At 37.1% G+C, this 42,280-nt stretch carries 30 protein-coding genes, 2 tRNA genes, 1 pseudogene, 1 riboswitch and 1 other annotated feature; of the genes and pseudogenes, 8 read left to right on the top strand and 25 right to left on the bottom strand.

The features are described 5' to 3' along the window. Positions 1 to 334 precede the first annotated feature (334 nt). The 4 genes and pseudogenes from AB3I20_RS12045 to AB3I20_RS12060 all read right to left on the bottom strand — a co-directional run bounded on the left by AB3I20_RS12045 (position 335) and on the right by AB3I20_RS12060 (position 4,523). Positions 335 to 1,419 (bottom strand): annotated as a pseudogene (locus AB3I20_RS12045) (MFS transporter). An 8-nt stretch (positions 1,420 to 1,427) separates the two neighbouring features. After that, positions 1,428 to 1,688, bottom strand: a complete 261-nt coding sequence (locus AB3I20_RS12050) for an MFS transporter (protein WP_368027408.1) — start codon at positions 1,686 to 1,688, stop codon at positions 1,428 to 1,430. A gap of 256 nt (positions 1,689 to 1,944) precedes the next feature. Next, on the bottom strand, positions 1,945 to 2,286 hold the full coding sequence (locus AB3I20_RS12055) for a YlbF family regulator (RefSeq protein WP_067481657.1): 342 nt from the start codon (positions 2,284 to 2,286) through the stop codon (positions 1,945 to 1,947). A gap of 65 nt (positions 2,287 to 2,351) precedes the next feature. Continuing rightward, on the bottom strand, positions 2,352 to 4,523 hold the full coding sequence (locus tag AB3I20_RS12060; protein ID WP_368027409.1) for a PBP1A family penicillin-binding protein: 2,172 nt from the start codon (positions 4,521 to 4,523) through the stop codon (positions 2,352 to 2,354). Between the two features lie 196 nt (positions 4,524 to 4,719). Here AB3I20_RS12060 and AB3I20_RS12065 point away from each other — a divergent pair, with 196 nt between their 5' ends. After that, entirely contained in the window at positions 4,720 to 5,574 is an 855-nt protein-coding gene (locus tag AB3I20_RS12065) for an RluA family pseudouridine synthase (protein ID WP_271027424.1), read from the top strand. A 201-nt stretch (positions 5,575 to 5,775) separates the two neighbouring features. On the opposite strand, the gene AB3I20_RS12070 is transcribed toward AB3I20_RS12065, so the two are convergent. The 3 genes from AB3I20_RS12070 to AB3I20_RS12080 are packed head-to-tail and all read right to left on the bottom strand — an operon-like array spanning position 5,776 to position 10,627. Continuing rightward, the gene (locus AB3I20_RS12070; protein WP_067481660.1) at positions 5,776 to 6,639 is read right to left on the bottom strand and encodes an ROK family protein; all 864 of its coding nucleotides are present in this window, start codon (positions 6,637 to 6,639) and stop codon (positions 5,776 to 5,778) included. Continuing rightward, a complete protein-coding gene (locus AB3I20_RS12075) occupies positions 6,640 to 9,327 on the bottom strand; it encodes an alpha-mannosidase (RefSeq protein WP_368027410.1) in 2,688 nt (895 codons plus the stop codon). A 10-nt stretch (positions 9,328 to 9,337) separates the two neighbouring features. Then, positions 9,338 to 10,627, bottom strand: coding sequence for a glycoside hydrolase family 125 protein (locus AB3I20_RS12080; protein WP_368027411.1), 1,290 nt, complete (start codon positions 10,625 to 10,627; stop codon positions 9,338 to 9,340). Positions 10,628 to 10,778: 151 nt separating this feature from the next. Between AB3I20_RS12080 and AB3I20_RS12085 the strand changes: the two genes are divergently transcribed. Further along, on the top strand, positions 10,779 to 11,846 hold the full coding sequence (locus AB3I20_RS12085) for a substrate-binding domain-containing protein (protein ID WP_067481665.1): 1,068 nt from the start codon (positions 10,779 to 10,781) through the stop codon (positions 11,844 to 11,846). Next, positions 11,827 to 13,968 carry a GH92 family glycosyl hydrolase gene (locus AB3I20_RS12090; protein WP_368027412.1) on the top strand — a complete coding sequence of 714 codons (2,142 nt, stop codon included), beginning with the start codon at positions 11,827 to 11,829 and terminating at the stop codon, positions 13,966 to 13,968. The genes AB3I20_RS12085 and AB3I20_RS12090 overlap by 20 nt, the downstream gene beginning before the upstream one ends. 203 nt (positions 13,969 to 14,171) lie before the next feature. Here AB3I20_RS12090 and AB3I20_RS12095 read toward each other — a convergent pair whose 3' ends face one another. From AB3I20_RS12095 to AB3I20_RS12130, 8 genes are all read right to left on the bottom strand, one after another. Beyond that, positions 14,172 to 15,614 (bottom strand): response regulator transcription factor, encoded by a 1,443-nt coding sequence (locus tag AB3I20_RS12095; protein WP_067481669.1) that lies wholly within the window; start codon positions 15,612 to 15,614, stop codon positions 14,172 to 14,174. Then, entirely contained in the window at positions 15,607 to 17,349 is a 1,743-nt protein-coding gene (locus AB3I20_RS12100; RefSeq protein ID WP_368027413.1) for a sensor histidine kinase, read from the bottom strand. Before AB3I20_RS12100 ends, AB3I20_RS12095 begins: the two co-directional genes overlap by 8 nt. Continuing rightward, positions 17,342 to 17,956 (bottom strand): DUF624 domain-containing protein, encoded by a 615-nt coding sequence (locus AB3I20_RS12105; protein WP_368027414.1) that lies wholly within the window; start codon positions 17,954 to 17,956, stop codon positions 17,342 to 17,344. The genes AB3I20_RS12100 and AB3I20_RS12105 overlap by 8 nt, the downstream gene beginning before the upstream one ends. 85 nt (positions 17,957 to 18,041) lie before the next feature. Next, positions 18,042 to 19,499: an ABC transporter substrate-binding protein gene (locus AB3I20_RS12110; protein ID WP_067481673.1), complete on the bottom strand. Its 1,458-nt coding sequence runs from the start codon at positions 19,497 to 19,499 to the stop codon at positions 18,042 to 18,044. 32 nt (positions 19,500 to 19,531) lie between these two features. Next, complete coding sequence (locus AB3I20_RS12115) at positions 19,532 to 20,452, bottom strand: carbohydrate ABC transporter permease (protein WP_067481675.1); 921 nt, start codon at positions 20,450 to 20,452, stop codon at positions 19,532 to 19,534. A gap of 12 nt (positions 20,453 to 20,464) precedes the next feature. Beyond that, a complete protein-coding gene (locus AB3I20_RS12120) occupies positions 20,465 to 21,412 on the bottom strand; it encodes a sugar ABC transporter permease (protein WP_067481676.1) in 948 nt (315 codons plus the stop codon). A gap of 259 nt (positions 21,413 to 21,671) precedes the next feature. Further along, positions 21,672 to 22,391 carry a pseudouridine synthase gene (locus AB3I20_RS12125; RefSeq protein ID WP_067481678.1) on the bottom strand — a complete coding sequence of 240 codons (720 nt, stop codon included), beginning with the start codon at positions 22,389 to 22,391 and terminating at the stop codon, positions 21,672 to 21,674. Positions 22,392 to 22,471: 80 nt separating this feature from the next. Further along, positions 22,472 to 24,118, bottom strand: a complete 1,647-nt coding sequence (locus AB3I20_RS12130) for a polysaccharide biosynthesis protein (protein ID WP_067481681.1) — start codon at positions 24,116 to 24,118, stop codon at positions 22,472 to 22,474. A 289-nt stretch (positions 24,119 to 24,407) separates the two neighbouring features. Here AB3I20_RS12130 and AB3I20_RS12135 point away from each other — a divergent pair, with 289 nt between their 5' ends. Beyond that, the gene (locus AB3I20_RS12135; protein WP_067481682.1) at positions 24,408 to 25,919 is read left to right on the top strand and encodes a UDP-N-acetylmuramoyl-L-alanyl-D-glutamate--L-lysine ligase; all 1,512 of its coding nucleotides are present in this window, start codon (positions 24,408 to 24,410) and stop codon (positions 25,917 to 25,919) included. A gap of 98 nt (positions 25,920 to 26,017) precedes the next feature. Here the strand turns inward: AB3I20_RS12135 and AB3I20_RS12140 are convergent, their stop codons facing one another. From AB3I20_RS12140 to AB3I20_RS12150, 3 genes are all read right to left on the bottom strand, one after another. Continuing rightward, positions 26,018 to 26,251 (bottom strand): hypothetical protein, encoded by a 234-nt coding sequence (locus AB3I20_RS12140; protein WP_218657980.1) that lies wholly within the window; start codon positions 26,249 to 26,251, stop codon positions 26,018 to 26,020. A gap of 174 nt (positions 26,252 to 26,425) precedes the next feature. After that, positions 26,426 to 28,840: a leucine--tRNA ligase gene (gene leuS, locus AB3I20_RS12145; protein WP_071869313.1), complete on the bottom strand. Its 2,415-nt coding sequence runs from the start codon at positions 28,838 to 28,840 to the stop codon at positions 26,426 to 26,428. Between the two features lie 106 nt (positions 28,841 to 28,946). Further along, positions 28,947 to 29,159, bottom strand: a binding site (T-box leader). Between the two features lie 69 nt (positions 29,160 to 29,228). Next, positions 29,229 to 31,262, bottom strand: a complete 2,034-nt coding sequence (locus AB3I20_RS12150) for a LysM peptidoglycan-binding domain-containing protein (RefSeq protein WP_368027415.1) — start codon at positions 31,260 to 31,262, stop codon at positions 29,229 to 29,231. A 344-nt stretch (positions 31,263 to 31,606) separates the two neighbouring features. On the opposite strand from AB3I20_RS12150, the gene AB3I20_RS12155 reads away from it, so the two are divergent. The 3 genes from AB3I20_RS12155 to AB3I20_RS12165 are packed head-to-tail and all read left to right on the top strand — an operon-like array spanning position 31,607 to position 33,807. After that, entirely contained in the window at positions 31,607 to 32,239 is a 633-nt protein-coding gene (locus AB3I20_RS12155) for a phosphatase PAP2 family protein (RefSeq protein ID WP_067481691.1), read from the top strand. Positions 32,240 to 32,265: 26 nt separating this feature from the next. Beyond that, positions 32,266 to 33,222, top strand: a complete 957-nt coding sequence (locus AB3I20_RS12160; RefSeq protein WP_067481693.1) for a TIGR01212 family radical SAM protein — start codon at positions 32,266 to 32,268, stop codon at positions 33,220 to 33,222. Further along, positions 33,223 to 33,807, top strand: a complete 585-nt coding sequence (locus tag AB3I20_RS12165) for a class I SAM-dependent methyltransferase (protein WP_071869311.1) — start codon at positions 33,223 to 33,225, stop codon at positions 33,805 to 33,807. Between the two features lie 65 nt (positions 33,808 to 33,872). On the opposite strand, the gene AB3I20_RS12170 is transcribed toward AB3I20_RS12165, so the two are convergent. Both AB3I20_RS12170 and AB3I20_RS12175 read right to left on the bottom strand, forming a co-directional pair. Then, on the bottom strand, positions 33,873 to 35,642 hold the full coding sequence (locus AB3I20_RS12170) for an ABC transporter ATP-binding protein (RefSeq protein ID WP_067481697.1): 1,770 nt from the start codon (positions 35,640 to 35,642) through the stop codon (positions 33,873 to 33,875). A gap of 3 nt (positions 35,643 to 35,645) precedes the next feature. Further along, on the bottom strand, positions 35,646 to 37,358 hold the full coding sequence (locus AB3I20_RS12175; protein WP_067481698.1) for an ABC transporter ATP-binding protein: 1,713 nt from the start codon (positions 37,356 to 37,358) through the stop codon (positions 35,646 to 35,648). Between the two features lie 114 nt (positions 37,359 to 37,472). On the opposite strand from AB3I20_RS12175, the gene AB3I20_RS12180 reads away from it, so the two are divergent. Continuing rightward, a complete protein-coding gene (locus tag AB3I20_RS12180; protein ID WP_095803855.1) occupies positions 37,473 to 38,129 on the top strand; it encodes a TetR family transcriptional regulator in 657 nt (218 codons plus the stop codon). A gap of 50 nt (positions 38,130 to 38,179) precedes the next feature. Here the strand turns inward: AB3I20_RS12180 and AB3I20_RS12185 are convergent, their stop codons facing one another. From AB3I20_RS12185 to AB3I20_RS12205, 5 genes are all read right to left on the bottom strand, one after another. Then, entirely contained in the window at positions 38,180 to 38,968 is a 789-nt protein-coding gene (locus AB3I20_RS12185) for an alpha/beta hydrolase family protein (protein ID WP_067481702.1), read from the bottom strand. 18 nt (positions 38,969 to 38,986) lie between these two features. Then, positions 38,987 to 40,462, bottom strand: coding sequence for an MDR family MFS transporter (locus tag AB3I20_RS12190; protein WP_368027416.1), 1,476 nt, complete (start codon positions 40,460 to 40,462; stop codon positions 38,987 to 38,989). A gap of 133 nt (positions 40,463 to 40,595) precedes the next feature. Next, entirely contained in the window at positions 40,596 to 41,789 is a 1,194-nt protein-coding gene (gene metK / locus AB3I20_RS12195) for a methionine adenosyltransferase (protein ID WP_075491740.1), read from the bottom strand. After that, positions 41,787 to 41,864: riboswitch (SMK box riboswitch) on the bottom strand. It overlaps the preceding gene by 3 nt. A gap of 216 nt (positions 41,865 to 42,080) precedes the next feature. Further along, positions 42,081 to 42,152: transfer RNA gene (locus AB3I20_RS12200), tRNA-Glu, on the bottom strand. 22 nt (positions 42,153 to 42,174) lie between these two features. Further along, a tRNA-Ser gene (locus AB3I20_RS12205) sits at positions 42,175 to 42,262 on the bottom strand. Positions 42,263 to 42,280 lie beyond the last annotated feature (18 nt).

The following is a 42,280-nucleotide window of genomic DNA, read 5'->3' on the forward strand; positions in this document are numbered from 1 at the left end:
TGACGCTTGAATGTCAACTCTTTTTTAAAAAAAGTTTTTTTGATTTCGTTTGAGAAATCTTTCGGCAACTCATTTATCATATCGCATCGTTTGTTATTTGTCAAGAACTTTTTTGAATTTTCTCTTGATGAAATCAAGCTTCATAAGCAGTCCTTTTTAAACGACTCAGTTATCTTATCATGTGATAATTCACATGTCAATAACTTTTTGAAATTATTTTTTTAACTTCTAGTTGTTTTTCAACAACTCATTTACTCTATCATTAAAAAAAAGAATGGTCAAGCAAAATTTTACATTTCGCTTGACCTAATTTTAAATTCTATCTCTTCACAACTTAACGATTGATTTGTTTTAATTTTTCACCCATTTTAATCGTTTCTTTCTTATTGAGTGGATAACCAACAAGTAAAATCAGCGCAGATAATAGCAAACAAACTGCTGGCAATAAATTAGCAATCGTATAAATACGTTCTTTCACTAAAGCTGACTGAATTGTTCCGCCTACCGAAGACGATTGATAGCCAATCATCGTTAACATAAAACCACCAATTGCCCCTGCACATGCTTGTCCCAATTTTCTAGCAAAAGAATTGACACCGTAAACTGTTCCGTCTTCTCGTAACCCCGTTGTATATTGATGATAATCAATTACATCTGTAATGAAAGCCCACACCATCAAATTGAATAATCCTGATCCCAATGTTGCAATAAATAGTAGGAACAAGTATACCCATGCATTTGTAATATGTAAAAAATACATCAATAAATACATAATAGAAGAAAACATTAGAGCGACAACGCTTGCTTCTTTCTTACCAAACCATCTTGTCAACGCCGTTGCAAAATGAGCCAATACAACGACCGTTCCATACGTGAATAATAAAGCAATCGACATTGCTTCTTTATTATGGAAGTAGTCATTAAATAAATAAGTCATATTTGTCCCAGCTAAAATTTGATTGATCACAATAAAAATGTCCACAACAACTAGTACCACTAGTGCACGATTCGAAATTAAACCTTTAACCAACCTGTTTGCTTGAATCTCTTCTTTTTTTCTACTCTTACCCTCTCCGTGGATAGCTTGCAAGTTAAGATATATGCTAGAAAAGCTATTGACGCGCAGCCAATGGCAATCCAGAAAAAGCGTTCACTTGAGACAATCTGTTGACCATTTTTATTTTGCGTATACATTAATATTGGAGTAAAGAAACCCGTAGTTGATCCACCGATTGCTGATCCAATACTTCTGAAAGTCGACAACGAAGACCGATCATCCGAATTTGAACTGATTGCTGCCGCCATTACCCCATAAGGAATATTAATTATTGAAAGAAAAATACCATACACAATGTATGAAACAAAAATATAAATCATCTTGTCCAACATTGGTAAATGCTGAATAATAGGCAAAAACATTAGAACTGTTACGGTAAAAACGGATACTTCATTCGGCGAATCCACGGGATAGATCGTCCAACTTCTGTTACCTTAGAAATATCACGTAGCCGTCCAACGAAAACATCCACAAATGCATCTAACATTCTTGAAACTAGAAAAAGCGTACCTACTATTGCTCCAGAAACGCCAAGGACATTTGTGTAATAAATCATCAAAAAGCTATTAACCAATCCTAAAATAAAACAATTCCCTAAATCACCAAACATGTAACCAATTTTGTCCTTCAAACCAAACGCACTTGTTTTCTTATTGATTTTCTCCTCTAGAAACTGCTTGTTGTGAAAGCATTCCAATCACTCCTTTTTCTTTTTTAGTAATCGTTTTCAAAATTATACCCTCCATTTTTTTATTTTTATATTCACAATATTGTTATTTTCTTGCATTATGTTGGTTGATAAAAAACTAGAGAAAGAATTCTACTTAGCTAGAAGCAAAAAAAGAGCAGGACTGCAATCAGCCCTGCTCTTTTCTATTTACTATTAATTATTCGCTATATAGGTCACGTACTGGTGTCATGATGATTCGATTTAAATCATTGATAATTGTACTAAAACCTTGTTCTTTTTCCATTAAATCATTGATAACTGATTCTGATTGAATTTTCATGGCCATCTCTTGTGCTTTCATTGCATCTTCATCAGAGAATTCTTCGCCACGCATTTGTTTTTCCTGTAATTCAATTTGCATTGCTTGGAAGTTTTTAAATAGTTCATGCGCTTCTTTATTTTCTTTTACTTTACCGTATGCTTCTTGTAAAGCTTTGAATTCAGGAAGTTCACGAATTTCGCGTTCGATTTGATTCGCGCTATCATAGATATTTGACATAATATTGCCTCTTTTCTTTCAGTAGTTGAGTTCATTGTAACATGCAGCTATCCGTTTTCAAAGAACTACTCACTTTGATATTTCCGCCACAAATCTTTGGCTGCATCGCCAATTCCTTGTACGCCGTCTTTTACAAAGTCACCAAAGTTCTTCAATCCTTCTTTTGCTTTCTCGCCATATTGATCTAAGTTTTCTTTCCATTTTTCAGCATTGTCCTCTGCTTCTGATGGATTGTCCACTTGATCTGCTGGGACGACCTCTCCGCCTGTTGCATACGCATCCGCGACACTAAAACTTGTATTTGAAGTATAAGGAAGAATTCCTTCTGCAGCAGACTTAAAGACTCGGCCCACAACATTCCCACTCGTTCCTTCTAAGTAGTGCAATTCGCTGGACTCTTCGTAACCCATCCAAGTTGAAATAACTACGTCTGGTGTATAGCCAACAATCCATTGATCATTTGCTTTAGTGGCATCAAAATTCGTTTCCGTAGTACCAGTTTTACCAGCAACCGTATAACCAGCTGGATTTGCAGCAACTGCTGTTCCATTAGAAAATGTGCCAAGCAGCATACTTGTCATTTGTTCTGCTGTTTCTTTTGAAATCACTTGTTTAGGTTTTTTGTCCGTATTATCTACAATAACTGCACCTGTAGAATCAACGATTTTCGTAATCAAATGTGGCGAATACATCTGCCCATCATTCGCAAAAGCACTATAGGCTCCGGCCATCGTTAACGGTGATACACCTTTTTCTAAGCCACCTAATGCTAAACCATAGTATTTATCGGATTTTGATAAGCTTAACCCGAATTCTTCTGCTTTATCATACCCTTTTTGAAGACCAATCTCATGGAGTAACCAAACAGCTGGCAAGTTCAAGCTTTGAGCTACTGCTTGATACATTGGTACTTCACCTTGATACGTACCATCATAATTTTGAGCAGCATAGTAACTTTGTGGTGCGTCTTGCAAAGTACTAGAAGGTAAGTAGCCAGACTCTAAAGCAGCTGAGTACACGCTCAATGGTTTAATTGTCGAACCTGGCGACCTTTTCATTTGTGTTGCAAAATTAAATCCACGGAAGACGTGTTCTCCACGCCGCCCCACCAAGGCTTGTACACCACCATTTTTCGGATTCAATGCAACAGACGCAGATTGAACCATTGCCCCGTCCGAAGCATCTGCCGGAAATAGCTGTCCATTTTGATAAGTCGCTTCTAACTGCTTTTGATAATTTTGATCTAACGCAGTATATATTTTATACCCCTTGTTCATTACATCTGATTCATCCAGTCCATATGCTTCCACAGCCTCATCAATTACCGCATCAAAATAATAAGGATAGCGATAACCTGATTCCGAATCCGTATACGTGTCATTTAAATAATCCGTAATGTTCGTTTGGCTCTCCGCACTGGCTTGTTCTGCTGTGATTTTTTCGTTTTCTTTCATCACACTCAACACAGTATTTTTTCGATTATTAGCATTTTCTGGGTTATCAATTGGATTATAAATACCTGGTCCTTTAAGCATACCCGCAATTGTTGCCGCCTCTGACAATGTTACGTCACTCGCATTGACACCAAAATATCTCCTTGCAGCATCTTGAACACCCCAAACACCATTACCAAAATAAGCGTTATTCAAATACATAGTTAAAATTTCTTCTTTACTGTATTTCTTTTCTATTTCTATCGCTAGAAACAGCTCTTTTGCTTTTCTATCAAAGGTTTGATCGAGTGTTAAATACGCATTTTTTGCCAATTGTTGCGTAATCGTACTCCCTCCACCACCAGCGGTACTCCCTGAAGTAAGCATACGAACTGCTGCTCGAGCAATCCCCTTCACATCAAATCCATGATGATTATAAAAATTTCGATCTTCCGTAGAAATAACTGCATCTTGAATATACGGAGAAATTGCATCTAGTTCTACGTAAGTCCCTTTTTGAGCATAAAGTGTACCTGCTTCTTCATTATCTTTATCATAAATAACAGTAGATTGGCTTAATCCTGATTTTAAAGTCTCCACATTTGCTTGTTTTGCTAAAATAAACAAATAAACACTCGTTACCAAAATAAAAATCAGTCCCAACAAAAGAATAACTTTATTGATATGATATTTTTTCCAAATTCGCCTTCGCCATTTATGAAATCGGCTCAAATATGGCTTACTCCAGCGCCAAAAGCTAATCAAAGAAGCTTTTATTTTTTCCAAAACGCGTTGAAAATCCATTTGCATGTTCTCCTATCTTTTTATTCACACGGTCAGTTTACCACAACTAACTGCGCCTTTCTTCCTGCTTAAGATGTAAGTTTTGTAGTTAATGACGGTAGTTTAGCATAATAAGTAGCTGATTGATTTAATCTTTTTCTTAAATATATTTTAAAAATGGTAAAATAAAACTGACTTCGACGAAAGGAGCTCCTTTATGGAAATCACAATTACATTACCCGCTGATCACTCAGCAACAACTATCCAAGAATTATTAGAGCGAGAATGGCTAGTACCAAAAAAAGTTCGTCATTTTTTGCGTACCCGAAGAAATGTTTGGGTAAATGCGCAGCCCGCTCCTTTTCATTCAGAAATCCGCGGTGGCGACACAATTACTTTGCATTTTGAAGAAAGTGACTACAGTCATCAAGAAATCATCTTTGGTGATCCTCAAAAAATCCACACGCTCTATGAAGACGATCAATTAGTGATTGTAAATAAACCAGCTGGTCTAAAAACCCATCCCAATAACGCAAAAGAAACTGGAACCTTATTAAATGATTTAGCTGCTTATCTAGCTCCGAAAGATGAGAAACCATATGTTGTACATCGCTTAGATCAAGAAACCAGTGGCGCTATTTTATTCGCTAAAAACCCATTTATTCTGCCTATTTTAAGCCAATTAGTCGAACAAAAGAAGATTTATCGACGCTACCAAGCTATCGTTTGGGGAAAGTTAACCAAAGATATCACCATCACCAAGAAAATTGGACGCGATCGACACAACCGACGAAAACAAGTCATTGATGAACGTAACGGGAAAACAGCAACAACCCGCGTAACCGTTGCAAAAAATCTACCGACACAAACACAAATTTATTGTGTTTTAGCTACTGGGAGGACACATCAAATTCGGGTTCATCTCGAAAGCCTAGGTCATCCAATTGTAGGCGATCCACTTTATCAGTCACGGCCAGCGCAACGAATGATGCTTCACGCAATTGAACTTCATTTGACACATCCATTCACACAAGAAACGATTATCGCTAGAGCAACTCCTGGACTATGGTAGGCCTCAAGAAAATAAAAAAGTGTCTGGGACATTAATCAAAATGATTATGCTCCAGACACTTTTTTACGAATAAATGGCTTTTCGAAAGTAAATCTCTCAAAAATGAGTAGAATAATCTCAAAAACAGATAAAGCTATTTTCAGATTATCCTTCTTATCTATCAGAGTTGACTGCTCTTATTTCAACCACTTTTTTGAAATTTTATTTTTGTCGATACTCTTTTTCGGCTAATAATAAACTACCAATAATCCCACTTTCATTCGGCAAGCCCCAGCGAACAATATATTCACTAGCTTCTGGAACTTCCATATATCCTGCCATTAATTCAACAAATTGTTGACGAATTTTTTGTAGTAAATGATCTTGGTTCATTACGCCACCACCAAGGATAATTTTTTCTGGTGCTAAAGTTAATGTATAGTTGATTAAAGCTTGTGCAATATAGAATGCTTGAATATCCCACACAGGATGGTCTACCGGTAAATCTTGACCTTTGATTCCGGTTCTTGCTTCTAATGAAGGACCAGCCGCCAATCCTTCCAAACAGTCCCCATGATAAGGACAAGTACCAGCGTAAGTATCATCTGGATGACGTTTCACCCAGATATGACCCATTTCCGGATGAGCAATCCCCGAAAAGATATCTTGATTCAAAACAACACCTGCACCAATCCCAGTACCAACGGTTAGATAGATACAGCTATTCTTTCCTTGTGCTGCACCTTTCTTCAATTCGCCATAGGCAGCAGCATTAACATCCGTTGTCCACGCAATTGGAATTTGATAACGTGCTTTAACACTCCCTAAAAAGTCAAAATCAGCCCAACCTTTTTTAGGTGTTGCTAAAACATATCCATAGTTATCTTTTGTTTGGTCAATGCCAATCGGGCCAAAAGACCCAATCCCCATAGCAGATAAGTCAAACTTGTCAAAAAAAGCAAACACTTGTTGCAACGTTTCTATTGGAGTCGTCGTAGGGATACTTACTTTCTCCATAATTTCATGTTGATCATTCGCCACTGCACAAACAAACTTTGTGCCACCTGCTTCTATTCCGCCGTACATTTACTTTTCCTCCTCGAATCCGATTGTCCGAATTTCATAAGGCATCAATGTCGGCTCAATCGTTTGCTTACTGTCTTTTTCTAAAAGATTCAACAATCTATTAGTTGTCCCTGGTTTTTGAACAACCATTTCTTCTTCGTTTCCTGACAGATTGAATCCTCTCAGTACTACTTTATCATTAAACTTGCTTCGCTTCAAAGCAGTAATTGCAAACGTTTTAGCATCCACTTCTAAATAATTGTTTTTGCTGCTTAATTCACCTTGTTGATTAGCTAATTGTTGCGTCGTAAATGGAACTTGCGCAGCATACGCGTGTTGATAAGATGCAAATTTTTCATTTGGTTCATGAATTTCCATACTATACTGGAAGTGTTGTTGTCCTAAACACTGTGCCTCGGGAGTTGGGAAATATCCCCAGTCCCCTAACTCACCAACACAACGCAATAAGGTTAATGCAATTTGACCTGCATCTACAATTTCGTATTCATTTAAGCCATAGTTTCCAATTGTGACACCATAATTTTCATCATGAAGATTAACAAATGCATGTTGATGTTGCGGATTCGTTGGATTTTCCCAGCTTGCGGAAACTTTATTTGGTCGCGTAACGACTTCAAATATACTATCTGCTTCATGGTGTTCCACATGTAACTTCGTTGGAAATAGCGCGCGTAAGCGATGGTCTTTCATTTGATTGTCAATCGTCGTTTCAAAGTCGATTTTCCGACTATTTTTCCTTAAAGTAATTTTTGTTTCTATTAATAATGGTTTTAATTCTTTTGCTCGTTTCGCTTTACGATAACGGAATTCAACTACCATTTGTTGTTCCCTTTCTAGAAGTTCATCGGCAGAAACTGGAATCATCATGGTCTGAATGAGTTGGATTTGAGCAATCTCTGGTGTATCAACCAAAATTTCTACTCGAGAATCCCCTTGTTGGTTTGAAAGAATTGGGGCTGTGTCACTTGGTTGTTTATAGATATACTCATTTCCAACATCACCCGTATCTTCAAAAACAAGCATATCCTCAAATTGACGATCCATTTTTTTGTCCAACACCGTTAATGAACCATTCTCTTCAATTTTGATTTTGAGCAATTCATTTTCGATTACTCGTCCTTGGTCACTGACCATCGAATCAGTAATAGCGATTGGGGCTTCTCCTTCAGCTAATGTAAATGTCTCCCATGAAAAAGCAGCCATTTCTTCTAGCGGAATAGTTACAGTCACTACTTTTTCCATATAAGGTATTCGGAACCGATCTTTCGGTAAGTCATAGTCAAAACGAACAGTTGCTTCAGATACAATTGCGGGAATGATTTCTCCTTGTGCATTCTCAACATGATAGCTCTTAACAGGCGCATCTTCCAATTCTTTAAACAATGTCTCTGGTAATCCTTCAGCAAACTTTTTACGTTCCAACTCGACTTCAATCACAGCTTCACCAGTTTTCGCTGTTCCAGCTGTATTGATTACAACAAAAGGATACGTATCCTCTGGGAATTCGCTTGTATCAATAACTTGCGACAACTGCCTCATTGCTTCTTCTGCTACAAATTTCCCAACTTCGTCTGCTTTTTCGAATCGTGTAATCATTTCTCGATGAACAGAATCCACTGAACAACCACAAATACTATCATGTGGGTGATTTTGCATTAATGTTTTCCAAGCATAATCTAATTGATCATGAGGATAGCTTCCCGAAACTTCATATGCCATTGTCGCTAACGGCTCAGCAATATTTTCTAATTGTCTTTGAACTTTCGTATTCCATTGTTTTAAATACACGCGCGCAGATGCAGTATTTGCCAAAGTATACCAGCCATCTGTTTCTTGACTCGTTAATTCGCCTTCTACGGTCCCCAAATCTTCAGGTAAATCATTTGTTACTGCTGCTAAATAGTCGGTAAAATTAGAATGAATAAATTCGTAATCTGGATATAAACGACTTGCTAATGCAATCGCCTTTGATATATCTTTTTGAACAGGCTGATGATCGACACCATTCATCATTAATAAATGTTCAGTTGAAGCATATTGTTCTGCATCAGCTAATTTTTGATCCCAAAATGCCTTGGCTTCTTGTTCTTCAGCTGGTATTTCATTTCCATTACTATACCAATTAGCAAATAATAAACCAAAAATTTCTGAGTTATCAGGCCCTTTCCATTTCATTTCAGAATATTGGGAGGAATAATTTTCTGCCTCAAGCACCTGATTATCAAAGCCAATCGGTTTTACTCCACGGCCAAATGCTGCTGCTTCAATCCCAACTTGCTTCATCATTTGAGGTGTTTGCCCCATATTTCCAAATGTATCTGGGAAGTAGCCAAGCATTACTGGAACACCCCATTTTTGCGTTTCTTCCAACCCAATCAACATATTACGAACGTTGGATTCTGAGCTAATCAAAAAATCATCTTGCAAAATATAAAATGGTCCAATACGTAGCTTACCCGCATCAATCGCTTGTTGAACTAACGCTCTTTTCTCCGGTCTTACTTGTAAATAATCATCTAAAATAATTGTTTGTCCATCTAAGTGAAAACTATTGAATTCAGGGTCATTCTCAAAAAGTTCTAATAAATCATCCATTAATTCAACTAGACGCATATGGTGTTGTTCATAAGCCATGTACCATTCTCGATCCCAGTGACTGTGGGAAATAATATATACTTTCTTTTTCATCTAATCGCTCCTATTTTTCTACTCGAATATCAAAGTAATCCATTACTAATTCACAAAACATCATATTTGCCCAAGAAAACCATTCTCTTGTGTAATTGTTAGGGTTATCCACATCAAAACCTTCGTGCATCAAGTTTGTTCCAGCATCTGTAGCTACTAATAAATCTAAAATTCGCTCTTTTTCTTTTCGATCATCAGTGGTCATGCCTTCCATTGCTAAAGCAATTGGCCAAACATAATTTTCAGGCGTATGAGAAGAGCCGATTCCTTTTGCGTACTTTCCTTCATAAAAATAAGGATTTTCTGGGCTAAGCAACGTTTTTCTTGTTTGTAAATACGTCTCGTCTTTCGAAGAACAATAGCCTAGGTAAGGAGCAGCCATTAGGTTTGGTACATTGCTGTCATCCATGATTGAGGTATTTCCTTGACCATCCACTTCGTATGCGAAAATAGTCTCTTGTGCTTGATTTTTAGTTTTACCATACACTTCGATCCCTCGTTGAATCTCTTCTCGCAATGTGGTAGCTTTTGCTACGATTTGATTATGTGATAACACTGTTTGAAAAATTTCTTCAATATATCCTAAAACGACTACAGCAAACATGTTCGATGGGACTAAATACCCATATTGGCAAGTATCATCACTTGGTCGAAAACCTGACCAGGTCATTCCTGTAGGTACCACTTTTGCACCTTTCCCATCATTAACAAGCGTGTCTTCCAGACGAGTAGTATCACGTTCAAATCGATAAGGTGACTTAGTATGGTCTTGTTCTGTTTGAAAAACATTTAGAATTTTTTCGATTCCTGAAACAAATGAATCATCAAACTGATCTGTTTGCCCCGTATTTTTATATAAAAGATAGGCAAGTTGAACAGGATAACATAATGAATCAATCTCATATTTTCTTTCCCAAATCCAATCATTCATTTCAGTATGGTCACTCTGATGTCCCGCCCCGTTCGCTTCTTCATTAAACGCATTCGCATACGGATCAATGTTGATATAAAAGAATTGTTTCTTTACCAACCCACTAATCATTGCTGCTAAGTCTTTATCTTCTTTGGCAATCACTAAGTATGGGCGTACTTGTGCAGTGGAATCTCTTAACCACATAGCTGGTATATCACCGGTTAGCAAGAAAGTTGTTCCATCAGAATGTCGCTTTACTGTGGTTAACAATGTATTAGCAAACGCAGTAGAAAAATTTTTAGCCCAATCTGCATGCTCACTTCCACATTTCTGTTCAATTTTTCCCATGAATTCTTCAACTGATTTTGGTATATCTTTATATGGCATCTCTCAATATCCTCTTTTCTATTTGATATATCTTAGTAGATTATACTTCTTGGTTCGTTTTTTGTCTACGCTTTCACAATATTTTTTATTGTTTACTTTTGCTTTATTTATGCTATCATTTATACATGATATATCATTAAGAGGTGTTATTATGGAGCAACCATTATATAAGAAAATATTTATCGATCTACACAACGCAATTCTTGATGGAACTTTAGCCATTGATAGCCAAGTTCCTACTGAAAAAGAACTTTCTCAAAAATATCAAGTAAGTCGAATCACATCCAAACGAGCATTAACAGAATTGGAACAACTTGGTTTGATTTATCGAATTCGTGGAAAAGGCAGCTTTGTCAAAGCAGACAATCCAGAGACCTCGGTTGTCCACATTCAAAAAACAAAGAGAATTCTCTTTTTATTTCCGTTCTTAACTGATTTGTCCGTTGGTGATTTCACTGAAGGATTGAATCCAATTATGCAAGAAAATCAATTTGACGTATTGATGACCTCTCTTGATTTTCTCCAAACAAAAACGGCAAAAGAAGTGATGGATGAATTCGATGGATTGATTTACTACGCTATCGATACGGAGCAACACTTAGATTTATTGTTTGAACTTTCACTGAAAGATTTTCCAGTCATTATTTTGGATAAGAAAATTTATGAACTACCATTTCCAACCGTTCTTTCAGACAATTTCGCCGGCGGCTCGATAGCCACAAATCAATTGATTGCTGACGGTCATCAAAAAATTGGCTTCTTATTTGGCGAACCAACTCATCCACAATCAGTTCGTCAGCGCTATTTAGGCTATCTTGAAGCTCTTGATAAAGCTAATTTAGCTTTTCATACTGCGCTTGACGACCAAAAAGCAACGAATAAAGAGTTATTAAACTATATCAAAGAACACCAACTTACTGCGTTTGTCTGTGAAAATGATCTTGTTGCCATTCAAACAATGAACCAATTGAAACAAGCTGGCTTTTCAGTTCCTGCTGATTTTTCAATTATCGGTTTTGATGATATTCAAGCTGCAGCTTTAGTTGATCCGCCTTTGACAACTATTGCCCAAAATTTCAAAGAACTTGGAAAATCTGCTGGAGAAAAGTTGATTCATTGGCTTGAAACCAAAGAATCACCAGCGGATACCAAATACCCAGTTACATTAATAACAAGACACTCAACGAAGGAGCTTAACAATGAACATTCAACAAATTGATACTCGCCACGGGACTGCCAACCAGTCCAATTATTCAAACGGAAATTGCCTGCCTTACACAGGCGTTCCGTTTGGAATGAATTATTTTGCCCCACAAACAACCGACCAAAAAGGAAGTTGGTGGTTCCACCCAGAAGACCGTATCTTTCAAGGTTATCGTTTAACACATCAACCTAGTCCTTGGATGGGTGATTTCAGTCATTTCCTAATGACACCAGTTAGTGGTACTCTACCTGAAAACAGTCTTTTTCATGCTCAGAGTTCTTATCGACCAGAAGAAAGCACGTTTTGCCCTACGCATCTGTCAATCAATCAACTGCGTTATGAAATTTCATCCACGTTGATTCCTAGTATGTATGGTGGTGTACTTACGATTGATTATCACAAAAATGATAGCGGTTTACTTTTGACTTTTCCTGAGCGATACCAGTTAAATGTTGTAGACTCGCATACAATTACTGGTTATCTCATCAACTTTTCTGGATGTGAGGATCCTGATTTTCGCTTTCACTTTACCCTTTCCTTTGAACAACCATTATTCGACACTGAGTTAGCAATTCCAGAGAATAGTTCTTCTATTTTGTTGTCGTTTGGCTCGATCGAACAGCAAACGATTCGCTTTGGTACTTCTTTTATTAGCGAAGAACAAGCACAGGTAAATTTATTGAGAGAGTCTGCACAGTCGCCTGATGAATACCTGGAAAAAAATCGCCAAATTTGGCAAGAATATTTCGATAAAATCAAAATCAGTCATCATGATAAAAAACAAGTAAGTACTTTTTATCATAACTTGTATCGTGTATTTCTCTTTCCTCAAACATTCTATGAAGTAACTAAGGATGGCGAAAAAATTCACTATGATACATTCAGCAAAACTATTCGCTCTGGTGTTCTTTATACAAATAATGGATTTTGGGATACGTATAAAACGGTCTACCCACTCTATTCATTGATTGCCACTGAAAATTATGAGGAAATGCTTGAGGGCTTTCTTACAAGTTATCGAGAAACGGGCTTTTTGCCAAAATGGCTATCGCCTGATGAACGAGGTTTAATGCCCGGAACATTGATTGATGCGGTAATTGCTGATGCCGCGGTAAAAGGAATTCGTAGTGATTTGATGCCTGAATTTTTAATAGCAATGAAAAAAAGTGCTACTGTCCAAAGTGAGTTACCTAATTATGGTCGCCAAGGAACACTTGATTATTTAACATATGGCTATGTTCCTAGTACCTATCATGAATCAGTCAATCATACTTTAGATTATGCTTATAGCGATTTTTGTATCAGCCAAGTTGCTGCTATACTGGGTGATCATGCGACCAGTGCTTTTTATCAAAGACAGTCCTTAAACTATCGTAATATTTTTGATCCTACCGTTGGATTCATGCGTGCAAAAGATACGGATCAACAATTTAGAGAAAACTTCTCAGCGACTCGCTGGGGTCAAGATTATGCAGAAGGAAGTGCATGGCAAAGTAGCTTTGCCGTCTACCAAGATTTTAATGGTTTGATTCGTGAACATGGTGGAGAAGCTGCTTTTCAAGAAAAATTAATCAAGCTTTGTAATCAATCTCCTTCCTTTGAAGTTGGTGGATACGGATTTGAAATCCATGAAATGAGTGAAATGGCCGCTATTGAATTTGGACAACTGGCTATCTCAAATCAACCTAGCTTCCACTACCCTTATCTATTCAGTTATCTTGGTAAACCAGAGATGGCTCAACCGTTAATTAAACAATTGTTGACTCAAACCTTCAATGATTCACCGACAGGTTATCCCGGTGATGAAGATAATGGTAGCATGTCAGGTTGGTATATCTTTAGCAGTTTAGGTTTTTATCCAGTCACACCTGGTTCTGGAGAATATGTTATTGGTTTGCCGCTGTTCGATCACGTTGAACTAAAACTTGCAAACGGTCAGACACTTACGATTGAAAGCTCACCAAATCAACCACAGCAACAGTTTGTTCATCAAGTTGACCGTAATGATCAAATACATTCTAAGTTATTCTTTACACACGAAGACTTACTCACAGGAGGAACAATTCGTTATCACCTAGGTACTGTTCCTCACCCCAAAAAATACGCGGCCGATGCTTTACCGTTTTCTTTAACCTAATAAGCCTTCACAATAAACTACGTGCAAAAATAAAATTTGATTTTTATTTTCATAAAAAAAGACTGAACCAAAACATATTTTCGTTTGGGCTCAGTCTTTTTGATTGTCTTTTTTACTCAGTCATTATCATTCCAAAATCAGCAATTCAACCTATATAGAAGTTCCTACGTCTAAACACTGTACTCCCTACTTTTTTCTTTAAACTAAGTAAGGGGCTTTTCTCGGTACTCTTTTGGTGATTGTCCCACAATTTTCTTAAATAATTTAGAGAAATAAGTGGTGTTGTTGTAGCCAATCTCGTTTGAAATTTCATTGATATTTTGTTCACTGTGAAGTAGCAACCATTTTGCTTGCTCCATCCGTAAATGATTTAAGTAGGTAGAAAAGCTTTTTTTCGTTTCTTTTTTAAATAGTTGCCCGAGATACATCACATTTAGGTGCAAACTTTCGGATACTTCTTTTAATGTTAACGGCTCCCGGTAATTTTCGTGCAGTATTTGCAGCGCTTGCTTGATATTTTCACTATAGTTTTTTTGCTTTTGCTGCTTACGAACTAAGGAAAGCAACAATTCTTGAAGGTCATTCACATTTTTTGCCTGATTTATTTGATGAATACCTGTCAAGTACTCATCATCTTCTAGTGTAATCAGCTCTCGTTGAATATCCATAAACAATAAGAAAGTGAAGTGCCGAATGTCCTCGGGAGTCATGACTGCCGATTGGAATTGTTCAAAAAACTCACGAATCATTTGTTGAACTAAATCTAACTGATTACTTTGAAGCGCGCGACTAAAAGTAGAAAAATCAATTAACTGATCTTGATTTTCTGCAGGCAGGGACCTAATGATTTCATGTCTGGCTTCACCGTAAAACTGTTGAAGATGCAACTGGTCTTTTGCCCGACGAAAACTTTCAGGAATATCATCTATTTCCTTTATTTCGTCACCCACACTAATCAGCCAATCTTGTTGTGCATACTGCGTTTGAAAATAGTCACAAAAGTCCCCGACTTTCTGGGGACTAAGCAAAATGGTGAAGCAAGTCACATCCCCAAAACTTCGCTGATAATAAGTAGTTGCTTGTTGTTCTTTTAACCATTGAATAATAGCAGATTCATGTATTCTTTCTAGCTGAATCAATAAAATTTGTTGTGACTCTTGAGGTAATCCACTCAAAAACTCTTCTTCGCTGGTTTCATCTAACTCTTCATTTAACCATTGACTGAATAAAAGTTCCTGATAAATTTCTTGCTGATTTTTTTGCTCATTTTGCTGATCCAAACGTTCTTTTACTTTTTTTAAGCTTTCAATCAACTCTGTTTTATTCACCGGCTTCATCAAATAATTAACTGCCCCAAGTTGCATACCACCTTTAAGGTATTCAAATTCTTGGTAGCCAGAAAGAATCATAAACTCAAAGGTATATTGCTCTTTTTGAGCTGCTTCAATAAATTCTAGACCGTTCATCTCTGGCATTGTTACATCTGTAATAACTAAATCAATAACTTGTTTTTCTAAAACCAATAACCCTTGCATAGCATTTTCTGCCGTTGCTACGATTTCAAATCCAAAACTGGGCCAATCAACAATTTTTTTCAATCCATTCAAAATCATGTATTCATCATCAACCAGCAACACTTTATACATTTTCAGACTCCTTCTTCTTAAATGTAATTTTAATCGTTAAGCCACCTTCTTTATTCGCAAACAATCGCATCCGGTACGTGCTACCGAAATTTGCGCGTAAACGTTCATTTACGTTTTGCAAACCAATTGATTCATGTAACTCGACTTTTGGATGTACCAATCGATTTTCAATTGCCACTAACTGCTCTGGAGTAACTCCTTTACCGTTATCTTTCACTTGAATTTGTACAAATGATCCTTGTTGAAAAACTTTTACGCTCAATGCGTTATCATAACGAGTAAAATCAATTCCATGTTTAAAATAGTTTTCAACTAGTGGTTGGATTACAAATTTCGGCACTTCAATTTGCTCTAGTGATTCCTCAATCGAAAAATGATAGGCTACACGATTAGGATAACGCATTTGGTAGAGAAATACATACTTTTCACAAAAATTCAGCTCTTCTTTAAGGCTAATTTTCGTTTCTTGATTCGTGTTATTTCTTAATAATGCAGAGAAAGCATAGACCACTTCTGCAAGTTCTTCGCTTCCCTCACTCAACGCATACATTCGAATGTACTCCAATGTGTTGTAAAGAAAATGAGGATTGATTTGTGCTTGTAATGCGCGCATATGTGCATCTTTTTGTTTGATTTCTAATTTATAGATATCTTCAACGTATTGGTTGATGCTATCCAACATAGTATTAATACCTTGCGCTAAATCTTTCAGCTCATACTCCGTTTGTTCCTGGGCAATTCGCGTGTCCAGATTACCATTTGCCGCTTCATTCATTGCACGCATCACTACGTCGATTTGCTGAGAATAACGTTTAAATGTTTTATATAAGAATACGAGTAGAATACTGTCTAAAAGAATCACGCCAATAATCAATGGTGCCAGACTTCTTGCAGTTTCTCGATAAACATTTCGTTGGTCTAGCGTTGCTAGTATACGGTACTCACCAGATAATTCCTGATAGGAAACAAAGTTATGTTCTTCCAATTTCAATAAAGGGAGTCCAGAATTCTTATCCAATTCTTGTGTAATCAGTGTTTCTTGTTTCTTTCGGCTTTCTGGTGCTAGTCCTGCGCTATGAAAAGTATACAGACGATTAGCAGAGCCAGAAATCATGTACAAAGATAAGCCATTAAAAGCATTCAGGCTTTCTAAACTGGATTCCAATTCTTTCTTTTGGAACCCAACAAAGATGCTTCCCAGCTCCGTGCCACCTTGAGTAATCGGCATTTTGATATAAAAAGCATTTTTTAATGTCGGGGTTCCCGTTTTAACAATTCCCGCTTTGTGTTCTCTGGTAGACTCAAAATATTCTGGCAGTTGACTAAAAACAATGTAGAGAGAACTTAGCTCTTCATAGTTGACGTAAAGATCCAACATTTCATTTGGAAAAGACAATAGTTCATTGGTTTTACTTTGTTGCGTATATGCGTACATCAAATACCGGTCAATTGGTTGTGTCAGATAAGTTGTCGCATTCTCGATTTTTTCTGGACTTCCCAGAAGTTGATCTTTGATAATTTTGCTTAATGTTGTTTTGTCATTTAGCATTCGATTTGTCGTTTGCAGTGCTTCATTGGTGACATTTTCTGCTTGATTTTGGTTTTGACTCCAAGTATGGATACTAAAAATAATTGTTGCGCCAATTGTGAGTACAGTCATCACTACTGCGTATTTACGCAACAAACGGTTGAGCAACGTCCCTTTTGAAAATAAAACTTTGAATGGATTATTCATAGTTTTCCATTCGAACCGCTAATTCTTCACGCCATTTTTTTGTTGCCAACACATTCCATACGGTCAATAAACCTAGCAAACCAAATAACAATAGACCTTTGAAATGCCACGTCAACGCAAGGATAATCCCGCTACCAATAATCATCTTCAACAACGTAGAAAAGCTCGATAAACTTGAAATAAAACTTAACTTAACCACATTGCCGAATGTCATTTCATATTCACTATCTAAAATTAAACTCCATTGATACGTTGCAAACAAATAAAGTAAACCAAACAACAAAATAAAATCAATTCCCAAAAATAAAAGTCCTTGTATTTGAACTGAAAGATAAAGATTATAACTTAGAATAGCTAACCCTGCAAAAAAGAAGAAAAACAAATAATTTCCTCGCTTAAAATATTTCTTAAAACAGTACCAACCTTGCTTAAGTGTTATGTCTTTGTACTCAAACTCATAGTGATAAAATAATTCATTAATTGTTTTCAACGCTGGTCCAATTCCTAAAACAATCCCGCCTACTAGACTAAACAACCAGAAAAAAAGTGTTAGTTTAACAACTACCCACACACGAATGAACAATGTCTCCAAAGCTTTTCCTAACATAATATCTCCTTTTTAAAACATAATCTTTTCTCTCTTATTATATAAAGAACAGCGAGCAGATGGAACCGCTCGCTGTCAGACTTATTTATTTTCGAAATTCATCGTATTGTTTTTGCATCTCAGTTAAAACTTTTTCGTAACCAGCTTTATCTAATGCCTCGAGCAATTTAGGCAAAGTTTCGTCTGGATCAACTGTTCCGGTATTTAATCCATCCATATACTGATTCATGACGTTTGAGATGTTACTGATTTCTGTTTTAACACTGTCTGTATTAAAGCTGAACCCTAAGATTGGTGAAGTTTCAGCTTCTTCAATTGATTTATCGCGTGTAGCGATCATTTCATCAGTGATTGATTCTTGTGTATATAAAATTGCGTTATTTCCTGTATTCCAAGCAGACATGTGTGTTTTTGGTTGGTAACCATCTAACAACTTGATCTTGTCGTCTGTTCCGTCTACTTTTTCCCACGCTTCGCCTTCAATTCCCCAGACTAATCCGTTCAATAATTCAGCATCGCTGTTAAGTAATCCTAAAAATTCAACTGCTTTTTCTTTGTTTTTTGAAGTATTTGAAACAACGAAGTTTGCCATTTGTGCTTGCCCTGTTGATTTCAAAGGAACAGTGATTGATTTAGAAACTAATTCTTGGTTTGCTGCATTACTTAAAATTGTGTCACCATAATCGAAAGGCCCTTGTGTTTCGCCACGTAGTAACCAAGTGTTCCCTTCTAAAGGATAATCTTTGCTACTTGTTGCCGCATCACTTGGAATCAAGCCTTGTTGGTACCAGCTATGCATCGTACGAAGTAAGTCAACATAAGTTTTGTTGTCGTATTGATTGATAATCTTTGCTTTGTCTCCATTTAAATCAATTGCAAATGGTAACGTATTTCCTAATGGATAATCGAAGTCACCTTGAACTTTGAAGCCTTGACCAATGGCGAAAGCAGCTGTATTTGGTTCTTTTTTGTGGAATTCTTGTAAAACTTTTTCGGCATCTGCATAAGATTCGATTCCATCAATTGAAAGATTGTATTTATCTAACAATGGTTTGTTAAAAGTTAACACTTGTTGAGCAAACACATTGCCATTTACTGGAAGCGCATATAATTTGTCATTGACTAAATTTCCTTTAATATAGGCTTCGTCTAACGCATCATAAGCATCTTTAGCGTATTTAGGTGCTAACTCAGTTAGGTCGGCAAACGCACCTTTTTGAGCATTAGAAACATAGTTATTTGCATAAGCGATATCGTAGTTTTCACCAGAAGAAATGATTACGTTCATTTTTTTCTCGTAGTCCCCAAAACCGATATAGTTGATATTGACCTTCGCGCCAATTTTGTCTTCGATTCGTTTATTCGCCACTTCCATCAATGCATCATAATTATCTGGCTTATCCCCGATTTGATACATCTGCAATGTGATACTGTCAGACCCTTCTGAATTACTGCTTGCATTTGAACCTCCACCACAAGCAGCTAACGTACCAACCATCAACGCTGAAACTCCTGTAAAGGCTAGTTTCTTCCATAACTTCATCTTACTTCCTCCTAAATAAAATAATTTATTATTTATTCCTTGACTCCACCAATCGTTAACCCTTTGACAAAATGTTTTTGGAAAAATGGGTAGCTAATCGCAATTGGCAATGTTGAGATAACAACGATTGCCATTCGTGCTGATTCTCCTGGTACAGCTGCTAAACCTCCAGCAAGCTGGCTTCCAGCTCCCGCATTTTGTGTGAGATATTGGATATTACTTTGAATCTTCATCAACAAGTATTGTAATGGGACTAAGTTATCATTTTGAATGTAAAGTAATGCGTTGAACCAATCATTCCAGTAACCTAATGCGGCAAATAAGCTAATTGTCGCAATTCCGGGAACAGCTAAAGGTAACACGATTTGAATAAAAATTCGCAACTCGCTTGCTCCATCAATTCTGGCAGACTCAATAATTGAATCTGAGACTGAGCGTTTAAAGAAAGTTCGCATCACAATAATATTGAATGGGCTAACTGCCATTGGCAAAATCAGTGCCCAAATCGTATCTTTTAATTGAAGCAAATTGGTCATCACCAAGTAATTGGCTACCATCCCTGGTGAAAATAACATGGTAATTAAACAAAAGACTGTAAAGAAACGACGGAACGGGAAATTAGAACGAGAGATTGCATAGGCATACAATGAAGTAGCTGTGCTATTAATCAAAGTTCCTAAAACCGTTACTAAAACTGTTACAAATAATGCTTGGAAAATTTTCTCTTGCATCTGTCCAAATAGATACGTATAACCAAATGTACTGAATTTTTCTGGCCAGAAACTATAACCATTAGTTGCTAACGCTGTTTCATCTGTCAAAGAAATCGCGATAACAAATAGAAACGGCAAGATACAGGAGAAGGCAAAAATCGCGATCAATAAATTAGAAAAGAGATTCATTGGTTTGCTGAAAGCTCGCACTTGAACCTGCTCTACTTTTTTCTTTTTCATCGAATCCCCCTCCTAAAACAATGCTGATTCGCTGTCGAAACGACGTGCGATCGCATTCGTAGTCATTAACAAAACAAATCCTACAACTGACTGATACAATCCGGCTGCTGCAGTCATTCCAAAGTCACCTGTAGAAGTCAACCCATTAAAGATATACGTATCTAATACTTGAGTCACGTCATACAGTGCGCCTGAATTTCTTGGAATATTATAGAACAACCCGAAATCAGCTCGGAATATATTCCCAACAGCTAAAATCGTTAAAATCGACATCAACGGTACTAATTGAGGAATTGTCACATGTTTGATTTGTTGCCATTTGCTTGCGCCATCAACCATAGCTGCTTCATAGTAAGTGGGGTCGATTCCCATTACTGAAGCAAAGTAAATGATACTATTATAGCCGATTCCTTTCCACGTCCCAATGAACAATAGAATAAATGGCCAATATTTTGGTTCATTGTACCAATTGATTGCTTCTCTTCCATGACCTAACAGCCATTGGTTGAAAATTCCTTTATCTGGGCTCAAAAAGGCATAAACAAAGTAACTAATGATAACCCAAGACAAGAAATAAGGTAGTAATGACATTGTTTGATACACTTTTACTAATTTTTTATTTCTTAACTCACTCATGATAATGGCAAAAACAACCGAAATCAGTAAGTTTAGTGTAATAAATCCTACATTATACAAAATCGTGTTTTTCGTAATTAAAAATGCCTGATCTGAAGAAAATAAAAATTTGAAATTCTCCCAACCAACCCACGGGCTCTCTCTCAAACTTGCCAAAAATCCATCTGCAGAGATATGGAAATTTTTAAAGGCAACCACGTTTGCTAACACTGGAATATAGAAGAAGAAAATCATCCACAACATTCCAGGCACAGCCATTAAAATCAAAGCTTTAAAACGCCAAACCATCGAGAAAAAATGTTTTAACCCCTTTCTTTTTTTCATCAAAAAACTCCTTTCAACTTGTTCGCACCGTAATTATAGCGCTTTCAAAAACAAGATTGAATAAACAAATTATAGGTATAATGAAACAAACTATAGCTGATATTGAACTATTTTTAATTGGTCGCTGCCTATTTTTGAGTTTGATCAATAAAAAAAGGAAGGAATATAGCAGATTCCTCCCCTTTCATTTTCATTTGTACTAAATAAGGTTGCCTGTTTTGCGTATTTACGCAGGAATAGCACCTAATTTTTTAATTGTTTACTTTTCTTGGATTTTTACTAATTCCTCTGCCGTCAACTCCCGATACTCACCTAATCCTAAGTCTGCAGGTAATACAACATTTCCCATTCGGATTCGTTTGAGGTAAGTCACTTCTTTGCCAACAGCTTTCACCATTCGTTTCACTTGATGAAATTTTCCTTCATGAAGAATCAAACGAATGTCTGACGTTTGTTCGGCTTCGTTCACTGCATCAATCGTTAGCACAGCAGGAAGTGTTTCTTCCCCTTGACTGATGACCAATCCCTTTGAAAAAGCATCAATATCTTCTGCCGTCATCACCCCAGCTACTTTTGCAAAATATTCTTTTTCAACATGTTTCTTCGGCGACAATAGTCGATGTGCCAAAGCACCATCATTGGTTATGAGCAATAAGCCTTCCGTATCTTTATCCAATCTTCCTACTGGAAAAAGATCCTCACGATAGTCAAAATCATTCAGCAAATCCAAAACAGTTTCATCATAGTTATCTTGCGTTGCAGAAACCACACCCGCAGGTTTATTTAAAAGATAATAAAAATTCTTTTGGTACATAAGTTTTTCATCTAAATAAGCAATTTCATCTAAGAGTTCTTTTACCTGAAACTTATCACTTTTGATTACTTTGCCATTAACAGTCACTTGGCCTTTTTTGATTAGCCCTTTGACTTCCTTTCGACTGCCTAACCCCACATCGGCTAAAAATTTATCTAAACGCATGCGTTTTCCTACTTTCTAAAAAGAAAAGAACTTGCAACAACAGTCTATTGACGTTTGTCGCAACTTCCTCTTCTTTCTTTTTATTTGATTCGTAAGCGATAACGTAGTCGGACCATACTGCTACCCAATAATTTCTCCGCCAAGCGAATTTTCAATGCTAAATAACCATAAACTGCTACACCCACGCCAGCCACACTGACGACTAAAATCAATGATTCAAATTTACTATCTTGGCTTAAGAATAAACTTAAAAGTTGCTTTGTTAATCCTGTTGCTAACAACATCAATAGCGTCATGATAAAAATCAACAACGTTCTTCGCCAAACAAAGCCAACTCGAAAACGTACGACTTGGTGCATTTTACGAAGAATCAAGATACAAGAAACAGCGAAACCAATCATGGTTGCTAGTAACGGTCCGTAAACTTGAAATATTCTGATCGCAGGATACTGTAAAATTAATTTCACGACAAAGCCTATCAACAAGTAGCGAATAGCTGCACGATTTTCAAACATTCCTTGCAACATATTAGAAATCAACATATACAAACCTAAAAATAAGCCTACAAAACTTGCTTGGACCAATACTTTACTGCCCAATACATCTGGTGTGTAAAAGAGTGTATTCAATGGATAAGCTAACAACATCACACCTGCGGTAGCAGGAAACATGACAAACGAAAACAATTGTAGATTGCCACTAGTCAACTTAGCCAAACCAGGACGATCCTTCAATGTGATGGCTTCCGTAATCAATGGTAAGCCCGTCGCTGCAATCGATGTTGCTAAGGCAATGACCACCATCGTTAACTTATCTGGATTTGCGCTAAAAATAGAAAATAGATCAAGCAACTGTGCCTTTGAATATTCCGTCGTGGCAGACATGATTCGAATGAACGTAAACTGGTCAACCAATTTGAAAATCGTTACCCCTGATCCAACAATGATAAATGGAATAGCCTCTTTCATAGTATCCAGTAATAGTTTCCTAGTTGCTACATTTACTTGGTTATTGCTATGTTCAATATGCTGATTCATCAGTGGTTGTTGTTTTCTTAAATAATAAAGCAAAACCACAATACTAACTAACATTCCGATAAACGCGGCAAACGTTGATTGCGTGACTGCAGCCACGTAATCGCCTGTAGTCATCTTCATGATGATAAACGTCATCAACAACATGTAAAAAATTCGTGCAACTTGTTCAACAATTTGTGAAAGTGCATAAGGCATCATGTCTTGATTTCCTTGGAAATACCCACGAATTACACTCATACATGGGAATACCAATACCGCAATACTCAATGAACGCATTGTTGGAATCAATTCGTCTCCGCCACCAGAAGCATGCGCAAGCCAAGGTGAAGCAAGATACATGAACGCGGCAAAAACAATGCCTAAAATCCCCATCATTTGTAAAGCGCGGAAGAAAAGTCGGCGAGAAGTACCATATTCATTTAATGAATTATAACGAGCCGTTTGTTTGGCAATCGCCGCAGGAATCCCAGCTGTTGAAATCAATAAAAACAGCGCATAAATATTATAGCCCATGTTAAACAAACCATTTGCTGCTTTTGCATTTTCGCCCATCCAGGCATACCACGGAATAATATAAATCGCACCCAATAAACGCGAAAGGATATTACTTGTTGTCATCCAAGCAGAGCCTCGAGCCATTTTTTCTTGGGCAGTTAAAACTTTTTCTGTCGGTCCTCTTTGATTATTCATCTCAATTATTCCAACTTTCTTCAAAACATTACTATTATTTTAATTGTAAAACAGGAAACTAGCAATCTCTTTTCGATGGTTTTTCTGTGAAGATGTGCTTTTTTTGAATTCGGTTTCTTTTTCAACTGAATTTGCTAGTCTACAACGCGCTCTTTTCTTAAAAAGTATCTACTCTGTTCAAGTAATCTGAACCTAAGCGATTTTCCTAAAAAGAACCTTGCATTAAAGAAAAACATTTCATGCTATGCTATAATTAGTTAGAAAATTCAACAAAGCGAGGGATCAATCAATGAGCTTCTCCTTAGAAGATGTCCGTGAATTGTTACTAAAAGAAAATCTATTAAAAGAATTTGTTTCCAATCAAGGCTGGCATTTAACTGCGCCAACTAATTTTTCATTTGAAACGATCAGTTATGATTCTCGTCAAGTCGATGAATCAACTTTATTTTTTTGTAAAGGTCTGAACTTTAAAGAAGCGTATTTACAGTCTGCTGTTTCGCAAGGACTAGCTTATTATGTCGCTGAACAGCCTTATGAAGTAGCTGCTGTGGGCGTTATCGTTACCGACATTCGTAAAGCGATGGCCATTTTAGCCATGGCATTTTATGATTATCCACAACAAAAACTACAGGTCATTGGTTATACTGGCACGAAAGGAAAAACAACAGCAGCTTATTTTACCAAGGCAATCCTAGACCACACAACGAATAAGAAAACTGCCTTGCTTTCGACAATGAATACAACACTAGATGGCCAAACTTATTTCAAATCTCATTTGACCACACCAGAATCTTTGGATTTGTATCGAATGATGGCTGAAGCAGTTACGAATGGGATGACTCATTTAGTCATGGAAGTTTCTTCTCAGGCTTATAAAACACAGCGCGTCTATGGACTAACATTAGATGTCGGTATCTTCTTAAACATTTCACCCGACCACATTAGCCCAATCGAGCATCCAACATTTGATGATTACTTTTATTGTAAACGTCAGTTGATTTTAAATTCTAAAACCGTTGTCTTGAATCATGAAAGTGATTATTTCGAGCTGTTGAAAGAAACTGCTGACCTTTATCACATACCTGCAATTGTGTATGGGCGCTCGCCTGAAACAACTTATCAAGTCACAAGTTTAGCCGGATTAGGTCATCCTTTTGCTTTGACAAGTCATCATGGACAGTTACCCATCGAAGCAGAATATGATATTTTACTGGCTGGCGGATTCAATCAAGAAAATGCGACTAGCGCAATCATTGCAGCTGCTTTGACTGGTGCTTCAATCGAAGATGCACAAACTGGCTTAAAAGCAGCTCGCGTTCCCGGACGTATGGATCAGCTAATTCAACAGAACGGTGCACATGTTTATGTTGACTATGCACATAATTATTTAAGTTTAAAAACATTATTGGCATTTGCCAAAAGTGAACATCCCAAGGGGCGCGTCATTGTTGTCTTGGGCAGTCCCGGAAATAAAGCTATTTCTCGACGTCATGATTTTGGAAAAGTCTTGTCAGAAACAGCAGATGTTGTTTTCTTAACGGCTGATGATCCAGCCTTTGAAGATCCTCAAAAAATTGCCGATGAAATTGCTGAAGCAATCACGAATGAAGAGTTGCTTATTCATTATGAAATGGATCGTCCAGCTGCGATTGAACAGGCTTTGACTGAAAGTACAGCCGAAGATTCCGTAGTCATTGCCGGAAAAGGCGTGGATCCTTATCAAAAAATCAATGGCGAAGATGTTCTTTATGAAGGTGATTATGCTATCGTGAAGCGACTGATCGAGGAAAAACAACTTTAATTAGTAATTTATACCTGCATACACATTAATCCTATTATTACTAAATAATGCAAATGGACTGCGACAAAAATCGCAGTCCATTTTTTATGTAAGCCAATTTATCTTTTAGGTTTTTTTACTCGCTCTTCTACATTTCGTTGCTCAGCGGCTAAAAAATCTTTTAAATCGATTTTATTTACCCTGTTCAACCCACCATATCCAGAATCTGCCATTTTTCCCCAGCCAGTTAGCTTCTTTCTTCTATTCGGTTCTTGATTTCTTTTTCGAATTGTTTCACTTCTTTCCGCTCGTTTCTTTTGTAAATACGTTTCAACGTTTTCTGTGAGCTTCATGTCATTTCCCCCTTTTTAATAAAGTATAGCATTCTTGATTGAGTAGACAAAAAATAGGTTGAAACGATTATCTCCTACTTTGCTTTCCTACCTCATTCCAAATGAAAAACAAAGAGAGGAAACTCAATGATGCTTAAGTTTCCTCTCTCGTTTTAATCCGTTTGCTGCTTGTTTTTAGTTTGCAACAATATTAACCAATTTATTTGGAACAGCAATCACTTTACGAACCGTTTTTCCAGCAATTTGTTCTTGAATTGCTTCATCTGCTAAAGCTACTTTTTCAAGCTCATCTTTGCCTAAGTCACGTGCAACATTTGCTTTAGAACGAACTTTTCCGTTGACTTGGAAAACAACTTCAATCTCATCTTCAACCAATGCAGCTTCATCATATGTTGGCCAAGGTACATAAGAAATTCCATCTTCGTTTCCTAAAATTGCCCAAAGTTCTTCGCCCAAATGTGGCGCAACAGGCGCTAACAATTGAACAAATCCTTCAACATACTCGTAAGGCAAGGCATCCGCTTTATACGCTTCGTTAACAAAGACCATTAATTGAGAAATAGCTGTGTTGAAATGCATGCTTGCATAGTCTTCTGTTACCTTTTTCACTGTTTGATTGTAAACTTTTGCTAGTTTGCCATCATTGATGGTTGTGATACGATCACGCATTTTATTGTTTTCATCCACGATCAGGCGCCATACACGATCCAAGAATTTACGGCTACCTTCTAGTCCGTTTTCGCTCCATGCAATCGAAGCATCTAAAGGTCCCATGAACATTTCATACATGCGTAATGTATCCGCACCATAAGCTTCAACTACGTCATCTGGATTTACAACATTTCCACGTGATTTTGACATTTTCTCATTGTTCTCGCCTAAGATCATTCCTTGGTTATACAATTTTTGGAATGGTTCTTTTGTTGGAACAACACCAATATCATACAGGAATTTATGCCAGAAGCGAACATATAATAAATGTAGCACTGCATGTTCAGCACCACCAACATAGATATCCACTGGCATCCAGCGTTCTAGTTTTTCATAGTTTGCTAATTCTTTTTTATTGTGTGGATCAATGTAGCGTAGGTAATACCAAGAACTCCCAGCCCATTGTGGCATCGTATTTGTTTCGCGACGACCTTTTTTACCTGTTTCTGGATCAACAACATTGACCCAATCAGTGATATTTGCTAATGGTGACTCACCAGTACCACTTGGTTTAATGTTATCTGTAATTGGCAAACGTAATGGTAATTCTTCTTCTGATAGTGCAGTTACTGTGCCGTCTTCCCAATGAATAATTGGAATTGGTTCTCCCCAATAACGTTGACGTGAGAACAACCAGTCGCGTAAACGGTAGCTAACTTCTTTTTTACCAAAACCATTTTCCTCAAGCCAGCTATTCATTTTAGCAATGGCTTCTTCTGTGTTCAAGCCATCTAAAAACTCAGAATTGATATGTGGGCCATCTTCTGTATGTGCTGCTTTTGAAAGATCGCCACCTTCAATAACTGGTTGGATTGGCAAATCAAACACTCTGGCAAATTCATAGTCACGCTCATCATGCGCAGGAACTGCCATGATCGCACCTGTTCCATAAGAAGCAAGTACATAATCAGCAATCCAAATTGGAATTTCTTTGCCATTGGCTGGATTAATTGCATACGCACCAGTAAAGACTCCTGTTTTTTCTTTGGCAAGATCTGTCCGCTTCAAATCAGATTTTTTCGCAGTTTCTTCAATATACGCTTCAACAGCTGCTTTTTGTTCTGGCGTCGTGATTTCACGAACCAAATCTAATTCTGGTGCTAAAACAGAATAAGTTGTTCCAAATAATGTATCGGGACGAGTTGTGAAGACTGTATAAGATTTATCTGTCCCAGCCACTTTGAATTCCACATTTGCCCCAACTGAGCGACCAATCCAGTTTCTTTGCATTTCTTTAATGCTTTCTGGCCAATCTACGGTTTCTAAATCGTCTAATAAGCGATCCGCATATGCAGTAATTTTCAACATCCATTGGCGCATCGGTTTACGCACGACGTCAAAGCCGCCACGTTCGCTCTTTCCATCAATAACTTCTTCATTTGAAATCACTGTTCCTAGTTCTGGAACCCAGTTCACAGCAACTTCTGCTTCATACGCTAACCCTTTTTCATATAATTTTGTAAAGATCCATTGTGTCCATTTGTAATACTCTGGATCTGTGGTATTCACTTCACGGTTCCAATCATAACTAAAGCCTAAAGAATTGATTTGACGACGGAACGTTTCAATATTTTTCTTCGTGAATTCTGCAGGATCATTCCCAGTATCTAATGCGTACTGCTCTGCTGGAAGTCCAAATGCATCCCACCCCATTGGATGCAACACATTGAAACCTTGACTACGTTTCACACGTGAAAGAATATCTGTTGCAGTATATCCTTCTGGATGTCCCACATGTAATCCTTGACCAGATGGATACGGAAACATATCTAGTGCGTAAAATTTTGGTTTTTGTGGATCATCTTGGGTATTAAATGTGTGATTTTTCGCCCAATATTTTTGCCATTTTTTTTCAATTTCTTTATGGTTATAACTCATTTTCTGTCCCCCTGCATTTTTTTCGTTGAAAGTAAGTTACTTTCCTCATTGTTTTTTTCGTTCTACCGATAAAAAACAAAAAAGTCCTATAAAAAGATTGCTCTTTTTATAGGACGTAATCTACGTGGTACCACCTAATTTTTACCTTTTCCATTGGAAATAGGCCTCAAACGTTGTAACGGTCGTCACCGCCATTGCTTACTTTTATTTTCAGCAAAGGCAACTCAAAGGCGAGTTCAAAAGCGTCCGTACACATTTTCACCAACCATGTGCTCTCTAAAACTTCCAACTTTTTACTAATTCCTTTTCAAGTGTTGCTTATTTAAGTAGATTCATAGTAACAAATATCTTCAGTAAGTTCAAATAGTATTTGACAAAATTTTTAGATTTATTTTGCAACTATCACACTTTGACCTGGATAAATGAAATTGTCTTTAATATTATTCCACTCAATGAATTGCGCCATTGATAAATTGTGATCGTTGGCAACACTCCAAACAGACTCGCCGGCTTTTACTGTGTACTTTTTAGTCCCAGAGTTAGTAGTAGGCGCTGTTGTTTGTCCTGATCCTTTTTTCACAATGACTTTTTGGCCTGGATAAATGAAATTATTTTTTATGTTGTTCCACTCAATGAATTGTTCCATAGTAATGTTGTTTTTGTTTGCTACACCCCAGACAGATTCGCCTGCCTTCACCGTGTACAGCGTATCTCCACTGGTACTTGTGCTTGTCGTTGGTTTCGCATTATTTGAAGAAGTAGTTGTATTCGCTGCGTTATTTCCAGTCGTAGCTGTTGCATTCCCACTTGCTGAATTAGTCGATGCAGTAGAACCACCCTTGATAATCAATTTTTGCCCCGGATAAATGAAATTATTTTGAATATTATTCCATTCAATCAATTGTGCCATGGTAATGTTGTTTTTGTTTGCTACGCCCCAAACAGATTCGCCTGCCTTCACCGTGTAAGTGGAAGAAGTTGTTGTTTCTGCTGAAGAGCTGGTCGAATTACTATTATTCGTAGTAGCATTATTGTTGGTTGTCGCACTACTTGATGTCCCATTCTTCACAATCAGTTTTTGCCCTGGATAAATGAAGTTATTCGAGATTTTATTCCATTGGATAAGTTGTGCCATCGTGATTCCGTGGGCATTTGCCACGCCCCAGACAGAATCACCCGCTTTAACCGTATAAGAACCAGTCGATGCACTTGCATTACCTGATTGATTTGTATTCGCATTTGAATTTGATGAACCTGGATTTGTCGTTGTGCCAGTTGTACCATTAGAAACAACTAATTGTTGACCTGGATAAACAAAATTATTTTTGATATTGTTCCATTGGATCAATTGATTCATTGTAATCCCATGTGCATTTGAGATGCCCCAAACAGAATCACCTGATTTAACGGTATATTTCGAACCATTACTTGGTTGTGTATTCGTTGTATTACTGTTACCAGAAGAGTTCGTATTACTTCCAGAATTATTTGTTGATGAACCTGTTGATTGTTTCCCTTTGATTGTTAAACGTTGACCTGGGTAAACAAAATTATTTTTGATATTGTTCCAATCAATCAATTGCGCCATGGTAATTCCATGCGCATTCGCAATACCCCAGACAGAATCACCTGATTTGACAGTATACGTTGATGTGGTGGTTGTAGAACCATTATCAGTTGGTGTCGTCACAGAATTATTTGAGCCTGTTCCTGTATTCACCCCACTGCCTGAACCAGTTGTAGCACCACCACCCGCATTACCAGTTGCAGGTGTATCGTATTTGGTTAATCCATAAGTTACGATAATATTATTTAATTTTGTTGAATACGTTGGATCTGTCGCATAGCGACCAGTTAATGCTGCAGTAGCTTCTGTGTAAGACTTGGTATTACTTTTCCAAGTACCAGCATAATAGTAGCCATTGCCAAAAGAAGTATTGCGCAATACATAAGCATTATCACTAAATGATTCTGCAAAAGTTGGGTAATGACGGAAAGGTTCTTTTTTCGTTACCCATTTATTATTTAAATATTCTAATGTATTCATATAAACAGTTTGACCTTGGTAACTGCCTTTGATTCCAAATAAATTGTGATAAGGTGATTGTGACAACGCACTACTTCCCCAGCCGCTTTCAACAACTGCTTGGGCAATCATAACCGAAGCGTATAAATCATTTGCTTGGGCAATAGGTTGCGCATAAGTTGAGATTTCCGCAATAAATGCTGAAGTATTGATTCTTGCACCAACTTGAGCAGGTAGCTCATTTGCGGCTACAGGAACTGGTTGAATCAACGGTGCCGCAACAGAACAACCAACCATTGCAGTACCAACTGCTGCTACTCCACGTTTTGCATTTCTAAAACGTTTCTTTTCTTCTTGGCGTCTCCGCTCTTTTCTTCCGATCGTTGCCTTCTCCATTTTCTATCCTCCGCATCCATTTTTCAGTTACTATAAGTATAACTTTTCTTAAACTACATTAAAAGTTCTTTAAACTCTTTGTTATCCTTTGTAATCTGTATGTAATTTTATGTAATACCCAATCATTTGAGTTCATAAAAGTCTTGATAGCTCTACGTTGCAGAAACTAATGACTTTTTAAAATCATTAGTTTTTATTTCAGAAATATTACTAAATCTTTTCGTCAGCATTACGCCAGAGCCTATCATCAAAATTTCATCAGTTTTTCATTTCGTTTCTCCGAGCAAAAAATCTAGCAACTAAAAAAATGCTATAATGATTTCATTAGATTAAGGAGGCATTTTATGAAACAAAACACGACGTTTCGAGTTACAGCGAGTATTTTTCTTGTACTTTTCTTAACTCTTAGTTATTTTGTAAAATTTCATTTATCACAGCTTCATGGCTTCGATCAATTCTTCACTTCAATTATTCGAGCACCACTGCCACATTGGAATACGTATCAAATGATGGTTACAAAATTAGGAAACCCGTTAACCGTCATTTCTATTTTTGTTTGCTTGATTTTTTTCTTGTGGATCAAAAAGAAACATGTCGAACTGATTTGGTTAACAACTAATTTTATTTTGATTGCTGGAATTACTAATCCATTGATTAAATTATTTTTTATGCGTGATCGCCCAACCTTACCACACTTAGTTAGTGAATCAAGCTATAGCTTCCCTAGTGGGCATTCGACAGGGAGCATGATTTTGTATGGCACCTTGATTTTCTTATTACCTCATTTGATAAACAATAAAACAGTGCGATTTTTGTTGCAATTTATCTTAGGATTGATTATTTTAAGTGTTGGTATTAGCCGAATTTATTTAGGCGTACACTTTCCAAGCGATGTTTTAGGTGGTTACTTATTAGGATTAACTTGGTTATGTTACACTTATCCAATTTATTTGAAAAAGAAGGAATCAATTACCTAACAAGGGAAAAGAAAGAAGGAATTTAAATGGAATTTCCTTATGCAGAAGGAAATAAACGTTATCATTCATGGAATTATGCTTTGCGCAATGAATTTGGTGGCAAAATTTTCAAAGTGCCTATCGACGGTGGCTTCGATTGTCCTAACCGTGACGGTACGGTAGCTCATGGTGGTTGTACTTTTTGTAGTGTTTCTGGGTCGGGAGACATGATTGTTGCGCCTGAAGATCCGCTGCCTATTCAATTTCATAAAGAGATTGATATGATGCATCAAAAATGGCCACATGTACAACAATACATCGTTTATTTTCAAAATTTCACTAATACACATGCACCTGTTGAAGTGATTCGAGAACGTTTTGAACAAGTTATCAATCTTCCTGGCGTTGTTGGACTTTCGATTGGTACACGACCAGATTGCTTGCCAGATGAAGTGGTTGATTATCTAGCCGAATTAAATACTCGTCTCTATCTTTGGGTGGAACTCGGCCTGCAAACGACTTTTGAGGAAACTTCGACTTCAATCAATCGTGCACACGATTATCAAACTTATCTAGACGGCGTAAGTAAACTACGCAAACACAACATTCGTGTATGTACGCACCTCATCAATGGCTTACCTGGAGAATCTTTAGAGATGATGCGTGAAAACGTTCGCCGAACAATCTTAGATTCTGACATTCAAGGAATTAAGCTGCACCTCATGCACTTAATGCGTAAAACCCGCATGCTGCGTGATTATCATGAGGGTCGCCTTCAGCTAATGAGTCAACAAGACTATGTTCATGTAATCTGTGATCAGCTAGAGATGATTCCTCAAGAAATCATTATTCATCGTTTAACTGGTGATGCACCCTGGGATTCACTAATTGGACCAATGTGGAGCTTGAAAAAATGGGAAGTCTTGAATGCAATTGATGAAGAATTAATTCGTCGTGATAGCTACCAAGGAAAATTCAACGTTCGAACAAAGGAGCTCATATAAATGCTACAAACAGCGCTTCATTTTAGCCACACCTTATTAAAAGAAATTTTGCAACCCGGTGATCAAGTGGTTGATGCGACAATGGGAAATGGTTACGACACCGTTTTTATGGCTGAGTTGATTGGTAAAACAGGACATGTTTATAGTTTTGATATCCAACAACAAGCTATTGATTCCACTCAGGAAAAATTGAAAGCAGCCAACTTAACAGAGCGCACTACTTTATTTTTACAAGGTCATGAAACCCTTGGCCAAGTAATTTCAATTAATCAGCCAATCAAAGCAGGTATTTTTAATTTGGGCTATCTTCCACAAAGCGACAAAGAAATTATCACTTTGCCACAAACAACTAAGCAAGCAATGGAAGAGATCTTAGCGCGTCTAGTTCCAAAAGGTCGATTGATTTTAGTTGTTTACTACGGACATGCGGGTGGAGAAAATGAACTTGACATGGTTCAAGAATTTTGCCAACAATTGTCACAGGAGCAATACAACGTTTTAACTTATCAATTTATCAATCAAAAAAATCAGCCACCCATCCTTTATTGCATTGAGAAAAAGAAGAAAAAAAGAGAGTTCAGCTAAAAATAGCTGTACTCTCTTTTTGTATGGCCTCTAGCTGTCAAAAATAGTTATACTTTCATTCCTTCTTACTCAAACACAAATTGATTGTGGTAAAGTTCAGCATAGAATCCGTCTTCTGCTAGCAATTCATGATGATTGCCCTCTTCAATTACTACTCCATCACGTAAAACAACAATGCGATCGGCATTCAAAATGGTTTTGAGACGATGCGCGATAACAAAGCTTGTACGCCCTTTGATTGCTTCATCCATTGCTTTTTGGATTCTTGCTTCTGTAACAGTATCAACATTACTTGTTGCTTCATCCAAAATCAACAAACTTGGTTCCGTAATAATTGTTCGTGCGATACTAATCAATTGTTTCTGTCCTGTACTAAATAAATTATTTTCTTCTGAGACTTCCGTTTCATATCCTTTTTCTAACGACATGATAAAGTCATGGATATTGGCTTGTTTCGCTGCATTGATGACCTCTTCATCCGTTGCCTCTGGTTTACCAAACGTAATATTGTCGCGAATCGTTCCAGAAAACAATACAGATTCCTGTAACACGATCCCCACATGTTTACGTAACATATCTAAATCAAATTCACGAATATCTGTACCATCAATCATAACAGATCCATCATTGACATCATAAAAACGATTCAATAAGTTCATAATCGTTGTCTTACCAGAACCAGTTGGACCAACTAAAGCGACCATTTCGCCTTTGTTTACCTTAATCGAAACATCCTTCAAAACTAAATTATCTGGTTTGTAACCAAAATCAACATGCTTTAATGCTAATTCTTGTTCCACACCATCAAATGCTTTCCCATCAACTGGTTTGACTTCTTCTGGTTCATCAAACATTTCATTTAATCTTCTAGCACCTGTAATTGCTAATTGGATCATGCTGTAGCCAGAAGAAATTTGCATCAATGGTTGATAATATTGTTGTGAATATTGAACAAAAGTTACTACTAATCCTAATGCAACTGAACGTTCTAAATCACCATTTAAAGCTAACCAACCACCAAAGAAAATGACGATTGCCGTGTTAACCAACGACATTCCTTGCATCATTGGAAACAGTAAACCTGAATACACTTGACCTTTATAAGTTGCTTTACGTACTGTTTGGTTATGTTCCAGAAAACCATCAATTGTTTCTTCTTGTAGCCCATTAGTGATGATTACACGTTGCCCACTGATTTTTTCATCCATATAACCATTCAATTTACCAACTTCATCCTGCTGTAAGTCAACATATTTTCGCGCTTTTTGAATGATAAATACCGCAATCAAGATGGCAACAGGAGTAGAAGCAATCGTTGCCCATGCCAACTCCACATTTTGACGAAACATCATAATTAAAATACCAATCATCAACACTGCATTCGTAATAACTTGAAGCAATGCTTGGTTCAAACTATTTTGGATATTATCCAAATCACTCGTAAAACGGCTTAAGATTTCACCATCTTGATGAGAATCAAAGAAGCGAATCGTCAATTTTTCAAGTTTATTAAACAAACCAATACGCATTCTATTCGTTGATTTTCCAACTACTTGCGTAAATAAAATACTATAAATAAAGTTTGCAGCACTAGCTAAAACATAAAAAATCAACAATTTCCAAATAATATCAATGAATTTGCTCTTATCATCAACGCCTTGCATTAATCCTGTGACATAATTTGCTAACTCCTGAAAAGCTTCCCCAACAAATTGAGGAGCCTTCACTTGTAAGTAAGTAGCAATAATCACTGTCACAAAGATAAAGAAAAAGGAGAATTTATAACGTTTCAAATAATGATAGAAAAATTTACTTGCTTTAATTAAATCAGTCATTGATTACTCCTCCATTCCTTTTTGTGTTTCAAAAATTTCTTGATACACTTGATTACTTGCAACTAATTCTTCATGTGTACCTTCACCCACTAAGCGACCTTCATCTAATACTAGAATTCGATTTGCTTTGACCACAGACGCGATTTTTTGTGCAATAACGATTGTCGTCGTCTCTTTTAATTCGTGATTCAATGCTTCACGAACTAATTTTTCTGAACGAGCATCCAAGGCACTAGTACTGTCATCCAAAATCAAAATTTTAGGATCACCAATTACGCCACGAGCAATAGATAAGCGTTGCTTTTGCCCACCAGAAAAATTACTACTTCTTTCTTCAACAGGAGCTTCATAGCTCTCTGCTAATTTACTGATAAATTCTTGTGCTTGAGCAATTTTAGATGCACGCTCCATGTCTTTTTCTGTTGCGTCTTCTTTTCCTTGACGCAAATTTTGTGCAATTGTTCCAGAAAAGAGAATTGCTTTTTGTAAAACAAAGGAAACTGTTTTACGCAGACTTTTTTCATTCACCTTTTTCAAATCAACACCGCCAACTTCAACTGTTCCTTCTGTTGGATCGAATAGTCGAGGAATCAATTGTGCCAAAGTTGACTTACCTGCACCCGTTGCACCTACAATCCCAATCATTTCTCCGGGTTCAATCACAAAGCTAATATCTTTTAATGTATCTTCGTCATCACCAGGGTAACGGAAAGACACATGGTCAAACGTTACAGAGCCTGTTAATTCTTGTTCAGGTACATCAAGATAAGTTAAATCTGGTTCTGTATCCAAGATTTCTTTGATTCGTTTAAGTGAAACAGCAGCCCTTGAAGTCATCATCATCATCATGCCGCCAATAATGATTGCCATCATGATTTGCATCAAATAGTTCATAAATGAAGCTATTCCACCAATTAGGGTAGGATCATCTTTCGCCAAATCACTCACAAAGAAAATCGCACCCACTACTGCTAGATTGGCTGCCAACATGAAGGAAGGAATCATCACTGAAAACAAAGTTCCTACAATGATATTGTGCTCAGTTAACTCATCGCTCACTTTGGTAAATGTTTTTAGCTGGTTCTTTTCTTGGACAAACGATTTGACCACGCGAATTCCCATGAGATTTTCTTTTGCAATACTATTCACTTTGTCAATCAACTCTTGAATGATCATAAAGTGCTTACCCATTCTTGTAAAAGAAAGTCCAGTAATGATAACTACTGCAACAATCAATGCAACAATGATCCACCATAATTGAGGCATTGTCATCATCGCTAAAATAAATGCACCAATAAATAAAAATGGAATTCTAAAAAGTGATTGTAAAGAAATCATTACTAAATTTTGAATTTGCGTGATGTCATTCGTCAAACGAACAACCAAGTTTCCTGCAGAAAACTGCTCAATATTTCCAAATGAAAATGTTTGAATTTTTCGAAATGCTTCTTCTCGAATATCCGCACTTACACCTTGCGCTACTCTAGCGGAAAAAATCGTATTTGTCACGCCTGCAAGCAGTCCTAGGACAGCCAAGCCAATCAGATAGATACCAATTGTTTTCATTTCATCGTTATCTTCTGTAATAATAGCTTCAAGTACTTGTTGTAATAGTTTTGGTTGCCACAACGTAGCCGCAACCATAATCCCTACGGAAACCAATGAAATAAAGACAGCCATTTTATACTTCTTCGCATGTCTTAAAATTAGATTCATGTGTTATATACACCCCTTTAGTTAAATTGACAGCCTCTCTTTAACACTGTAAAATAAGACCGCATAACAATTTACCATGTTTAAAAAAATAATGCAATACAAGAGGTCGATTAAATGGAACCCAAGCTTTCCCAAAAAGTAATTATTCAAAATGCCTTTGCAATTTTAGCAGAAAAAAAGGAATTCTCCGCTCTTTCTATGCGTAATCTAGCAAAAAAACTAGACGTCCAGGCACCTGCACTTTATTGGTATTTCAAAAATAAACAACAGCTCTTGCAAAAAATGGCAGAAACAATTGAAGAGACGTTAGTCGTTCCCAACGAAACGTTGCCATGGAAGCAACAACTTTTACAGTTTATGGAAAACTATTATGATCTTTATTCTCAGTTTCCTTGTGCTGCTGAAATCGAAATTCATACTGTTCCAGCATTTCCTAGTCGACTGGAACATTTAGAAACGATGATTCAATTACTCATCAAGCAAAACTTTTCATTACAACAAAGTCATCAAGCAATCTCAGCTTTGCATAATTTATTAATTGGTCAATTAATGGATTACCAACAGGAACAAAAACTACGGCATGAAGTAATGAATGGTAATGAGCTATTAAAAGAATCTGTTATATATATGCGTACTTATGTTCAAGAACATCAGTTAACTGGTTTGATTGAAGATATTCATGCCCATCGTACTTCCGATAATAAACAAGAGTTCCTTAATAATGTGGCCATTTACCTAGCTGGTCTTGAATATAGCAAAACTTTACAATAAAAAAGCAAGCCAGTAATGTAGTGGGCACCACATTACTGACTTGCTCTTTTTTATTGTCCTTCAAATAACCAAACAAACGCACGTTGGATCCATTCATCCCAAAAAATCCAGTTATGCTCACCTGGTCCATGTTCAAACGTAACAGCTAACCCATTTTCTTTGATTACCTCAGCCATCTCCTGATTAGCAGTAAACAAAAAATCAGATTCTCCGCAAGCCAAAAAGATTCGTGGTACTTGTTTACCACTAGTCACTAACTTATCCAATAAAAATTTTGGATCATTTACCGACCCTTCAATTTGATCTAGTGGTCCAAAGATTCCTTCCCAGAAAGACTGCTTTCGAATCTTTAGTAAATCATCCATTCGGTTCCCCACAGAAACTGCTCCAGATAATGAAATCACTGCTGCAAAATTTTCAGGTTTGGCTAATCCCAATTTTAATGCGCCGTAGCCTCCCATCGATAACCCAGCAGCATATGTTTTCTCTCTTTTTGTTGTCAACTGTGGAAATAATTCATGACAAATAGCTGGCAGCTCTTCTGAAATGAACGTCCAATAATTCATGTCGTATGTCGTATCTGTGTACCAGCCTAAATCCGTTGACGGCATAATCACAGCCAAACCATAATCTGCAGCATAACGTTCAATAGATGATCGACGCTCCCAGACACTATGGTTACCACCCATCCCATGTAATAAATACAGCACCGGGATATCTGTGTTTTTTTGCTGCGTACTTGTGCCAATTATTTTCTTCGTTTGCTGTGGAAGAATAACATTTAGGTTAACTTCCATTTCTAATATATTGGAATAGATATTCGCTTGGATAAATGCCAATTTTTTCGCCTACCTTCTTTAACTTTCTATTATTCTACCACTTTTAATGCGTACAAAGAATGTTAAAGCTAAGGCAAGAACGACTAGAAGCAAACCAGCAAAATAAACGCTGTGTAATCCATCATATAAAATTTCTCTTAATGGAACTAATAATGTGGCATCAATTTGCTTAGCAGTCTGAGGATTCACTAATTTATTCATGATATCGGCATCATCAGTTAGTTGTTTCGCTGCTAATTCTCTCTGAGTAACTGCGTTCATCAATAAACCAAAAACTGCCACCATAACTGTTTGACCAATTGTTCGCACCAACGTATTAAATGAAGTTGCCACACCTAATTGTTCATGTGGAACACTATTTTGAGCGCTAACAGTTGAAGTCGTCATCGTAATTCCCAATCCGACACCAATAATCGTTGAAATTGCAAAGAACCATAAAAAGTTACTTTCAAAAGGCATCAAGTATAACCACGTGCCACCAACAGTCGTAATCAACAATCCAATTCTTAACACCCAATGAGTTGACATTTGTGACATCCATCGACTCGCCAAAAACGATCCTACCATCCAAACAAGGGAAAGTGGCGCTAAAACTAATCCACCTATCGCAGCGTTCAAACCAAGAACACCTTGCATCCACATTGGAATATATACATCGATTCCCATCAAAAATCCACTTGCTAAAGCAGCAGCTAGATTGACAATCACAAACAATGGATTCTTAAACAATTCCAACATGATAACAGGATCTTTTGCACGCTTTTCTGCCCAGATAAAAAAGAAAAATAGTAAAACACTAACAATCAACAAACTAATAACAAACGTTGTAAATCCTTGATCACCTAGTAATTGAAACCCAAGTAACAAGGTCACTAATGTTGCCATCAGACTCAAACTTCCCAAAACATCCATTGGTTTTGCTTCACGTTCAATCGCTGGTTCATTTAAATAAATCCAAATCAGTATCATCAATCCAATACCAATTGGCACATTAATAAAGAAAATCCAGTGCCAACTAATCGTATCAACAATAAAACCGCCAGCCAAAGGACCAAACACACTAGCGATTCCCCATGCAGAACTGTTCAATCCTAATACTTTTGCACGCTTTTCTATTGAATATAAGTCACCAATAATTGTCAAAGCCACAGGCATCATTGCTCCCGCGCCCATCCCTTGCAATGCACGTGCTGCGATCAATCCAATCATTGTTTGAGATAACCCGCAGAACAGAGAACCAATAATAAAAAGTAATGTACCAAAAATAAAAATTGGCTTTCGACCAATTTTATCAGCTAGTTTCCCATAAATTGGTGTCAACATGGCATTTGTTAATAAATAAATTGAAAATACCCAATTCATTATTTCCATTCCATGTAGTGAACCAACGATTGTTGGCATTGCTGTTGTTACAATTGTGCCTTCAATAGCCGTCATAAATGTAGCAATAAATACACCTATTGTTACCAACGTTACATTTGTTTCTTTTTTCATTTTTTTCCTCCCCATATTCAATTGTCAAAAATAAAATCTATTTAAACAAGAATGATTTCAGATAATTCAGCGAATAAAACCATAAAAAAAAGCAGAACGACTATCTTAAAGATAATCGTTCCAGCATTTTTTATTACTTACTTAAAGTTGCTTTCAATGCTTCTACTTTATCTGTACGTTCCCAAGGCAAATCAACATCCGTACGTCCAAAGTGCCCATAAGCAGCTGTTTGTCTATAAATTGGACGACGTAGGTCAAGCATTTCGATAATACCAGCTGGGCGAAGGTCAAAGTTTTCTCTTACTGCAGCAATCAAATCTTCTTCCGGTAGCGTTCCAGTGCCGAAAGTATTGATTGAAATCGATACAGGTTGTGCAACACCAATCGCATAAGCTAATTGAACTTCAACTTTTCTTGCAAGACCTGCAGCAACAATATTTTTTGCAATATAACGTGCAGCATAACTTGCAGAACGGTCAACTTTTGTTGCATCTTTCCCAGAAAACGCACCGCCACCGTGGCGAGCATAACCACCATAAGTATCAACGATGATTTTTCTTCCTGTTAAGCCAGCATCCCCTTGAGGACCTCCGATAACAAAGCGACCAGTAGGATTGATATAATATTTAGTCTTATCATCTAATAGCTCTGCCGGAATAACTTCCTTAATAACTTTTTCAATTACATCTTTATGAATTGTTTCATTATCCACTGCATCATCATGTTGTGTCGAAATAACGATTGTGTCAACACGTTCAGGCTGACCATCTTCTCCGTACTCTACAGTAACTTGTGATTTCGCATCTGGACGTAAATAAGTTAATTCGTTAGATTTACGTAATTCTGCAAGGCGTCGAACTAAGCGATGGCTTAAAGCAATTGGTAAAGGCATCAATTCTGGTGTCTCATCAACCGCAAATCCAAACATAAGTCCTTGGTCACCTGCACCAATCTCATCTAGCAAATCTTTTTGGTCTTCTTCGCGAATTTCTAACGCTTCATTTACACCTTGAGCAATATCTGGTGATTGTTCATCAATCGCTGCTAAAACGGCTACCGTATCTCCATCAAACCCAAATTTTGCACGAGTATAACCAATTTCTTTAATTGTTTCTCGTACAACTTTTTGAATATCTACATAAGCAGTAGTCGAAATTTCTCCAAATACTAAAACTAACCCGGTTGTTACGGATGTTTCGCAAGCAACGCGTGCCATTGGATCTTGTGCTAAAATTGCATCTAAAATTGCATCACTGATTTGATCAGCAACTTTATCTGGATGCCCTTCAGAAACAGATTCTGAGGTAAATAAATGTCTTTCTGTCATGGTGATTCCCCCTAGTTAAATTCGGTTACAAGGCATCTCCGTTCGTACGGATCCTCTCGGGAACTTGCAACGAAATCAGTATAGCAGATAAAGCAACTTTTCGCTCGCTTTTTCAAACATTTTTCATTAAAAATGAGAATTTATTATGGAACAACTTAACAATGAAATGTTTTTCTGTCTATATAGATAAAGAACTTAGCGCAGTTATCTTATAAGATAACTATGCTAAGTTCTTTGAAATCATTCTTTCGAAAAAAGAAAAAAAGATACTTATATAAAGTATCTTTTAGATGACCCGTACGGGATTCGAACCCGTGTTACCGCCGTGAAAGGGCGGTGTCTTAACCGCTTGACCAACGGGCCAATAAAATAAAAAATATTGAAACGGAGAAGGAGGGATTTGAACCCTCGCGCCGGTTTCCCGACCTACACCCTTAGCAGGGGCGCCTCTTCAGCCACTTGAGTACTTCCCCAAAACCAATAAGATTTTG

The sequence above is a fragment of the Enterococcus sp. C50 genome, assembly GCF_040887505.1.
In the GTDB taxonomy this organism is placed as follows: Bacteria; Bacillota; Bacilli; order Lactobacillales; family Enterococcaceae; genus Enterococcus_B; species Enterococcus_B thailandicus.

Coding starts and splice junctions, on each gene's coding strand:
- AB3I20_RS12070 (WP_067481660.1), bottom strand. CDS start 6,639: ATGTACGGCGGAATAGAAGCAGGTGGCACAAAGTTTGTTTGTGCAGTG.
- AB3I20_RS12085 (WP_067481665.1), top strand. CDS start 10,779: ATGGAGCAACCATTATATAAGAAAATATTTATCGATCTACACAACGCA.
- AB3I20_RS12105 (WP_368027414.1), bottom strand. CDS start 17,956: ATGTTAGGAAAAGCTTTGGAGACATTGTTCATTCGTGTGTGGGTAGTT.
- AB3I20_RS12090 (WP_368027412.1), top strand. CDS start 11,827: ATGAACATTCAACAAATTGATACTCGCCACGGGACTGCCAACCAGTCC.
- AB3I20_RS12140 (WP_218657980.1), bottom strand. CDS start 26,251: ATGAAGCTCACAGAAAACGTTGAAACGTATTTACAAAAGAAACGAGCG.
- AB3I20_RS12100 (WP_368027413.1), bottom strand. CDS start 17,349: ATGAATAATCCATTCAAAGTTTTATTTTCAAAAGGGACGTTGCTCAAC.
- AB3I20_RS12115 (WP_067481675.1), bottom strand. CDS start 20,452: ATGAAAAAGAAAAAAGTAGAGCAGGTTCAAGTGCGAGCTTTCAGCAAA.
- AB3I20_RS12095 (WP_067481669.1), bottom strand. CDS start 15,614: ATGTATAAAGTGTTGCTGGTTGATGATGAATACATGATTTTGAATGGA.
- AB3I20_RS12135 (WP_067481682.1), top strand. CDS start 24,408: ATGAGCTTCTCCTTAGAAGATGTCCGTGAATTGTTACTAAAAGAAAAT.
- AB3I20_RS12150 (WP_368027415.1), bottom strand. CDS start 31,262: ATGGAGAAGGCAACGATCGGAAGAAAAGAGCGGAGACGCCAAGAAGAA.
- AB3I20_RS12175 (WP_067481698.1), bottom strand. CDS start 37,358: ATGAATCTAATTTTAAGACATGCGAAGAAGTATAAAATGGCTGTCTTT.
- AB3I20_RS12180 (WP_095803855.1), top strand. CDS start 37,473: ATGGAACCCAAGCTTTCCCAAAAAGTAATTATTCAAAATGCCTTTGCA.
- AB3I20_RS12060 (WP_368027409.1), bottom strand. CDS start 4,523: ATGGATTTTCAACGCGTTTTGGAAAAAATAAAAGCTTCTTTGATTAGC.
- AB3I20_RS12165 (WP_071869311.1), top strand. CDS start 33,223: ATGCTACAAACAGCGCTTCATTTTAGCCACACCTTATTAAAAGAAATT.
- metK (WP_075491740.1), bottom strand. CDS start 41,789: ATGACAGAAAGACATTTATTTACCTCAGAATCTGTTTCTGAAGGGCAT.
- AB3I20_RS12190 (WP_368027416.1), bottom strand. CDS start 40,462: ATGAAAAAAGAAACAAATGTAACGTTGGTAACAATAGGTGTATTTATT.
- AB3I20_RS12170 (WP_067481697.1), bottom strand. CDS start 35,642: ATGACTGATTTAATTAAAGCAAGTAAATTTTTCTATCATTATTTGAAA.
- AB3I20_RS12075 (WP_368027410.1), bottom strand. CDS start 9,327: ATGAAAAAGAAAGTATATATTATTTCCCACAGTCACTGGGATCGAGAA.
- AB3I20_RS12120 (WP_067481676.1), bottom strand. CDS start 21,412: ATGAAAAAAAGAAAGGGGTTAAAACATTTTTTCTCGATGGTTTGGCGT.
- AB3I20_RS12155 (WP_067481691.1), top strand. CDS start 31,607: ATGAAACAAAACACGACGTTTCGAGTTACAGCGAGTATTTTTCTTGTA.
- AB3I20_RS12065 (WP_271027424.1), top strand. CDS start 4,720: ATGGAAATCACAATTACATTACCCGCTGATCACTCAGCAACAACTATC.
- AB3I20_RS12125 (WP_067481678.1), bottom strand. CDS start 22,391: ATGCGTTTAGATAAATTTTTAGCCGATGTGGGGTTAGGCAGTCGAAAG.
- AB3I20_RS12080 (WP_368027411.1), bottom strand. CDS start 10,627: ATGCCATATAAAGATATACCAAAATCAGTTGAAGAATTCATGGGAAAA.
- leuS (WP_071869313.1), bottom strand. CDS start 28,840: ATGAGTTATAACCATAAAGAAATTGAAAAAAAATGGCAAAAATATTGG.
- AB3I20_RS12130 (WP_067481681.1), bottom strand. CDS start 24,118: ATGAATAATCAAAGAGGACCGACAGAAAAAGTTTTAACTGCCCAAGAA.
- AB3I20_RS12055 (WP_067481657.1), bottom strand. CDS start 2,286: ATGTCAAATATCTATGATAGCGCGAATCAAATCGAACGCGAAATTCGT.
- AB3I20_RS12160 (WP_067481693.1), top strand. CDS start 32,266: ATGGAATTTCCTTATGCAGAAGGAAATAAACGTTATCATTCATGGAAT.
- AB3I20_RS12110 (WP_067481673.1), bottom strand. CDS start 19,499: ATGAAGTTATGGAAGAAACTAGCCTTTACAGGAGTTTCAGCGTTGATG.